The organism is Celeribacter naphthalenivorans, assembly GCF_020524585.1.
GTDB lineage: Bacteria > Pseudomonadota > Alphaproteobacteria > Rhodobacterales > Rhodobacteraceae > Celeribacter > Celeribacter naphthalenivorans.
In genome coordinates this window covers 283520-341190 of the sequence record NZ_JAIVLK010000002.1, presented here as the reverse complement: position 1 = coordinate 341190, position 57671 = coordinate 283520, and the positions used below count along the sequence as shown (strand labels likewise).

General features: G+C 60.3%; 52 protein-coding genes (2 of these 52 running past the window's edge). 24 read left to right on the top strand and 28 right to left on the bottom strand.

The features are described from left to right. On the bottom strand, positions 1-1616 hold the 5' portion of the coding sequence (locus LC094_RS05220; RefSeq protein WP_226550697.1) for a TonB-dependent receptor domain-containing protein. The gene continues 478 nt to the left of window position 1, outside the view; only the first 1616 of its 2094 coding nucleotides appear in the window; its start codon is at positions 1614-1616; its stop codon lies off the left edge, out of view. Positions 1617-1956: 340 nt separating this feature from the next. On the opposite strand from LC094_RS05220, the gene LC094_RS05215 reads away from it, so the two are divergent. Further along, complete coding sequence (locus LC094_RS05215; protein WP_226550696.1) at positions 1957-3171, top strand: NADP-dependent isocitrate dehydrogenase; 1215 nt, start codon at positions 1957-1959, stop codon at positions 3169-3171. Between the two features lie 69 nt (positions 3172-3240). On the opposite strand, the gene LC094_RS05210 is transcribed toward LC094_RS05215, so the two are convergent. After that, the gene (locus tag LC094_RS05210) at positions 3241-3474 is read right to left on the bottom strand and encodes a hypothetical protein (RefSeq protein ID WP_226550695.1); all 234 of its coding nucleotides are present in this window, start codon (positions 3472-3474) and stop codon (positions 3241-3243) included. A 486-nt stretch (positions 3475-3960) separates the two neighbouring features. Here LC094_RS05210 and LC094_RS05205 point away from each other — a divergent pair, with 486 nt between their 5' ends. The 5 genes from LC094_RS05205 to LC094_RS05185 all read left to right on the top strand — a co-directional run bounded on the left by LC094_RS05205 (position 3961) and on the right by LC094_RS05185 (position 7022). Next, entirely contained in the window at positions 3961-4527 is a 567-nt protein-coding gene (locus LC094_RS05205) for a HupE/UreJ family protein (RefSeq protein WP_226550694.1), read from the top strand. A gap of 126 nt (positions 4528-4653) precedes the next feature. Next, positions 4654-5271, top strand: coding sequence for a hypothetical protein (locus LC094_RS05200; RefSeq protein ID WP_226550693.1), 618 nt, complete (start codon positions 4654-4656; stop codon positions 5269-5271). A 131-nt stretch (positions 5272-5402) separates the two neighbouring features. Continuing rightward, the gene (locus tag LC094_RS05195; RefSeq protein ID WP_226550692.1) at positions 5403-6014 is read left to right on the top strand and encodes a YitT family protein; all 612 of its coding nucleotides are present in this window, start codon (positions 5403-5405) and stop codon (positions 6012-6014) included. A 27-nt stretch (positions 6015-6041) separates the two neighbouring features. Then, positions 6042-6656 (top strand): YitT family protein, encoded by a 615-nt coding sequence (locus tag LC094_RS05190; RefSeq protein WP_226550691.1) that lies wholly within the window; start codon positions 6042-6044, stop codon positions 6654-6656. 30 nt (positions 6657-6686) lie between these two features. Next, a complete protein-coding gene (locus LC094_RS05185) occupies positions 6687-7022 on the top strand; it encodes a DMT family transporter (protein WP_226550690.1) in 336 nt (111 codons plus the stop codon). A gap of 54 nt (positions 7023-7076) precedes the next feature. Here LC094_RS05185 and LC094_RS05180 read toward each other — a convergent pair whose 3' ends face one another. Together LC094_RS05180 and LC094_RS05175 are read right to left on the bottom strand one after the other, a co-directional pair. Further along, on the bottom strand, positions 7077-8090 hold the full coding sequence (locus tag LC094_RS05180; protein WP_226550689.1) for a M48 family metallopeptidase: 1014 nt from the start codon (positions 8088-8090) through the stop codon (positions 7077-7079). A 3-nt stretch (positions 8091-8093) separates the two neighbouring features. Then, positions 8094-9146: a YjgN family protein gene (locus LC094_RS05175; protein WP_226550688.1), complete on the bottom strand. Its 1053-nt coding sequence runs from the start codon at positions 9144-9146 to the stop codon at positions 8094-8096. A gap of 239 nt (positions 9147-9385) precedes the next feature. Between LC094_RS05175 and typA the strand changes: the two genes are divergently transcribed. Together typA and LC094_RS05165 are read left to right on the top strand one after the other, a co-directional pair. After that, positions 9386-11206 carry a translational GTPase TypA gene (gene typA / locus LC094_RS05170; RefSeq protein ID WP_226550687.1) on the top strand — a complete coding sequence of 607 codons (1821 nt, stop codon included), beginning with the start codon at positions 9386-9388 and terminating at the stop codon, positions 11204-11206. A 146-nt stretch (positions 11207-11352) separates the two neighbouring features. Continuing rightward, positions 11353-11940, top strand: coding sequence for a VOC family protein (locus LC094_RS05165; protein WP_226550686.1), 588 nt, complete (start codon positions 11353-11355; stop codon positions 11938-11940). Between the two features lie 49 nt (positions 11941-11989). Here the strand turns inward: LC094_RS05165 and LC094_RS05160 are convergent, their stop codons facing one another. The 13 genes from LC094_RS05160 to LC094_RS05100 all read right to left on the bottom strand — a co-directional run bounded on the left by LC094_RS05160 (position 11990) and on the right by LC094_RS05100 (position 30451). After that, complete coding sequence (locus LC094_RS05160) at positions 11990-12277, bottom strand: DUF1330 domain-containing protein (protein WP_009571288.1); 288 nt, start codon at positions 12275-12277, stop codon at positions 11990-11992. Positions 12278-12280: 3 nt separating this feature from the next. Continuing rightward, positions 12281-14932, bottom strand: coding sequence for an alanine--tRNA ligase (gene alaS, locus LC094_RS05155; RefSeq protein WP_226550685.1), 2652 nt, complete (start codon positions 14930-14932; stop codon positions 12281-12283). A gap of 159 nt (positions 14933-15091) precedes the next feature. After that, positions 15092-16171, bottom strand: coding sequence for a recombinase RecA (gene recA, locus LC094_RS05150; protein ID WP_226550684.1), 1080 nt, complete (start codon positions 16169-16171; stop codon positions 15092-15094). 239 nt (positions 16172-16410) lie between these two features. Beyond that, a complete protein-coding gene (locus LC094_RS05145; protein ID WP_226550997.1) occupies positions 16411-18705 on the bottom strand; it encodes a hybrid sensor histidine kinase/response regulator in 2295 nt (764 codons plus the stop codon). A gap of 253 nt (positions 18706-18958) precedes the next feature. After that, positions 18959-20140: an RsmB/NOP family class I SAM-dependent RNA methyltransferase gene (locus LC094_RS05140; protein WP_226550683.1), complete on the bottom strand. Its 1182-nt coding sequence runs from the start codon at positions 20138-20140 to the stop codon at positions 18959-18961. Positions 20141-20221: 81 nt separating this feature from the next. Then, the gene (guaB, locus tag LC094_RS05135) at positions 20222-21673 is read right to left on the bottom strand and encodes an IMP dehydrogenase (protein ID WP_226550682.1); all 1452 of its coding nucleotides are present in this window, start codon (positions 21671-21673) and stop codon (positions 20222-20224) included. Between the two features lie 174 nt (positions 21674-21847). Then, positions 21848-22846 (bottom strand): TDT family transporter, encoded by a 999-nt coding sequence (locus LC094_RS05130; RefSeq protein WP_226550681.1) that lies wholly within the window; start codon positions 22844-22846, stop codon positions 21848-21850. A gap of 163 nt (positions 22847-23009) precedes the next feature. Further along, the gene (locus tag LC094_RS05125; protein ID WP_226550679.1) at positions 23010-23777 is read right to left on the bottom strand and encodes a hypothetical protein; all 768 of its coding nucleotides are present in this window, start codon (positions 23775-23777) and stop codon (positions 23010-23012) included. Between the two features lie 209 nt (positions 23778-23986). Continuing rightward, positions 23987-25072 carry an ABC transporter ATP-binding protein gene (locus tag LC094_RS05120; protein WP_226550678.1) on the bottom strand — a complete coding sequence of 362 codons (1086 nt, stop codon included), beginning with the start codon at positions 25070-25072 and terminating at the stop codon, positions 23987-23989. 23 nt (positions 25073-25095) lie between these two features. Next, positions 25096-26751, bottom strand: a complete 1656-nt coding sequence (locus LC094_RS05115) for an alpha-glucosidase (protein WP_226550677.1) — start codon at positions 26749-26751, stop codon at positions 25096-25098. A 17-nt stretch (positions 26752-26768) separates the two neighbouring features. Further along, a complete protein-coding gene (locus LC094_RS05110) occupies positions 26769-28031 on the bottom strand; it encodes a carbohydrate ABC transporter permease (RefSeq protein ID WP_226550676.1) in 1263 nt (420 codons plus the stop codon). A 12-nt stretch (positions 28032-28043) separates the two neighbouring features. Further along, positions 28044-29045, bottom strand: coding sequence for a carbohydrate ABC transporter permease (locus tag LC094_RS05105; protein ID WP_219784595.1), 1002 nt, complete (start codon positions 29043-29045; stop codon positions 28044-28046). A 137-nt stretch (positions 29046-29182) separates the two neighbouring features. After that, positions 29183-30451, bottom strand: a complete 1269-nt coding sequence (locus LC094_RS05100) for an ABC transporter substrate-binding protein (protein ID WP_226550675.1) — start codon at positions 30449-30451, stop codon at positions 29183-29185. 345 nt (positions 30452-30796) lie between these two features. Here LC094_RS05100 and LC094_RS05095 point away from each other — a divergent pair, with 345 nt between their 5' ends. The 16 genes from LC094_RS05095 to LC094_RS05020 all read left to right on the top strand — a co-directional run bounded on the left by LC094_RS05095 (position 30797) and on the right by LC094_RS05020 (position 46389). Next, a complete protein-coding gene (locus LC094_RS05095) occupies positions 30797-31828 on the top strand; it encodes a substrate-binding domain-containing protein (protein WP_226550674.1) in 1032 nt (343 codons plus the stop codon). 198 nt (positions 31829-32026) lie between these two features. Next, positions 32027-33367 carry a GH1 family beta-glucosidase gene (locus LC094_RS05090; RefSeq protein WP_226550673.1) on the top strand — a complete coding sequence of 447 codons (1341 nt, stop codon included), beginning with the start codon at positions 32027-32029 and terminating at the stop codon, positions 33365-33367. 2 nt (positions 33368-33369) lie between these two features. Further along, positions 33370-34344, top strand: a complete 975-nt coding sequence (locus LC094_RS05085; RefSeq protein ID WP_226550671.1) for a glucokinase — start codon at positions 33370-33372, stop codon at positions 34342-34344. 184 nt (positions 34345-34528) lie between these two features. Beyond that, entirely contained in the window at positions 34529-34810 is a 282-nt protein-coding gene (locus LC094_RS05080; protein ID WP_226550670.1) for an STAS domain-containing protein, read from the top strand. Continuing rightward, positions 34807-35172 carry a response regulator gene (locus tag LC094_RS05075; RefSeq protein WP_226550669.1) on the top strand — a complete coding sequence of 122 codons (366 nt, stop codon included), beginning with the start codon at positions 34807-34809 and terminating at the stop codon, positions 35170-35172. Before LC094_RS05080 ends, LC094_RS05075 begins: the two co-directional genes overlap by 4 nt. Positions 35173-35182: 10 nt before the next feature. Then, a complete protein-coding gene (locus LC094_RS05070) occupies positions 35183-37531 on the top strand; it encodes a chemotaxis protein CheA (RefSeq protein WP_226550668.1) in 2349 nt (782 codons plus the stop codon). A gap of 4 nt (positions 37532-37535) precedes the next feature. Further along, on the top strand, positions 37536-38003 hold the full coding sequence (locus LC094_RS05065) for a chemotaxis protein CheW (RefSeq protein WP_226550667.1): 468 nt from the start codon (positions 37536-37538) through the stop codon (positions 38001-38003). Then, on the top strand, positions 38000-38917 hold the full coding sequence (locus tag LC094_RS05060) for a CheR family methyltransferase (RefSeq protein WP_226550666.1): 918 nt from the start codon (positions 38000-38002) through the stop codon (positions 38915-38917). The genes LC094_RS05065 and LC094_RS05060 overlap by 4 nt, the downstream gene beginning before the upstream one ends. Beyond that, on the top strand, positions 38917-39303 hold the full coding sequence (locus tag LC094_RS05055; protein WP_226550665.1) for a response regulator: 387 nt from the start codon (positions 38917-38919) through the stop codon (positions 39301-39303). The genes LC094_RS05060 and LC094_RS05055 overlap by 1 nt, the downstream gene beginning before the upstream one ends. Next, positions 39303-39704, top strand: a complete 402-nt coding sequence (locus tag LC094_RS05050) for a hypothetical protein (protein WP_226550663.1) — start codon at positions 39303-39305, stop codon at positions 39702-39704. The genes LC094_RS05055 and LC094_RS05050 overlap by 1 nt, the downstream gene beginning before the upstream one ends. A gap of 740 nt (positions 39705-40444) precedes the next feature. Next, positions 40445-41521, top strand: a complete 1077-nt coding sequence (cyoA, locus tag LC094_RS05045) for a ubiquinol oxidase subunit II (protein WP_226550662.1) — start codon at positions 40445-40447, stop codon at positions 41519-41521. After that, positions 41514-43505 (top strand): cytochrome o ubiquinol oxidase subunit I, encoded by a 1992-nt coding sequence (cyoB, locus tag LC094_RS05040; protein ID WP_226550661.1) that lies wholly within the window; start codon positions 41514-41516, stop codon positions 43503-43505. The genes cyoA and cyoB overlap by 8 nt, the downstream gene beginning before the upstream one ends. Next, positions 43502-44107, top strand: coding sequence for a cytochrome o ubiquinol oxidase subunit III (cyoC, locus tag LC094_RS05035; protein WP_226550660.1), 606 nt, complete (start codon positions 43502-43504; stop codon positions 44105-44107). The genes cyoB and cyoC overlap by 4 nt, the downstream gene beginning before the upstream one ends. Further along, on the top strand, positions 44107-44523 hold the full coding sequence (cyoD, locus tag LC094_RS05030; RefSeq protein ID WP_226550659.1) for a cytochrome o ubiquinol oxidase subunit IV: 417 nt from the start codon (positions 44107-44109) through the stop codon (positions 44521-44523). The genes cyoC and cyoD overlap by 1 nt, the downstream gene beginning before the upstream one ends. Before the next feature lie 68 nt (positions 44524-44591). Continuing rightward, the gene (locus tag LC094_RS05025; RefSeq protein ID WP_226550658.1) at positions 44592-45317 is read left to right on the top strand and encodes an SURF1 family protein; all 726 of its coding nucleotides are present in this window, start codon (positions 44592-44594) and stop codon (positions 45315-45317) included. 106 nt (positions 45318-45423) lie between these two features. Then, positions 45424-46389, top strand: a complete 966-nt coding sequence (locus LC094_RS05020) for an NAD(P)-dependent oxidoreductase (RefSeq protein WP_226550657.1) — start codon at positions 45424-45426, stop codon at positions 46387-46389. A 28-nt stretch (positions 46390-46417) separates the two neighbouring features. Here LC094_RS05020 and LC094_RS05015 read toward each other — a convergent pair whose 3' ends face one another. The 11 genes from LC094_RS05015 to LC094_RS04965 all read right to left on the bottom strand — a co-directional run. Beyond that, entirely contained in the window at positions 46418-47425 is a 1008-nt protein-coding gene (locus LC094_RS05015; protein WP_226550656.1) for a zinc-dependent alcohol dehydrogenase family protein, read from the bottom strand. Between the two features lie 15 nt (positions 47426-47440). Continuing rightward, positions 47441-48175: a class II aldolase/adducin family protein gene (locus LC094_RS05010; protein ID WP_264186366.1), complete on the bottom strand. Its 735-nt coding sequence runs from the start codon at positions 48173-48175 to the stop codon at positions 47441-47443. A gap of 13 nt (positions 48176-48188) precedes the next feature. After that, on the bottom strand, positions 48189-49610 hold the full coding sequence (locus tag LC094_RS05005; protein ID WP_226550654.1) for a carnitine 3-dehydrogenase: 1422 nt from the start codon (positions 49608-49610) through the stop codon (positions 48189-48191). Further along, positions 49607-50530 carry a BKACE family enzyme gene (locus LC094_RS05000; RefSeq protein WP_226550653.1) on the bottom strand — a complete coding sequence of 308 codons (924 nt, stop codon included), beginning with the start codon at positions 50528-50530 and terminating at the stop codon, positions 49607-49609. Before LC094_RS05000 ends, LC094_RS05005 begins: the two co-directional genes overlap by 4 nt. A gap of 13 nt (positions 50531-50543) precedes the next feature. Then, positions 50544-51329, bottom strand: a complete 786-nt coding sequence (locus LC094_RS04995; protein ID WP_226550652.1) for a carnitinyl-CoA dehydratase — start codon at positions 51327-51329, stop codon at positions 50544-50546. Then, on the bottom strand, positions 51326-53377 hold the full coding sequence (locus tag LC094_RS04990) for an acetate--CoA ligase family protein (protein WP_226550650.1): 2052 nt from the start codon (positions 53375-53377) through the stop codon (positions 51326-51328). Before LC094_RS04990 ends, LC094_RS04995 begins: the two co-directional genes overlap by 4 nt. Before the next feature lie 5 nt (positions 53378-53382). Next, positions 53383-54543, bottom strand: coding sequence for an acyl-CoA dehydrogenase family protein (locus LC094_RS04985; RefSeq protein ID WP_226550649.1), 1161 nt, complete (start codon positions 54541-54543; stop codon positions 53383-53385). A gap of 97 nt (positions 54544-54640) precedes the next feature. Beyond that, a complete protein-coding gene (locus LC094_RS04980) occupies positions 54641-55453 on the bottom strand; it encodes an ABC transporter permease (RefSeq protein WP_226550648.1) in 813 nt (270 codons plus the stop codon). Then, entirely contained in the window at positions 55450-56259 is an 810-nt protein-coding gene (locus LC094_RS04975; RefSeq protein ID WP_167600555.1) for an ABC transporter permease, read from the bottom strand. The genes LC094_RS04980 and LC094_RS04975 overlap by 4 nt, the downstream gene beginning before the upstream one ends. 57 nt (positions 56260-56316) lie before the next feature. After that, entirely contained in the window at positions 56317-57429 is a 1113-nt protein-coding gene (locus tag LC094_RS04970) for an ABC transporter substrate-binding protein (protein WP_226550647.1), read from the bottom strand. Positions 57430-57533: 104 nt separating this feature from the next. Continuing rightward, positions 57534-57671, bottom strand: partial view of an ABC transporter ATP-binding protein gene (locus LC094_RS04965; protein ID WP_226550646.1) — the end only. It continues 897 nt past the right edge of the window; 138 of the gene's 1035 nt are visible here — the last part of the coding sequence; its start codon lies off the right edge, out of view; its stop codon occupies positions 57534-57536.

Genomic DNA, 57671 nt, shown 5'->3' with positions numbered 1-57671 from the left:
ATGTTGATGAACCGCACTTCATTGTCGCTGTCGGTCTCGAAGACGATGAAATCCTCGACATTGGATTGGAACGCCGAGGCCGAAACATAATAGAGCTCGGTCGCATAGTTCACCCCGATCTCAAAGGTCTCCGCTTTTTCGGAATCGAGATCCGGGTTCACACGGATCGTGGTGCCGCCGCCGGTGTGGGCATTGCCATTGACGCCGTAGAACATCTCGGTCGCGGTCGGTGCACGCATGGTTTGCGCATAAGAGGCATAGGTCGAAAGCGCATCGCTAAAGTGATAGCGCGCACTCAGGTTCGGCAAAAGCTCCTCGCCCGAATTGTCCAGCGGCACCACGGTGGTCACGTTATTCACCGTCTCGGGAATTTCCCCGGACAGCTCCCATGTGTCATAGCGCAGCCCTGCCCCGAAATCCCAGGCGCCCATCTGGTAACTGGCCTGCAAGAACGCGCCCAGCTTGTCCAACTCGCCAGAGCCATTGTTGCCGCCCAACTCATTCACATCGTAATCGTTGTTCGACCAGGCCAACCCGTAGTCGAGGCGCAGGTTCGGGCTAAACCGGCTGCTGTTCGACACGGAGAAGCCCTTGGAGATATCCGTGCCCTCGCGCCCGGTGCTGCCATTGTAGGCTTGACCTTCGTGACCGGGGAAATCAAAGGACATATCCTGCCAATAGGCATTGGCGGAGATGTTAATCAGCTCACTGGCCGGGTTGTAATGGACATCGGCAGACACGCTCTGACGCTCCATGTCCCAGAGATAACCAGACGAACTCGCCGGGAACATTTTGTTATTATAGTCCTGCGCCGCGATATTGATCTCAAGCGCGTCCGACGGGCGGAAGCGGGCTTTGGCAAGGATCGTGAGTGGCTCGTCCTGAGTATATTCGCTGGATTTGGTGCCATCGCCATCCGCATATTGCCCATTCTCATAGCCGGAAATCGCCAGCATCGTCCCCCAGTCGCCGCCGGTGGCGAAATTGCCCTGCATGGCGCCCGCCGCCGTCACATGAGGGCCGTAGCCGTTGGTACCGGCGCTGAATTTCAACATCCCGCCAACGCGTTTCTCCCCATCGAGCACATCGTCGATGCCGATGGTGCGGAAGTTCGCGGCCCCCGCCAGCGCGCCCATCCCCGCGGCCCCCGCCACGGCGCCTTTTGCGACATCGGCACTGGCGACCAGACCGGGATCGACAAAGACCTGATCGTCATAAGACCCGCCATGGCCCGACATATTGCGGAAGGTCTGCGGGATACCGTCGATCATCGTGTTGACGCGGCCAAACCCCTGCATGCCGCGAATGTTGACCGTGACGGCGGGGTTGTCCCCCGGCGAGCGCGTGAACACGCCGGGCACGGAGCGCAGTGCGGTGGCAACATCGCCTGTATAACTGTCGGCGACGGCCTCGCCCTCAACGACGGCGATCTCGCCACCAGTCAGGGTCTCGACGCTGGTCTCGCCTGTGTTGCCCTCGACCACGATGGTGTCGAGGACGGTGACATTTTGCGACACATCCTGCGCCAAAGTGGCGATCGGAAAACAGGAAACTAGAATGGCGACACTGCAGTGCAGGCGCATACGGACCCCAGCGGTCCGGTGCAAAGTGGTCATGAAAACCCCCTCATCGTTTGCATTTTCGATGTGCTGCGTCTTGGGGGCTGTCGCTACCTGGAAGCTCCGCCGTGTGGATCGGAGCCAGCATTCAGGCTGCTCCTACATATTCTTACTATTTTTATCAAGAATAAATCTGGGCCACTGAAGCACAACGTTGCAGATTTGAAACATCTCTCCGCGATACCGATCCCATAGACAGACGTGGCCTGCCCTGACAGGCTGTTCAGAGACAAAAGGCGAAAAATGTATGCAATGGCATACAATAAACATTTCACTCTCCCCGGAACTGCGCTAAAACAAACCCGACTCTTCCAGACATCGCATGGAGCTTCCCCAGATGACCAAGATCAAGGTAGACAACCCAATCGTCGAAATGGACGGCGATGAAATGACCCGCATCATGTGGGATTTCATCAAAAAGAAACTCATCCTGCCCTATCTCGACATCGACCTGCTCTATTACGATCTGGGCATCGAGAGCCGCGACGAGACCGAAGATCAAATCACCATCGATGCGGCTGAAAAGACCAAAGAGGTCGGCGTCGCCGTCAAATGTGCGACCATCACGCCCGATGAGCAACGCGTCGAGGAATTCAACCTCAAGAAAATGTGGAAATCGCCCAACGGCACGATCCGCAACATTCTGGGCGGCGTCGTCTTCCGTCAGCCGATCATCTGCAAAAACGTGCCGCGCCTCGTGCCCGGCTGGACCGATCCCATCGTCGTGGGCCGCCACGCTTTTGGCGACCAATATAAAGCCACCGATTTCCGCTTCCCCGGCAAGGGGCAGCTCACGATGAAATTCGAGGGCGAAGACGGCACGGTGATCGAGAAGGTCGTCTATGACGCCCCCTCCGCCGGTGTCTATCAGGCGATGTACAACCTCGACGACTCGATCCGCGACTTCGCCCGCGCCTCGCTGAACTACGGCCTCAGCCTCGGTTGGCCGGTCTATCTGTCGACCAAAAACACCATCCTCAAGGCCTATGACGGCCGCTTCAAAGACATCTTCCAAGAGGTGTTCGACGCGGAATTCGCGGAAGACTTCAAAAAAGCAGGCATCTGGTACGAACACCGCCTGATCGACGACATGGTCGCCTGTGCGATGAAATGGTCGGGCAAATTCGTCTGGGCCTGTAAGAACTACGACGGCGACGTGCAATCCGACACCGTGGCACAGGGCTTTGGCTCCTTGGGCTTGATGACCTCGCAGCTCATGACGCCGGATGGCAAGATCGTTGAGGCCGAAGCCGCCCACGGCACCGTCACCCGCCACTATCGCCAGCACCAGGCGGGTGAGGCGACCTCCACGAACTCCATCGCCTCGATCTACGCCTGGACCGGCGGCCTCAAGCACCGCGCGAAACTCGATGGCAACGAACAGCTGATGCGCTTTGCCACGACGCTGGAGAAAACCATCGTCAGCACGGTCGAAAGCGGTTTCATGACGAAAGACCTCGCGCTTCTCGTCGGCCCGGATCAGGCCTGGCTCACCACCATGGGCTTCTTGGAGAAAATCGACGAGAACCTGAACAAAGCTTTGGCGGGATAAGACCCCCAGTCCTTTCCGCCACAGATGACCGGGGCCCTCAGGCGCCCCGGTCTTTTTTATGGCCTTTTCTCAGCGCAACCAAAGCGCATAATCCCGCCCCGGTGGCGCCTCGGGCGGCAGGCCCACATCGCGGCGCAAGTGCGGGCTCAGATGCGCAAAGCTCCGCGCCAGTTTCGCCTCCCGCCGCAGGTTGCGCCGCGCCGCAAAGGCGGCCTTGAGCACGCGCCAAAGGCCATGGTGTTCGATCAAAGGTTCAAGGTGATGCCGCAAGGTGAGCGGCGCAGGAGGCAGAACATCCAACATGAGAAATGCCCGGCAAATGCCGGCCTTATATGAGATTTTTTAGGATATGGACCGCGCCGCCCGCGACAGACATCCGTGACATTGAACGGATGTCATACACAGGTCATCAACCGGCCCATCACGAAGACAGACGCAGAGGCACGTTTTCAGGAAAAGAGATCGGTTAAGATCGTCGCGCGTCAAAAGCGTCCTGACCACGTTGAACCCCGGCCGCGCGAATTTCTCCGCGTCCGGCGAGTCCTCGAAGGGTGCGTTGCGTATAAACAGTCATGTCGCCCTCCAATGTGGCCAGTTTCAGTGGGCACACCATGCCGGACGCCCGAATTTCAGGCAAAGGTTTTTTTCTGACCCCGGGGAAACGTGTTCTTTTTGCCGCAATGCGCCCCCGGCCCTTGCGTGTCCGACCCCGCTTCGTCAGGTTAAAGCGACACGCGCCCCCTCCGGGACGCCTCTCGACATATTCTTCGATAACACTCAGGGACAGTTATGAAAAAACATCTTCTGACCGGCCTCTTCGCCCTCGCCGCCAGCCCCGCCCTCGCCCATCTTCCGCCCGAACAGCACGGCTCTTTCATGGCGGGCGTGTCCCACCCGCTCTTCGGCCTCGATCACATCATCGCCATGGTCGCCGTCGGCATCTGGGCGCTTCAGATCGGCGGCAAGGCCGTCTGGGCCGTGCCCGCGGGTTTTGTCGGTGCCATGACTTTGGGCTATTTCGGTGGTGTCACCGGCCTGTCCCTGCCCTTCGTTGAACCGATGATCCTCGCCTCCGCGATCCTGATCGGGCTTCTGGCCACCTTCGCCGTCAAACCGGCGCTCGCAGGTGGCGTGGCCATCGCGGCGCTGTTTGGCCTGTTCCACGGCCATGCCCATGGTGCCGAACTGGGCGCCGCCAATGCGCTCGGCTTCGGTGTTGGCTTCGTGATCGCCACCGCAGCCCTTCACGCCGCCGGTATTCTGGCCGCCGGGCTCATGGCCCGCGCGCTGCCCTATGGCCCGCGTCTCCTGGGCGCCGTGGCGACGCTCATGGGCCTGTCGCTTTTGCTGGGCTAACACACCTCATTAACTATAAGTCTCAGATTGCGCGGGCGAAAATCCGCGCAATTTTATTTGTTATATTGGCCTTAAGCCTCGCGTGCCTATGTTCTTAGCAAACGGAGAACAGAAGGTTTCCCGATCATGCAGATTTTCTCTGCCGCACAGTTTTGGGGGCAATCGCAACTGCGTCAGGACCCACAAGACCCGAAAACCGCCGCAAAGGATGCAGGCGGTTCTTCTGTCGCAACGGATGCGCAGGGCCAGAAAAATACCGCTAAAGACGGGGCAAAAAACGGCGCGCAAGACGCCACCACAACGCAAAACGCGGCCGCGCGCAAAACCATCCGGGGAGCTGCAGATGTCTTTGCCAAATACGACCTGACCAAGATCACCCCCACCCAAATCGACGCGCTCACCGCCGATCTCAAAGCCGCGCGTTTTGACGATCTGGGTTTTGTCATGTCGCTCGAACGCCAAGGTGCCGCCTATCATGCGGAGATGGAGGCCTCCGGCAGCGTTTACGGCATCGGCGATCAGGATTTCGACGCCGACGCCCCGGTCGATCTGATTGCCAAGACGCGCTCCGAGCTTGCTCTGGCACAACGCTATGGTCAGGACACCGAACGCCTCTCGACCCAGCTTTTCAAACTGGAAGAAGCGCAAATGAGCCGGGCCAGCGCCGCCCCCGCGCCCTCCTCGGCGCCGCAACTCGCCGAAACCCTCGTGCTGTTTCAGGCGCAAAGACTCTGGGTCGAATAGCGTCTCCTCGCCGGAGCATTTGCCGTTCTTTTTAGCAGCCAGCCGGACCGTCACCCCCAGACAGCGATGGCGCTCACATTTCGCTGGACAGGTCAGCAAAGCTGTCCTAAATCTGAGCCATGCCAGCGCCCATGCCGATCCCTCAACATGTCCAGAAGCACAGCCTCCTCGAGGATGTGCAGGGCTTTTCCATTGCCCTGATCACCACCGCGATCGGGCTCACAATCATTGCCCAGCTTGGCTTCATCACCGGCCAGACCGCAGGCCTCGCCTTGGTGATTTCCTACCTGACGGGCTATTCGTTTTCCTGGGTCTTCTGGCTGATCAATATCCCCTTCTACGCCCTCGCCTGGTTCCGTATGGGGAAAGAATTCACCATCAAATCAGCCATTTGCGTGACGATCCTCTCGATCCTCGTGGCGATCATTCCCGACTGGATGACGTTTTCCCATCTCGATCCGCTTTTCGGCACCATCGCTTTTGGCATTCTGACCGGCTACGGGCTTTTGGGCACGTTCCGGCACAAGGGTTCACTGGGCGGCCTCGGCGTCGTCGCGCTTTACGCCCAGGACCGCTTCGGCATCCGCGCGGGCGTTGTGCAGCTCTGCTTCGACGCTGTGCTTTTTGCCGTCGCCTTCTTCCTTTTCGAACCCAGCCGTGTCCTGTATTCGCTCTTGGGCGCGGTGATTTTGAACGGTGTGATCGCCTTCAATCACCGCCGCGATCGTTATATCGCCGACTGACACCACCGCTTGACCGAAGAGGACATCATGCCAACGGACGCGCAAAAGCCCGAGAAACACACGTGGTTCGAGAACCTTCAGGGCTATATCTTCGGCACCTCCATGTGCGCCTTCGCGCTTGTGATGCTGCGCTCACTGGGGCTGATCACCGGTCAGATGGCGGGCTTGGCCGTGCTGATCTCCTATGTCACCGGCCTGCCCTTCGGCTGGGTGTTCTTCGCCGTGAATCTGCCGTTCTACTGGTTCGGCTACAAACGCATGGGCAAGACCTTCGTGGGCAAGACCTTTATCAATGTCGCACTGATCTCCGCGCTGTCCGAATGGTTCCCGAGCATGATCTCGTTTGAGGCGATCACGCCCTTGTTCGGCGCCATCATGGTTGGGTTCATGACCGGTGCGGGCCTCATCGCGATTTTCCGCCACGGTGGCTCTCTGGGCGGCTTGGGCATCCTCGCGCTCTATCTTCAGGATGCGACCGGCTTCAAAGCGGGCTATGTCCAACTGGCCTTTGATGCCTGTCTCTTTGCCGTCGCCTTCTTTATCATGCCGCTGCCGCTGGTGCTCTACTCTTTGGTGGGGGCCGTGGTCGTCAACCTCGTGATCGCCATCAACCACCGCCGCGACCGCTACATCGCCATGTAACGCAACGTCTCATTCGAAAAGAGCCCGCCGATGCCGACCCAATACATCTTTCTCATCCTTGCGATCTGTTTCGAGGTGATCGGCACCACGGCCATGGCCGCCTCCCAGCAATTCACCAAACTGATCCCCGTTCTGATCCTCGTGGTGTCCTACGGGCTGTCGTTCTACTTCCTGTCGCAAACGCTCAAAGTCGTGCCGGTCGGCATCGCCTATGCGGTCTGGTCGGGGTTGGGGATTGTGCTGATTTCGCTGATCGGGCTGGTGTTTTTGGGGCAAAAGCTCGACCTGCCGGCGATCCTTGGCATGTCGATGATCATCGCGGGCGTTCTGGTGATCCACCTGTTCTCGCAGACCGCCTCGCATTAAGGTCCCGGAAAAGGTCCCGGAAATATCTCGGACGGGCCAAAGCCCGCCCGATCCTTATTGCATCTCGCGAATGCGCGCCGCGCGCTCCGCAGAGTCCGGATGGGTCGACATCCATTCCGGCCCAATCCCGCCATAGCGGCGATCCAACTCTTCGAAGAACCCGGCCAAGGCTGTACCGTCATAGCCCGCCGCCTCCGCCGTGCGCACGCCAACGTCATCCGCCACGCGCTCGTGCGCCCGCGAATAGGCCAGCGAGAGAACCACGCCGCCGTCAAGGATCAGATCCTCCAACACCGGCCCCACGTCGCCTGCCATCATGCCGATCAGCACATAGACCGACAGCGAGCGATAGAGCTGGCGCAGCGAATGGCGTTCGCTGATATGGGCCATCTCATGCCCAAGGACGCCCGCGAGGATGTCTTCATCTCCGAATTGCTCGACCAGAGCGTCGGTCACCACGATGGTGCCACCGGGCAGCGCAAAGGCATTGGGGCCCATGTCGTCTATGGCACGGAATTCAAGCCTGTAAGCCCCGTAGGGGGCCTCCGGCGCAACGGCGCTCAGCGTAGTGAAAATCTCGCGGACCTCCGCCTGTCGTTCCAAAGAGAGGCCGCTGTCTTCGGCCATGGTGCGGTCGATCATCAGCATATTGCCGCGATCCATGCTTGTGATCAAAGGCGCAGGCGTCGCGAGGATCGCCAGCGAGACCAAGAGATCAAGCCCCCAGCGCCAGATCGCAATCGCGCCCAAAACACAGACCACGACCACAAGCGCCAGACGCGGATGCCAGCCCTCGAGCCGGGCGAGCCAGCCGTCCTGGGCGATCACGCCAAGCGCGCGCAGGCCCTCGCGGTCCGTCGTCTCAAACCGCATCCCATCGGCAAAGCTCAAAACATCGCGCCCCGCAGGGCCGGTTTCATGGTCGATGGGCGCGCCACGGGTTAAAATCTCACCCGCCGCGTCGCACAACAGGATCTCCACGCCATTGCGTTTCAACTCCGCCGCGATGAGGCGAGAGGTGCCGGGGGCATAGGCCTGCCCCCGAACCGATGTGTAGCTCTCCGCCATCACTTAGATGGCCATGCCGAGGTCGATGCCCTCGATATCGACATAGGCGTCGCCAATGGCCGAAGTTTTCTGAGCCTCGCCGCCGATGAATTCATCGAGCGAGCCGTTGGGCGCGACAAAGGTGTTCGCGGCCAGATAGCGCGACATGCGGACATGGGCGAGCGGCGTCAGAAGACCCAAGGAGATCACCACGAAGAAGGCGTTGGAAAAGGCCACCCAGAGGAGACCCGCCGGCGAGATGGTCGAACGGAACTTGTGCCCGCCTTCCAACTCGGTGCCCGCAAAGACGGCATTGCGCAGGAAGGCCTGATAGATGAAGGCCATCGGCACAATCGCCACCAGTGCCACCACGTAGATCAGGCCGAAACGGATCATCATCTCCGGCGTCGGCTCAGCGGTTTCCATCGCCAGAGACGTGAACAGATCGCCCGCACCGAGCGCCCAGAGGCCAACCCCGCCGATCACCGCCATCCACAGGATGGCAAAGATGAAGGCTTTGTAGAACGGGCCGATGGGGCTTTCGAAATGGAATTTCGCCGTCCCGAAGCGGTGGTTGTTGGTGGTGTAGCTGTGCTGCGCGCGGATCACGAAGGGCAGCGCCAGATAAAGCGTGAACAGGGACAGCACCGGATAGAGGATCAGCGTGCGCAACGCCCCCCAATAACTGCCCTCGAAATCGAACCGCAGCCCAGACCAAGAGGTCATGCGGGCGCGGAAGCGAAGCGCTTTGTTGATCAGCGTCGGCACGTAGATCAGCACGCCGAGCCAGAGCAAAATCCCAAGCGGCGGCAGAACCGCCGTGACGATCTGCAACACCACGATGGCGGCGATCACGATCAGGCGGCCGATGAAAATCTGCTTGCCGGTGGCGTGATAGTCGAAGCGACGGCCCTCGATCTCGGTATGTTGGTGGAAATATTTCAACCGGCGCACCTTGGCCCAGGCCGAATAAATGCCGAGCGTCACAATGCTCAAAAGAAGATTGACGATCCACACGCCGAAATATTCGCGTGCGGTCCCGGAAAACACCACCGGGCGATACTCTTGGTCTTGCACTCTTATGTCCCTTATCGTTGAGAAAGTTTGTTGCGCCCCAAAATCGGAAATCGGCTGATTTTGCAAAGGGAAAATTCCGCGGCGTTTTTCCCCCTAGGTGCCTCGCAACGGCGGGCATCCCCGCATGCAACCGGGTCAAACCGCCTAAAACCGCCAAAATGCGGTTTTACGTCTGGCTTTTTGTCCCGGACCGGGGTAGGCGCAAGCCAACTCATTTTCACCACGGAAACCCCTACCCTATGGATCTTCGCAATATCGCCATCATCGCCCACGTTGACCACGGCAAAACCACGCTCGTGGACGAGCTTCTGAAACAGTCGGGCACCTTCCGCGAAAACCAGGCCACCACCGAACGCGCCATGGACTCCAACGATCTGGAGCGTGAGCGCGGCATCACCATTCTGGCGAAAGCCACCTCGGTCGAATGGAAAGGCCATCGCATCAACATCGTCGACACGCCCGGCCACGCCGACTTTGGCGCCGAGGTTGAACGTATCCTCTCCATGGTGGACGGCGTTGTCCTTTTGGTGGACGCCGCCGAAGGTCCGATGCCGCAGACCAAATTCGTGACCTCGAAAGCGCTGGCTCTGGGTCTGCGCCCGATCGTGGTTCTGAACAAAGTCGACAAGCCGGACGCCGAACCTGACCGCGCGCTGGACGAGTGTTTCGACCTCTTTGCGTCGCTCGATGCGAATGACGATCAGCTCGACTTCCCGCATCTCTACGCCTCCGGTCGCTCCGGCTGGTGTGACGCGGAACTCGACGGGCCGCGCAAGAACCTCGATGCGCTCTTTAACCTGATCCTGAACCACGTCCCGGCCCCGCGTCAGCTCAAGCATCAGGACGAGCCGTTCAAAATGCTCGCCACCACACTGGGTTCCGACCCGTTCCTCGGCCGCCTTCTGACCGGTCGCGTTGAAAGCGGCAAGATCAAAGCCGGTGCCACCGTGCAGGCTCTGACCCGCAACGGCCAAAAGATCGAACAATTCCAGGTCAAAAAAATCCAAGCCTTCCGCGGTCTCGCCATGGCAGAGATCGACGAAGCCATCGCGGGCGACATCGTGTCTCTTTCGGGCATGACCAAAGCGACCGTCTCCGACACGATCTGTGCGCTGGAAGTCGATGAGCCGCTCGAAGCCCAGCCGATCGATCCGCCGACCATCACCGTGACCTTCGGCATCAACGACAGCCCGCTGGCCGGTCGCGAAGGCAAGAAAGTCCAGTCCCGCGTGATCCGTGACCGTCTCATGAAAGAGGCCGAAACCAACGTCGCGATCAAGGTCAAGGACACCCCCGGCGGCGAGGCCTTTGAGGTCTCCGGCCGTGGCGAATTGCAGATGGGCGTTCTGATTGAAAACATGCGTCGCGAAGGGTTCGAACTGTCGATCTCCCGCCCGCAGGTGATCATGAAGGAAGAAGACGGCAAACGCATGGAGCCGGTCGAGGAAGTCACGGTCGACGTGGATGACGAATATTCCGGCGCCGTGATCGAGAAACTGACGGGCGCCCGCAAAGGCGATTTGACCGAGATGAAACAGCAGAACGGCAAAACGCGGATCATCGCGCATGTGCCGTCGCGCGGTCTCATCGGCTACCACGGCGAGTTCCTCACCGACACCCGCGGCACCGGCGTTTTGAACCGCGTGTTCCACGGCTGGACCGCCTACAAAGGCCCGATCCCGGGTCGTCGTCAGGGCGTGCTGATCTCCATGGAAGACGGCGAATCCGTGGCCTATGCGCTGTGGAACCTCGAGGAGCGCGGCAAGCTCTTCATCGGCGCTCAAGCCAAGGTCTACCAAGGCATGATCATCGGCGAGCATTCGCGCGACAACGATCTCGAAGTGAACCCGCTCAAAGGTAAGAAACTCACCAACGTGCGCGCCTCCGGCACGGACGATGCGGTGCGTCTGACGACGCCGGTGACGCTCTCGCTCGAAGAAGCCATCGCTTACATCAACGACGACGAGCTGGTCGAAGTGACGCCGGAGAGCATCCGCCTGCGCAAACGCTACCTCGACCCGCATGAGCGCAAGCGCAACGCCAAGGCGGCTCAGATCTAAGCCTTCTGAGTATTTCAGGCACAAAGGAAACCAAAGGCTCGCCCTCACCGGCGGGCCTTTTTCGCATGGATGCGCAGAGTCTGTGCGGCTGACGGGCTTAGGATTTCGGCATGATTGCGCTATCTTGGTCTCAAAGGAGACAAGCCATGCGTAAAATCCAAACTCAGGGCGTGCATCACATCACCATCACCGGCGCCGACCGCCAGTCGACCATCGACTTTTGGGAGGGTGTGCTGGGCATGCCCTTCGTCTTTGACCAACCCAATCTGGACGCGCCCGAACAGGGCCATCTCTATTTCGACCCGGGCGACGGGCGCTTGATCACGGTGTTTACCTCCGAGGATCGCAAACCTGGTCGCCACCGGATCGATCAGGGGCCGGGGTCTCTACATCACCTCGCCTTCAATGTCTCGAAAGTGAGCTTTGATCAGGTGGTGGACCGGCTCGACGCACGGGGGGTGAAACATTCGGGCGTCAAGGATCGCGGGTTCATGGACTCGATCTATTTCCGCGAACCAAACGGGATGTTGATCGAGTTGGCGTCCTACCGGTTCGAGCCGCCCTTGGGCTACACCCACACCGACGTGTTGCACCGCGCGCATCTGATCCGAGTGGCGGCAGGCGATGACCATATCGACACGGTACATCTGGCAGACGCGATTGAGAAGCTGGTGCACGAGGGGACGAAGACGCTCTCCTCTGATCGCGCCGCACAAAATCCCTTTGCGTCATGAAAAACGGCGCGGGAAATTCCCGCGCCATTCTCACATCATATAAGAGCTCTCACTCTTCCGTTTCGACCACCAAAAGCTCCCGCTCTGAGGCACCTTTGGCATGGCTCAGGGCCTCTTGGTATTCCGGCGAGTGGTAGCAGGCGACAGCGGCCTCGACCGTGTCGAATTTCGCCACCACATTGCGCGGACGGTCCTTGCCCTCAAGCTGCACATAACGCGCAGCGCGGGCGATGAACTTGCCGCCGTGTTTGGCAATCGCAGGACCGGCCAGTTTGGCATATTTGCCGTAGGCCTCCTCGTCGGTGACGGTCACATGGGCAATCCAAAGGGCTGGCATGGCTTATCCTTTCAACAGGGCAACTGCAGCGTCAATCGCAGCCTCGGCGGCCGCGAAGTCCTTGCCCCCGCCCTGCGCCATATCGGCACGGCCACCGCCGCCTTTGCCGCCGACCGCAGGCACGGCCGCTTTGAGCACGTCCACGGCGGAGACTTTGCCGGTCAGGTCGTCGGTTACACCGCAAGCGACGGCGACCTTGCCGTCCTCTTCCGCGATCAAAAGGATCACGCCGGAGCCGAGGTTGTTTTTATGCGCATCGATCAAGCCGCGCAGATCCTTGCCGGAAACGCCTTGCAGCGCTTGTGCGAGGAACGGAATGCCGTTCACATCCTGCGCCTCGGCACCGCCTTTGGCCCCGCCGCCCATGGCGATCTGTTGCTTGAGATTGGCGACTTCCTGTTCGAGGCGTTTGCGCTCGTCCGACAGCGATTTAACCCGCTCCACGACCTCGGAGACCGGGGTTTTGAGCAGCGCCGCGATCTCGCCCGCGCGGTGCGCCTCGACCTCAAGATGCGCCAAAGCCGCCTGCCCCGTGAGGGCCTCGATCCGGCGCACACCGGCCGACGACGCGCTGTCGCCGAGGATCACACAAAGGCCGATGTCGCCCGTGCGTTTGACATGCGTGCCGCCGCAAAGCTCGATGGAATAGGTCTTGCCATCGGTGCCCTTGCCGGTGTCAGCCGTGCCCATGGAGACCACGCGCACCTCTTCGCCGTATTTCTCACCGAAGAGCGCCTGCGCACCCAACTCGCGGGCGTCGTCGGGCGTCATGATCCGAGTTTCCACAGCCGTGTTTTGGCGGATGTAGAGGTTGATGTCCGCTTCGACCTTGGCGATTTCCTCGGCGCTCAGCGCCTTTGCATGCGAGAAATCGAACCGCAGACGATCCGGCGCGTTCAACGACCCGCGCTGTGCGACGTGATCGCCCAGAGCCTCGCGCAGCGCCTCGTGCAACAGGTGCGTCGCGGAGTGGTTGGCGCGGATGGCAGACCGGCGGGTGTGATCGACCTCAAGAGCGGCCGGTGCGCCGACCTTGATCTCGCCAGACTCGATGGTCGCGAAATGGATAAAGACGCCCGCGACCTTTTTCGTGTCGGTCACTTTGGCGATGCTCTTCTCCACGCGGATCACGCCGCTGTCGCCGACCTGACCACCGGACTCGCCATAGAACGGCGTCTGGTTGACCACGATTTGCACCGTGTCGCCCTCTTTGACGCTGTCCACGCGCGCGCCGTCTTTGACGAGTGCGACGATCTCGCCCTCGGCCTTCTCGGTATCGTAGCCCAAGAATTCCGTGGTGCCTTTGTCTTCTGCGATGTCGTACCAGACGGTCGCATCCGCCGCCTCGCCAGAGCCGGCCCAAGCGGCACGCGCCTTGGCTTTTTGTTCGGCCATAGCGGCATCAAAACCAGAGGTGTCGACCTCAACGCCCTTTTCGCGCAGCGCGTCTTGGGTCAAATCGAGCGGAAAACCGTAAGTGTCATAGAGCTTGAACGCCGCCTCGCCCGGAAGCTTTTCGCCCTCGGGCAGGTCCACAAGCTCGTCTTCCAGCAGTTTCAACCCGCGATCCAGCGTCTGGATGAACCGGGTTTCTTCGAGCTTCAGCGTCTCTTCGATCATCGCCTGACCGATGCGCAACTCCGGATAGGCATCGCCCATCTGGCGCACCAATTCCGGCACGAGTTTGTGCATGATCGGGTCTTTCGCGCCCAAGAGGTGCGCATGACGCATGGCGCGGCGCATGATGCGGCGCAGAACATAACCCCGGCCCTCGTTCGACGGCATCACACCATCGGCAATGAGGAAGGACGTCGAGCGCAGGTGGTCCGCGATCACCCGGTGGTGGACGTTCTTGTCGCCATAAGGATCGACAGAGGTCGCATGCGCCGAGGCCTCGATCAGCGACTTCATCATGTCGGTGTCGTAGTTGTCGTGCGAGCCCTGCAACAGCGCCGAAATCCGCTCAAGCCCCATGCCGGTGTCGATCGACTGCATGTCGAGATCGGTCATCGTGCCGTCGGCGAATTTCTCGTTCTGCATGAACACGAGGTTCCAGATCTCGATGAACCGGTCGCCGTCCTCTTCCGGCGAGCCCGGAGGACCGCCCCAGATGTGATCGCCGTGATCGTAGAAAATCTCGGTGCAGGGACCACAAGGCCCCGTGTCGCCCATCTGCCAGAAGTTGTCCGAGGTCGCGATGCGGATGATCCGATCTTCCGGCACACCGACCTTTTTCCAGATCTCAAACGCCTCGTCATCGGTGTGATAGACGGTGGTGTAGAGCTTGTCCTTCGGGATGTCGAAATCCTTGGTGATCAGCTCCCAGGCAAAGGGGATCGCCTCGTGTTTGAAGTAATCGCCAAAGGAAAAGTTGCCGAGCATTTCAAAGAACGTGTGGTGCCGCGCCGTGTAGCCGACATTGTCCAGATCGTTGTGCTTGCCGCCTGCGCGCACACATTTCTGCGCCGTGGTGGCCCGCACGTAATCGCGTTTTTCCAGCCCGGTGAAGCAGTTCTTGAACTGCACCATGCCGGAGTTGGTGAACATCAAGGTCGGGTCGTTGCGCGGCACCAGCGGCGAGCTGTCCACGACGGTGTGACCGTTGCGTTCAAAATAGTTAAGAAAGGTAGAGCGGATGTCGTTCACGCTGGGCATGTGGCGTCCTTGCGGGTTTTCTTGGCGTTCCCGACGGTTTACCGCTCTCATGCGAAGCTGTCCATAACGCGCAACAGCAAAAAGGGCCGAAACACTTCGGCCCTTTGTTTTAATCTAATGCTTTGAAATCAGATTGTCGTGGTGATCTCAGCGGTGATCTCACTCGTCGTCGAGCAGATCGTCCTTCTCGAAATCATCGCCCAGATCGAAATCGAGGCCATGCGCGGCGCGGATTTTATCCTCGATCTCAAGCGCCACCTGCGGGTTGTCCTTGAGGTAGCGTTTCGCATTCTCACGCCCCTGCCCCACACGCTCGTCGCCATAGGAGAACCAGGCCCCGGATTTGTCCACCACGCCGGCCTTGACGCCGAGGTCCAGAAGCTCACCGGTTTTCGAGATGCCCTCGCCATACATGATGTCGAATTCCACCTGTTTGAACGGCGGCGCAACTTTGTTTTTCACCACTTTCACGCGGGTCTCGGAGCCGACCACCTCGTCACGATCCTTGATCGCACCGATGCGGCGAATGTCCAGACGCACAGAGGAGTAAAATTTCAGCGCATTGCCGCCGGTGGTGGTTTCGGGCGACCCGAACATCACGCCGATTTTCATGCGGATCTGGTTGATGAAGATCACGGTGCATTTCGAGCGGCTGATTGACCCAGTCAGCTTGCGCATCGCCTGAGACATCAAACGGGCCTGCACACCGACGGAGCTGTCGCCCATGTCACCTTCGAGCTCGGATTTCGGCGTCAGTGCCGCGACCGAGTCGACCACGACGAGGCTCACGGCGCCGGAGCGCACCAAAGTGTCCACGATTTCAAGCGCTTGCTCACCGGTGTCCGGCTGAGAAATCAGCAGTTCGTCAAGATCGACACCGAGTTTTTTCGCATAGATCGGGTCCAGCGCATGTTCCGCATCGACAAAGGCACAAACGCCGCCTTTTTTCTGTTCTTCGGCCACACAATGGAGCGTCAGCGTGGTTTTACCCGACGACTCAGGTCCGTAAATTTCAACGATCCGACCCTTCGGGATGCCGCCGATGCCAAGCGCGATGTCGAGGCCCAAAGAGCCCGTCGAGGTCGCTTCGATCTCCTGCACCGGGTTATCGGCACCAAGCTTCATGATCGAGCCTTTGCCAAATTGCCGCTCAATTTGGGCCAGCGCGCTGTCGAGCGCCTTTTGCTTGTCCCCGTTCTGCTTATCGTTCTTTGCCATATCTTTGGTCGCCGTTGCCATCTGTTTAATTCCTTATTTCACACCCGTCCCAAAGCGTCCATCACGCAATCTGTATCACGTTTGGAGCGGTGTCCGATGTGGAGCTCGTGTTCGCCTCTTGTTCTCACTAATCTTTATGAGCACAAAAAGAGAACATTTCAACTTAAATTTACGAAAATCACTGTGAGGCAAGATTGGTTAACGCTAGGTTTCTAAAAATCGGCGCGACAAAATAATTTTTGCGGCTGACGCAGTTCCCCTCAGTGAAACTGCGCCTGCACCGTCGCGGTCAGTTCGGACAAAGAAAACGGCTTTGGCAGGAAGGTCGAATTCGGAATGCGCGATTGCTGCTCAGAAAAATGATCCTCCGCATAGCCCGACACGAAGACCACCTTGACCCCCGGACGCTCTTTCAACGCCTCTGACACCCAGCTTGGCCCATCCATCCCTGGCATGATCACATCGGAGACGAAAACATCGATATGCAGGCTGTCGTCTTCCAAGGTTTCCAAAGCCTCCTCGGCATTCTCCGCCTCGATCACCGTGTAGCCGCGCAGGCGCAGCGCACGCGAGGCAAAGGCCCGCACGGGCGCCTCGTCCTCGACCAGAAGGATCACGCCAGAGCCGCGCTCGGTCTGGGTCGTGACATCGGGCAAGGGCTTATTCGCGGCCTCGACCACCGCCTCGGCGCGTGCCGTATGGGCCGGGAGATAGATGGTAAAGGCCGTGCCTGACCCCACCACACTGTCGACGAAAATAAAGCCGCCGGTCTGTTTGATGATGCCATAAGCGGTCGACAGCCCAAGCCCCGTGCCCTCGCCCGTGCGCTTTGTCGTATAGAACGGCTCGAACACTTTCTGAAGCCGCTCGGGCGGGATGCCGATGCCCTGATCCGACACCGTCACCATGACATATTCCCCCACCGGAAGCGTCGCCCGGTCGCGCGTAAAACCTTCGCGCAGCACCTCGTTGCGGGTTTCCACCTTGATCTCGCCCCCCGACGGCATCGCATCGCGGGCGTTCACCACGAGGTTCATGATCACCTGCTCAAGCTGACGCTTGTCCACCCGGATCGGCAAAAGCCCGGCATCGTGATTGAGCGTCAGGGTGACTTTCTCGCCCACCAAACGGTTCAACAAATGGGTCAGATCGGACAGCGTATCGCGCAGGTCGATGACCTCGGGTTTCAACGTCTGTTTGCGCGAAAACGCCAAAAGCTGACCGACAAGAGAGGCCGCGCGGTTGGCGTTTTGGTGGATTTGAACAAGATCGCTGTAATCCGGGTCCGCCTTGTCGTGACGCAACAACAAAAGATCGCAATGCCCTGAAATCGCTGTCAAAAGATTGTTAAAATCATGCGCCACACCGCCCGCAAGCTGGCCGATGGCCTGCATCTTCTGGCTCTGCACGAACTGCGCCTCGAGCGATTTCAATTCGGTCGCGTCCGACAGCACGGCAATCAGCTCGATCTGTTTGTTCTGGCCCTCCACACGATTGAGGGTGATCTGCAAAAAGGTGTCATTCTGCGGCCGCGACGCGCGCACAAACTCGGGCTTGCGCGCCCGCCCCATCGCCACATCGGTGACCCAATCCTGCACCGGACGCCCAAGCCCCTCGACCAGATCGCTCAGACTCAACTGATCATGCGATGGGATCGACAAAAGCTCGCGCGAGTGTCGGTTTGATTGCAAAATCCGCCCATCGACCGCCACCTTCAAGAGCGCCACGGGGAGCGCATCAAAGGCGTCCCACTCCCCGACATTGGGCGTGGTTTCCGGCAGGAAATACAACTCCTTACGCCCCGAATCTCCACTTTCGAATTGAGCCACACGGGCATAAATCCGCCCCTCGACCCCGGCCAGAACATGCACGTCCCCCGGACGGATCGGCAGATCGGTGATCATCCGGTCCAGGGCCTTTTCGCGGTGCCCGAGCAAACGACGCAAAGGCTCGTTCATGTAAAGAATGGTGTTGTTCTTACTCATCGTCAGCATGGGCAGGGAAATGGCATCGCCATCGAGCGTGCCACCCCGCTCCGCCATATCTTCGAGCCGCCACAAAAAACCGTCTTCGCCGATCAGATGCACCGCGAGGCGCATATGCCCGTGGCGCATCACCACGTCTTCGCGCGCCGCCCCTTTGGCCAGTGCGCGCGATTGCAGGCGGCTGAGCGTGGCGGCGGGGGCCGCGAAGAGGTCTTCGAGCGCGCCCAAAAGCGTCTCGCCGCCGCGACCGCCGAACCGGGCCACCGCAGCACGGTTCTCATACCCGATCACGCCATTCAAATCCGTGGTGAAAGACGGCGCGGCATCATTGGCCACAAAGGCAGAAAGCGCCTCGTAAAGCCTGCGTCGCATCTGTTTCTGACGATAGCTCAAAAGCCTCACGAGGAGCGCCGCCCAAAGCAGCACCGCCCCCGCAGCAAAGGCCATGATCCCCAGCCGTGGCAGGGGGATCACCAAAGCACTGGCGCATAACGCGGCCCCAGCGAGGGCAATCGCCAAACTATAGGGCGCAAGTCGGCCGGCCTGTTTCGACAATGGGCCTGCGGTCATTGTGGTTTGCACACGTCCCCCCTGACTATGCGTCTGTCCTGCCGTTGCACTTCGGCATGTCTCATCATGGCCCGACCCAGCCGTCGGGAAATATGTCAACGGAATCTGAAAACTCCGTACGTTCAGACCGAGTGTGGAAGCGGTTTGGTTAATGTGCTTTTAATGCCCGGTCCGTTTCACGATAAAACGTGAAGAACTATCGGTAAAGTTGTATTGTTGGCTTATTTTTCCCGTTTCCAGAGTGGAAACAGTCTCAGGCGTTGCGACGCAAAACCGCATAAAAGAACCCGTCACCGCCCTCAAGGGGGCTTATAAGACGCTGTTTTTCCATGTGAAAATCAGAATTTCGAGCAAGGAAGGCCGAAACCTGCCCGGCATTTTCCGCCTCAAAGAGCGAACAGGTCGCATAGGCGAGGCAGCCACCGGGACGCACCATGGGCGCAACCTCATCGAGAATATCGGATTGGATCGCGCCCAAATGCGCGAGCCGCGTGGGCGTCAGCGCCCATTTGCCTTGCGGACTGCGGGAAAAGGCGCCGGAGCCGGAACAAGGCACATCGCAGAGCACCAGATCGTAACTCGCGGCCAGTTCGGATTTGCGCGCCGTGGTGATCTTGAGCCCTGCGCGCCCGGCCCGCGCCGCGATGTCCTGCATCCGCGCCGGATCGACATCATGGGCGGTCAAAGTGAGCTTGGCCTGCGCCCCCATGGCGAGAGACTTGCCCCCGCCGCCCGCGCAATAATCAAGAACCGACATGCCATCTTCGAGCGGCAGCGCGTCGATGATCGCCTGAGATCCTGCGTCCTGAAGCTCGACCAGACCGGTCAGATAGGCCTGAGACCGCGCCACGGCGCGCGCGCCCTTGGTGACCTTCAAGGCCGTTTCCGAGAGCGGATGCGGCACCGCCTCGATGTCGTCAGTACCCAGATGTTCCAAAGCATGGCCGAGCGTCGATTTCGCCGCATTGACCCGCAAAAACACCTCAGCGCGCTGACGCATCCCCGCCAGGACCTCTTCCATGGTCTCGCCAAGCGTCTCTTTATACAGCGGCAAAAGCCAGTCCGGACAGTCGAGACGCACACCCTGTGGCGCATCCTCCAGCGCAGGGGCCGCCGCACGTTCCTCGTCAGTTAAGGGTCGCGGCGCAAAACGGTCCTCACAAAACAACGTGTCGGGATCGGTGTCAGCGGCGCGCAGAGCGCCGATCATCACCTGCCGCGCCGAGGGCCGTCCCTGCCCCGCACCGCCGAGCCAGCCGTAAGACCGCAGGCACCGGATCGCATCGAAGACCAGATCGCGGATCGCCGCACGGTCCTTCGAGCCCGCAAAGCGATGGCCCCGCGCCCAGGTGGTCAAAACACGTTCGGCATTCTCGCCGATCAGCACATCGTCGAGAATCTCTATGGCGGCGGAAAGGCGAGCAGCGGGTGTCATGTGTTCAGCAAAAACAGGGTCTGTTGCAAAAAGCAACGGCGACCGAGGGCCGCCGTCGTTGTTTCTTTGATGCGGGTCGGTTCAACCGATCCGGTAGTTCGGGCTTTCGCGGGTGATCTGCACGTCATGGACGTGAGATTCCTTGAGGCCCGCACCGGTGATCTTGGTGAACTGACAGTTCGTGTTCATCTCGGCCACGGTGGCGCAGCCGGTGTAGCCCATGGCCGCACGAAGACCGCCAACCATCTGGTGCAGCACAGTGCCGACGGGGCCTTTGTAGGGCACCTGACCCTCGATGCCTTCGGGCACGAGCTTGTCGGAGGCCGCGTCTTTTTGGAAATAGCGATCTGCCGAGCCGCGCGCCATGGCGCCCAAGGAACCCATGCCGCGATAGGATTTGAACGACCGGCCTTGGTAGAGGATCACCTCGCCAGGGGATTCATCCGTGCCCGCGATCATCGAGCCGACCATGGCAACGGAAGCGCCCGCCGCGATGGCTTTCGCGAAGTCGCCAGAGAATTTGATGCCACCATCGGCAATCACAGGCACGTCGCCCGCAGCTTTCGAGCAATCCATGATCGCGGTCAACTGCGGCACGCCCACGCCTGCGACCATGCGGGTGGTGCAGATCGAGCCCGGGCCGATGCCGACCTTGACCGCATCCGCACCTGCGCCGATCAGCGCCTTGGTGGCTTCGCCGGTAGCAACGTTGCCCGCGATGATCTGGACCTTGTCGCCGAACTCTTTCTTGGCGCGCGCCACGGCGTCGATCACACCTTGGGAATGGCCATGTGCCGTGTCGATGACGATGATGTCGACGCCCGCGTCCACCAAGGCGGCGGAGCGTTCAAAACCCGCGTCGCCTACAGAGGTGGCGGCCGCGACGCGCAGACGGCCGAGGCTGTCTTTGCAAGCCGACGGGTTCAGCACGGCTTGCTCGGTGTCCTTGAGCGTCAAAAGCCCGGTCAGGTGACCCTTGGCATCCGTCACCAGAAGCTTCTCGATCCGGCGGGCTTTCATCAGCGAGATTGCCTCGTCGCGATCTGCGGGCTCTTGCAGAATGGCGAGATCGTTCGAGGTCATCACCTGCGACACGGGCGTGTCATCGGAGGTGGCGAACCGCATGTCGCGGTTGGTGACGATGCCGACCACGCGGCGGGCCTCATCAATCACCGGGAAGCCGGTGAAGTTATACTGGGCACAAAGCGCCTTGGCATCCGCGATGGTCTGGTTCGCGGTGAGGGTCACCGGGTTGTAGACGATACCGCTCTCAAAGCGTTTGACGCGACGGACCTCAATGGATTGCTTTTCCACGTCGAGGTTCTTGTGGATCACCCCCACGCCGCCGGCCTGTGCCATGGCGATGGCCATGCGAGCCTCGGTCACGGTGTCCATCGCAGAGGACATCAGGGGGATGTTGAGCTGAATGGCCTTCGTCACAAAGGTCTTGGTGTCCGCCGTTGACGGCAGCACGGAAGATGCAGCCGGAACAAGCAATACGTCATCGAAGGTAAGCGCCTCGCGAATCTCCATCGGGTCTCTCCATGGGGGATACGGTTTGGCACGTCCCTATTGCATGGATGTCCCACAATGGAAAGGGTGTTTTGTGGGTTTCACCGAGATGTCACGCAAGATTTAGGGCCGCGCTCTGGGGAGAGGCGGCCCTTTTTGAGTATTTTGGGCAGCAAAGGAAACGTCAAAGCGGCGTCAGACCACAGCGGCGTTGGTGGCTTTGGCCAGTTTGCCACGGGTCCAGAGCTGCATGATTTTCACGGCGATATAGGTGATCGCCAGCGTCGCGGCGACGAGTTCCAGCCCGCCGATGAGGCGAAACGGCATCGGTTGGAGCCTGGCAGCGGCAAACATCAGATTGGCGAAGGCCGCGAGCGGAAAGGTGAAGGCGCCCCAGAGCGCGGAGAAATCGGCTTTGGTGAGGTAGCGGATGCCCGCGAGACAGACGATCAGCGCAGTGACGCCGATCCAGGCGAAGGCCAGCGCCAACGTCGTGTAGCCCAAAAGCGTCGCGACGATGCCGAAAAGTGACACGGGCGCGATGTGGATCGCCAAAAGCGGACGCAGCGGCGGCGGGACATCGGCGCGGGCGAATTGCATCACGGAAATGATCCAGACGGCGGCGGCAATCGGCAGGGTCGTGGCGAAGATGATCTGGGACAGACCGGTCCAGCCCAGCGGGACAGCCGCCAGAGGGGCGATGATAAAGCCGACGAAAGACAGATGCCACACCGGGGTGACGCGGCGCTGTTCAGCAGGACCGCGCATCATTCCGACAATAATCGCGAAGGCAACAAAGGCATGACCGATGAGGGCGAGAACCAGCACGGCTTTGGCGAAGACAACGCTATAGGGCACCATTGTGGCGGCAAAGAGAAAGCCCGAGGCCGTCATGGCGGAAAGACCGGCGCGGCCCGGTAGGATTTTGGCATCCTCGAACACAACCCCAAAGCGGCGGGCCATTTTGGCCAGATAGGCCACCACCGCGAAGATGTAGAGCAAGGAGACGGCGCCCAAGATCATTTCGCCGATCCAGTTGGGCGCGGAAGGCAGGATATTGCCCGCCTGACGCCAGGCAAGCCCCATGCCCAAAAGCCCCAGGATCGGCGGAAAGATCGCCGGCGGCGTGGCGCGCCAGAGGCCCTGCGGCGGCGCATTGAAGGGTTTGGGCATGATGCGGGGCGGTGTGGTCATGGCGGCGGCCTCTATACATTTCAAAGGCTGAATATCACCCTGCCCCGTTTCAGGAAAGCGTTTCCAAGAGGATCATAGAGGGCGCGATGTCGCGGCCCCCACCCTGCCAGCAAAAAGGGCGACCCTTGGGCCGCCCTCTGATCTCATACGCAAGACCCGCAGATCAATCGTAGTAGCTTTCGAGCGAATACTGCTCGTGGAACAGAGACCGCTCAGCTTTCTCACCAAGATAAAAGGTCACGCCGAGTGTCATCTGACCCCAATCGTCAAACCCGTCCTCATCGCCAAACTCCGAATATTCCGCGAACAGGGTCATCGGCGTCAGAGACGGTGCATTCAGGTCATATTCGATCCCGATCGAGCTCAGGGTGAACTCATTGTCAGAGTCGTAATAATCACTCTGATGCTTCACATAAACGGACAGCGCGTCGATGATTTCATAGGACAGAGCCAGACCGCCCACGGTGAAATCCTCAAAGAAATCGCCTTGGGCGAACGACTTGCCCAGATAGCCTTCGACACCGAATTTGCCGATATTGTAGACCCCTTCGAGGCCCGCATAAATGTAGTCCTCATCAGAGCCGTTTTCCTTCTGATAAGACACGAAGGCGCCCAATTGGCCATTGTCGAAGGCATAAGCCGGGTGAAGACCGATGGATTTGGTCGAGGAATAGAAGCTGCCTTCATATTGCTCGCGCGCGGTGCCCGCCGAGAAGCCGAGTTTGAAATTCGAGCCAAAGCCATACCAAGCACGGCCGGAAAGTTGCAGCGTGTTGTTGTCGGAATAGGATTCGTCATTGCCATCGTCATGGCCATTGTAGGCCAGCGTCACATTTGCGCCTTCGAAGGTGAAGGCCGACGCGCCCGTCGCACCGAAGGCGGCCAAGGCCGCAATGGTGGCGCCGGATAGAAGTTTTGCCAGTTTTGACATGGTGTTTCCCTCGCTCAAGAGATCTTGCGTCTCTGTTTGATATATCTGTGCTTGCGACAGGCGCGTGGTGGCGCTCGTCTGTAGCAATAGCTTATACCGAAACGAGTTGACGTAGGGGAAACTTAAGTTGCGAATGCGACGTATTTCCTGCGCGATGTTGCAAGAACCCTTCACATATCGGCAGAAAAACCTTTAACCCCTTGATCGCCTCATGGCCGCATCGACAGCCCGTCCGCAAACAAGTGCACCTTTTCCGGCGGGGCGGAGAGCTTCACCGTCTGGCCTTTGAGCCCCGCATGGATGCCCGGGAGCTTGGCGATCAGAGGCTCGTGACCGCGTTCGGCGACGAAATAGAGCAAGGTCACCTCGCCCAGCGCCTCGACCACATCGACGACCCCGTCGACGATCGCGTCGCCCTCGGCCAGATGCATGTCCTCGGGACGCACGCCGATGTTGACCTTGCGGCCCATGTCGGAGGGCTGCGTCGGGATTGTCGAGGTCGCAATGCCTTCGCCGTCGAGTTTGACCTTGGTCAGCGCCCCTGTCTCGATGATCTCGCCGGGGATCAGGTTCATCGAGGGCGAGCCGATGAATTGCGCGACGAATTCATTGTCGGGCTTCTCGTAGAGATCGAGCGGGCTTCCGACCTGCGCGATGCCTTTGTTGGCCAGCACCACGATGCGGTCGGCCAAGGTCATCGCCTCCACCTGATCGTGGGTCACATAGATCATCGTGCTGTCGGGCATGCTCTCTTTAAGCTGGGCGATCTCAAGCCGGGTTGCGACGCGGAGCGCGGCGTCGAGGTTCGAGAGCGGCTCGTCGAAGAGATAGACCTTCGGGTCACGCACGATGGCGCGACCGATGGCGACACGCTGACGCTGCCCGCCCGACAAAGCTTTGGGCAGACGGTCGAGATAGTCTTCGAGTTGCAAGATATGAGCGGCACGCATCACCGCCTGCTTGATCTCGTCCTTGGATTTTTTGGCGAGTTTCAGGGAGAAGGCCATGTTGTCGTAGACCGTCATATGCGGATAGAGCGCGTAGCTTTGAAACACCATGGCGATGCCGCGTTGGGCGGGGGGCACGTCGTTGACCCGCACCCCGTCGATCTCAAGCGTGCCGCCGGAGATTTTCTCAAGCCCCGCGATCATCCTCAGGAGCGTGGATTTGCCACAGCCGGACGGGCCGACGAAAACGATCAACTCGCCCGTCGTGATGTCGAGATTGATGTCCTTGAGGACTTCGACCTTGCCGCCGTAAACCTTGGCGACATTCTCCAGTTTCAGATCAGCCATGACCTCTCTCCCCTCCCTAACTCTCAGCCCTTATACCGCAGCATAATCGCGGGCTGCCACGGGCCCAGATGCAGCTTGCCGTCTTCCATCGGCGAGGCGGAATTCAATTCGCTGCCGACCTGATGCCAATTGCCCTTCGGCGCCTCAAGGCTCGTTGGCTGATCGGACAGGTTGAAGGCACAGAACAGCTCTTCCTCGTCATTTTTGCGGGTGAAGATCAGGCAAGGCCCATCCACACGCATATCCTCCATCGTCCCCGTCATCAGCGCCTTATGCGCATGGCGGAAGGCAATCGCGCGGCGGTAATGATGCAGGATCGCGCCCGGATCGTATTCGGATTGGGCCACCGCCAGCGGATAGTGATCCGCGCTCACCGGCAACCAGGTCTGGCCTGCGCTGGAAAAGCCGCCATGATGCTGGGAGCGTTCCCAGACCATCGGTGTGCGGCAGCCATCGCGGCCTTTGAAATCCGGCCAGAACTGGATGCCGTAGGGGTCTTGCAGGTCTTCGAATTTCAACTCCGCTTCCGGCAGGCCCAACTCTTCGCCTTGATAAATACAGGCCGAACCGCGCAGACACATCATCAGCGTCGTAAAGGCCCGCGCGCCCTGCGGATCGAGATGCCAGCGCGACATATGCCGCACCACATCGTGGTTCGAATAGGCCCAACAGGCCCAGCCATCGCTGGCCACCTCGGCCACCTTGTCCATCACGCCCTTGATGTACTCGGGCGTCGGCGTATCCCCGGACAACAGCTCGAAGGCGTAGCACATATGCATGAGATCGTCGCCCTTGGTATATTCGCCAAGGATTTCGAGCCCAAGCTGCTCATCGCCCACTTCGCCCACGGCGGCGGCGTTGAACGGCTCCATCACCGCCCGCAACTTGCGCAAGAACTCAAGGTTCTCAGGCCGGGATTTGTCGTAGATGTGCTGTTGCCAGTTGTAGGGGTTCACCGCAGGCGCAGTCTTTGCCGTGCGCAGCTCCGGCGCCAAGGGCGGGTTGTCGCGCAGCTCGGCGTCATGGGTGTAAAAGTTGATCGTGTCGAGACGGAACCCGTCCACCCCGCGGTGCAGCCAAAACTCCGCCACATCCAACAGCGCCTTTTGCACCTCGGGTTCGTGGAAGTTCAGATCGGGCTGAGAGGTCAGAAAGTTGTGCAGGTAATATTGCATCCGCCCCGCATCCCATTGCCAGCCGGAGCCCCCGAAAATCGACAGCCAGTTGTTGGGTGGCGTGCCATCGGGTTTCGCGTCGGCCCAGACATACCAATTGGATTTCGGGTTGGTCTTGTCCTCGCGGCTCTCGATGAACCACGGGTGTTGATCGGAGGTGTGCGAGAGCACCAGATCGATCAGCACTTTGACGCCATATTGATGCGCCGTGTCGATCACCGCGTCGAAATCCGCGAGAGAGCCGAACATCGGGTCGACATCGCAATAATCCGCGACGTCATAGCCAAAATCCCGCATCGGCGAGGTGAAGAACGGCGAAATCCAGATCGCATCCACGCCGAGGGAGGCAATATAGGGCAAACGCTGGACGATGCCCAACAGATCGCCGATGCCGTCGCCGTTGCTGTCCTGATAGGAGCGCGGATAGATCTGATAGATGACGGCGCCACGCCACCAGTCTTTTTCACGGGTGAAATGCGCAGGGGAGGAAGAAGTTGCGGTCATAGGATCACTCATTTTGGTTATTTAACGGAACCGGCCAGAAGGCCGCGCACCAGATATTTCTGCATGAAGAAGAACACCGTCAGCGGCACGGCGATGGACACGAATGCGGCGGTCGCGAGGATTTCCCAATTGCCGCCCCGGGTGCCCAGAAGTTCGACGATCTGCCGCGTCATCACGGTGGTTTCGCCGGAGCTGTCGATCAGGAACACGAGCGCCACGAGCAAATCGTTCCAGGTCCAGAGGAATTGGAAGATCGCAAAGGACGCCAGAGCCGGGAAAGACAGCGGCAGGATGATTTTTGTGAAAATCTGGAAATCCGTCGCGCCGTCCACACGGGCGTTCTCGATGATGTCTTTCGGCAGGCCGACCATGTAGTTGCGCAGGAGATAGATCGCGAGCGGCAGGCCGAACCCGGTATGCGCCGCCCAGACGCCAAGATACCCTTTGGAATTGATCGTATCGCCGGGTGCAAAGCCGAACAGCCGCCCCAAAGCGCCCACTTCGGCAAAACGGCGCGCGTTTCCCTCCATCGGCGTGCCGACAAGTGCGATAAACCATTCGACAACAGCGCCATGAAAGCTCAACAGTGGAATGAGCGCCAGTTGCAGCGGCACCACGAGAAGGCCGACGATCACGGCAATCAAGAACGCCCGGCCCCGGAAATCCATCCACGCCAAAGCATAGGCCGCGAAGGCCGCGATCAGGATCGGGATGACGGTCGCCGGGATGGTGACGGTCAGCGTATTGATAAACGCCTTGCCCATCTTGTCGGTGGCCTGCCCGTCGACCAGAACCGTGCGGTAATTGTCGAGCGTGAAAGACGGCGGTGTGACAGCGGTCAGGAACACGCGCTCGCCGCGGCGGCCCGAAAATTCTGTCGTATTCACAAAGCGATAATCGCCATTGACCGCGACGCTCAACTGGCCGTCCTCGCCCATATCGGCGGTGTCACCGGGGGCGTAGGCGGCAATGTCGCGGGACGAAATGCCCCAAGCGGAAATCTCGCCCCGCGTCTCCCCCGCCTCTTCGAAAAGATTGCCTTCGATCACGTAATTGCCGTCGATCTGCTGCTGCGTCTCAGGGCTTGCGGTGCGGATCATCGTGTTCTGTTCCTGCGGGAACATCGCCTTCCACCAGCCCGAGCTGGAGATCTGATCCGCCGTGCGAAACGACGAGACGAACAGGCCCACGGTCGGGAAGAGCCACAAGATGACGAGCACAACGACCGAGATATGCGTCGCCCAGATCAGAGCAGGTTTCTTACCGGCGATATTGTCCATGATCCCCTCCTCTCACTTCATCTCTTTGCGGGCGTTGTAGACGTTCCACACAAGGATCGGCGTCACCAAAAGCATGATCACCATGGCCGCCGCCGAGCCGACACCCCAGTCGCGGGCGCGGAACAATTGGTCGTACATGTAATTCGCCAGCACCTGCGTCTCCCATTGGCCGTTGGTCATGGCAAAAACGATGTCGAAGACCTTGAGCACCACGATGGTGATCGTGGTCCAGACGACAACGATGGTGCCCATGATCTGCGGCACTTTGATGCGAAAGAAAATCTGGAACGGGTTGGCGCCGTCCACAATCGCGGCCTCGATGGTCTCTTCCGGCACGCCGCGCAGGGCCGCCGAGAGGATCACCATGGCGAACCCGGTCTGAATCCAGATCAGCACCACCATGAGGAAAAAGTTGTTCCAGAACGGTATCGTCAGCCAGTTCATCGGCTGATCGCCCCCCAGAGCCAGATAGATCGCGTTCAAAATGCCGATCTGCTCCGTGCCGAGAGGCCGGGCATCATAGACCAGTTTCCAGATCACAGCCGCGCCCACGAAAGAGATCGCCATCGGCATGAAAATCAAAGACTTGGCGATTGAGCCCCAGCGGATGCGGTCGGTGAGCTGCGCCACCAAAAGCCCGAAAGCGGTGGACATCGCAGGCACCACCAAAAGCCAGAAGGCATTGTTGCGCATCGCCTCCCAGAATTTCGGATCGCCGGACATTTTGCGGTAATTCTCAAGCCCCACATAGGCCCCGCCGAGATCGCGGTCGGTGAGAGACAGCCGCAGCGTCTCGACCACCGGATAGGCCAGATAAAGCCCCAAGGCCAAAAGCCCCGGCAACAGAAACAGCCAAGGCCGCACCAGATTGGCGCGGTTGATATTGCGCCCGGCATTTTGCCCCCGCGCGGGGAAGATCACCTTGTCGAGGATGATGTTGGAAAAATAGAAATAACCGATACAGGCCCCCACGCCGATGGCGATGGTCAAAAGCCCTTGAAGTGCCGGATGCATATTGTTTCCCCTTCTCTCTCGACCATGCCACAGACCTGTCACGGACCGTTGGCGGCCATTTGCCCCTTTGCGAGGTCTGAGCGAATTGCTCCGGGCCCATCGGAAACAGGACCCGGAGTACTATTTAAATCAAGTGCTTACTTGAGAGCGTCCCAGGAGTCCTGGATCGACTTGGCAATGTCCGCAGCAGGTTCACCGCCAGCATAATCGACCATACCGGTCCAGAAGGAGCCAGCGCCCACGCCACCCGGCATCAGATCGGAGGCGTCAAAGCGGAAGGTGGTCGCGCCCAGAAGAATGTCGTTCATTTTTTTCAGCGTCGGGTCGGAGAAGACAGAGGTGTCCACCGCCTTGTAGGGCGTCAGGAAGCCTTTCTGTTTCATCCAGGCCTCATGCGCATCGGTGGTTTTCAGGAATTCCATGAACTGATGCGCTTCCGGGCTGTCGTTGGTGATCGCCCAAAGCGTACCCGCGCCCAGCACCGGCTGGCCGAGGTCTTTGCTCTCATAGGCCGGGAAATAGAAGAAATCCGCATCCTCGCCCAACATCGTGTCCTCGGGGAAGAAGGCCGGGATGAAGGACGCCATGTGATGCATGTAGCATTGCGGCGGCGAGGCAAAGAGGCCTTTCGGGCTGTCGCGGAAGTCGGTGGAGGCCACCGCGCCGGAGCCGCCGGAGACGAAGTCGTCATTGCGGGCGAACCAGCCGAATTCCTCGATGGCTTCGACCACGCGCGGGTCATCGAATTTCACCTCATTGGTGACCCAGCCGTCATAGACTTCAGGCGGCTGAACGCGCAGCATCAGGTCTTCGACCCAGTCGGTCGCGGGCCAGCCGGTCGCAGCCCCCGATCCCAGACCGATACACCACGGCGTCTCACCATCGGCGACGATCTGTTCGGTCAGCGCCTTGAGCTCTTCCATGGTTTCAGGGATCTCATACCCCGCATCCTCGAAGTTCTCCGGCACATACCAAACCAGAGATTTCACGTCGATCTTATAGGGAAACGCATAGAGATGATCGGCGCCGTCCTTACCCGTGTAGGTTCCCAAAGCGGTCCAGCTTTCGCCCGCCGCGTAATTCTCTTTCAACCATGCATCCGTCCCCTCGCTCAGCGGCGTGAGGAACCCACGGCGCGCCATATCGGCGGCAAGCCCCGGCTGCGGGAAAACGGCGATGTTGGGCGCGGAGCCCGCCTCGGCATCGATCACGATCTGCTGTTCGAAGCTGTCGGAGCCGACATAGGCGACATCAAGGCCGCTCTGCTCTTCGAAAACGGCCAAAACCTGTTCGACCATTTCCTGGTCGGCACCGATCCACGGACCGGCGATTGTCAAATCCTGCGCCTGCGCGGCACCCGCAACCAAAGCGAGCGTGGCGGCACCGGAGTAAAGTGTCTTTTTCATGTAAACCTCCCAGTTTTCATACCCGGACATGGGCATCTCGACCCTAGCGCTATCAGACGGGAAATCAAATGGTTCTCCCGGACTCACCCCCCGCCCCAAAGCGCTTTGGCATTTCTCCAAGCCTTGCCGAAGCCACCCTCGCTGTCAATGACTGTGATCAAGCGACACGCGCACTCAAGGTGGAAAATTTCGACCACCGACGCGGGGCGACCCAAGGTCACGCCCCTCCCCCCTCGCGCTCTACGACCGCCGGCACGGACCGTGCGAAGGGGCTTTACCGCGACCCTAAGCCGCGGCTAGCATGGGAAAAATTGCGCACGCTGTGCATGACTGAAAAGGCCCAAGATGAACCTCAAAGAGCTGTCTACCCTGCTCGGCCTGTCCCAGACCACCGTGTCGCGGGCGCTGAACGGCTATCCCGAAGTCTCCGAGGTGACCCGAGACAAGGTGATGAAGGCCGCCAAACAGCACAATTACACCCCCAACATTCGCGCTCGCGGGCTGGCCACGGGGCGCAATCATGCGGTGGGTCATGTGATCCCGCTGTCGACCGAACATGAGGTGGTGAACCCGGTCTTCACCGATTTCATCGCCGGCGCCTCCGAGATTTATGCGCGCGAAAATTACGACATGATGCTCACCATCGTGCCCGATAAAACCGAGGCCGAAGCCTATCGCAAGATCGCCGCGAAAGGCTCCGTCGATGGCGTCATCGTGCATGGCCCCAAGGCCAACGATCCCCGCATCGCACTGTTGCGTGAGATCGGCATGCCCTTTGTGGTGCATGGCCGGTCGGGCATTGCCGAGGAAAGCGAATATTCCTGGGTCGATATGAACAACACCCGCGCGTTCGAGCGCGCCACCCAATTCCTGATAGACCTCGGGCATCGCCGCATTGGGCTTTTGAACGGCTTAGAGGGCATGGATTTCGCCATGAAACGCCGCGAAGGCTATCGCGCGGCGCTGGCCGCCGCCGGCCTGAAAGAGCGCAAGGAACTCTGTTATTCTTCTGAAATGACAGAAGAATACGGGTTTTCCGCCACCATGGAAATGCTGGCCTCACGCCGTCCGCCCACCGCCATTCTGGCCTCGTCGATCATTGTCGGCTTTGGCGTGCGCCGGGCGCTCGACACCTCGGGGTTGAAGATCGGCAAGGATGTGTCGCTGATCGTCCATGACGACGATCTCTCCTATCTGCGCAACGGTGCGGCCGAGCCGATCTACACCGCGACGCGCTCCTCTGTGCGCATGGCCGGCCGGATTTGTGCCGAGATTCTGATGGAACAGATTTCCGACCCCAAACGCCCGCTGCGCCATGTGCTTTTGGACGCAGAATTGATCATCGGCCACACCACCGGACCGGCGCCACAGGACTAAGTCCCGCCCCTCAACCACTTCGGTATTTTCGGAGAAATTTTTATATTGCCGCAAATCCAAAGCGCTTTGGGGTTGCTTCGAGCGAGACTTCAAGACTATGTAAGAGTCAACCGCGCGCGTTCCCCGGCGCGCTCCATGCGCAAAAGTTAGCGCTATCTACGCCAGTAGAATCCACCGCCTACAGCACAAGGAGGTCCCATGACATCCCGCTCTTCCCTGACCCGCAAAGATTTTCCGAACGGCTTTCTTTTTGGCGCCGCCACCGCCGCCTATCAGGTCGAAGGCCATAAATTCGGCGGCGCGGGGCGCACGCATTGGGACACCTTCGCCGCCACGCCCGGAAATGTGTTGCGCGCAGAGGACGGCGCCTTGGCCTGTGATCAATACCACCGCTACGGCGAAGACATGGACCTGTTGAAAGACGGCGGTTTCGACGCTTATCGCTTTTCCACCAGCTGGGCGCGGGTGATCCCCGAAGGCCGAGGTGCCGTGAACCGCGAAGGCCTTGATTATTACGACCGGCTCACCGACGCCATTTTGGAACGCGGCCTCGAGCCACATCTGACGCTCTACCATTGGGAAATGCCCGCGGCTCTGGCCGATCTGGGCGGTTGGACCAACCCCGACGTGCATCTCTGGTTCGGCGATTTCGTCGAGGTGATCGACGATAAGATCGGTGACCGCATGGCCTCTGTGGCGACCATCAACGAACCGTGGTGCGTGTCTTACCTCTCGCATTTTCTGGGTCATCACGCCCCAGGCCGCCGCGACATCCGCGCCGCTGCCCGATCCATGCATCATGTGCTCAAAGCCCATGGCGAAGCCATGACCCGCCTGCGCGACCGAGGCCGCAAAAACCTTGGCATCGTGATCAATTTCGAACACACCCAACCCGCCAGCGACGATCCGAAAGACATTCAAGCCGCCGCCACGCAGGACGCCACCAACAACCGCTGGTTCATCGAGGCCATCGCGAAAGGGCACTATCCTGAGGAGGCGCTCGCGGGCCTTGAGCCGCATCTGCCGAACGGCTGGCAGGACGATATGGCCGCGATTTCCCAGCCCATCGACTGGCTCGGCGTGAACTACTATTTCCGCCAACTCGTCGCCCATGACGCCACCTCTCCTTGGCCCCACACAAAACCCGCGCAGGGTCACTTGGCCACCACGCAGATGGGCTGGGAGATCTGCCCCGAAGGCCTGCGCGCGCTTTTGGTCAAGCTCAAGGACCGCTATGTCGGCGATCTGCCGATCGTGGTGACGGAAAACGGCATGGCTTGGGACGATCACGTGAAAAACGGCGTGGTACACGACCCCGAGCGCTGTACCTATATCAAGGACCATCTGGCCGCGATGCATCAGGCGATTGCCGAGGGCGTGAACCTCAAAGGCTTTTTCTACTGGTCGCTTTTGGACAACTATGAATGGGCTTTCGGCTACGAGCGCCGCTTCGGCATGGTGCATGTAGATTTTGAAACATTGCAGCGCACCCCCAAAGCCTCGTATCACATGTTGAAAGACATGATCGCACGGAGCTGAAAATGCCCAAACATCCCGCCGACACCCTCACCCTTCTGGCCGACATCGGCGGGACCAACACGCGCGTGGCTCTGGCCGATGGGGTGACGCTCCTGCCCGAGACGATCCGGCGCTATTCCAACCGCAAATTCCCGGGTCTCGAAACCGTGCTCCGGCAATATATCGCGGAAGAAGGCGATGTGGATTGCAAAGGCGCCTGTGTCGCCGTGGCGGGGCCTGTGCGCGACGGCGTCGGCACGATGACCAATCTCGACTGGACCATCGACAAGGACACGCTGCGCCGCGCCTGTCAGGCCGAACATGTGGCGATCCTCAACGATCTTCAGGCGCAAGGCCATGCTTTGGGCCTTGTCAGCTCCGACAATATCCGCCCGATCATCACCGGCCCTGAAGCCTCGCCTCAGGCCGTGCGTCTCGTGGTCGGCATCGGCACCGGGTTCAACGCAGCACCTGTGTTCGAGACCGGCGCGGGCCGTCTTGTGGCGCCCTCCGAATGCGGCCACGCCAACCTGCCGATCCGCAATGAACACGAGCTGGCGCTCTGTCAGTTCGTCGAAACCGCGCATGGTTTTCCGGCGGTCGAGGATGTGCTCTCTGGCCGTGGCCTTGAGCGCGTTTACCTGTTTCTGGGCACCGAAGCGGGCGACGCGCATGAAAAATCCGCCGCCGAGATCATGGCCTGCGTCGAGGCGGATGACGATCCCCGCGCCACGGCGGCGGCTCAGCTCTTCGTCAAGATCCTCGGCACCGTCGTGGGCAACCTCTCGCTGGTGCAACTGCCCTTCGGCGGCGTTTATCTGGTCGGCGGCGTGGCGCGCCATATCGCGCCTTATCTCGACCGTTTCGGCTTTGACGAAGCCTTCCGTGACAAGGGCCGTTTTGCGGGCTTCATGAAGAATTTTTCGGTTTCCGTGATCGAGGACGACTATGCGGCGCTGACCGGTTGTGCCTCTCACATGCATCACATCTACCCGTAAGGCATTCTAAAACGAAACAAATGCGCCTCCGCCACCCCGGCGGGGGCGTTTTCTTTTGTCTCGAATAAAATTTGATCGACGTAACCTCGTTTTAACTCCCTGCCCCTTACTAAAGGTTCGAGAGACCGCAGATGTAAGGAAATATTGAGATGCCTCACCCCTGCCGAAATTTCGGAGTGCTGTCATGACAACGCATGTGCAGCTCCACGACCGGCTCGATTATCAGTCCGTGATGCCCCTCATGGAAGAACTGAAGACCATCACCGATGACGAGCTGGTGATTGATGCAGGAAACGTGCGCCACCTTGGCACGCTCCCGCTGCAAGTGATCCTTGCGACCGTCAAACAACGGACCGCACAGGGCAAACACACCCGCCTGACGAATGCCTCCGATGGCTGCGTCGATATTCTGAGCCTCTTTGGCTTTTCTCCTGAAACCCTGACCCAAACGGAGGCTTGGACATGAGCCTGGAAGTTCTCGCTGTCGATGACAGCCGCACCATGCGCGATATGCTCAATCTTGCTCTTTCTTCTGCCGGCTTCACCGCCCATCTCGCCGAGGACGGCGTGCATGGCCTTGAAGTCCTCGAAGACATCGAACCCGACGTCATCATCACCGACATCAACATGCCCCGCATGGATGGTTTCGGCTTCATTGATGCTGTGCGTGCCGAGTCGAAATGGAGCCGTATCCCCATTCTCGTGCTGACCACCGAAAGCGCCGATGAGCTCAAGGCCAAGGCCCGCGCCGCCGGTGCCACCGGCTGGATCGTCAAGCCGTTCGACCCGGCAAAACTCGTAAAAGCCCTGCAAATGGTGGCTGGTTAAGAGGTTCACTATGTCCGACCCGATGGCAGAAATCCGCGCCTCCTTCTTCATTGAATGCGAGGAACTCCTGGAAAGCCTCCAGGATGGCCTCCAACTCATGGATGATGGCGACACAGACCCGGAAACGATCAACATCGTGTTCCGCGCCGTGCACTCGATCAAAGGTGGCGCCGGCGCCTTTGGGCTGGATGATCTGGTCCGTTTTGCGCATCGGTTCGAAACCGCCATGGACGAGGTTCGCGCCGGTCGGTTCCATCCCGATGGCGAGGCCATTCGCCTGTTCTTCGCCTGTGCCGACATTCTGGGCGATCTCGTCCGTGCCGCGCGTGATGACGATCAGGTCGACGATGGCATCACCGGACCCGTCCTCGAAAAACTCGACAAACTTGTGGGCATCGAAGAGGAAGAGGAGGAAGATCTCGACTTCACCCCTGCAACTTTGTCGCTGGATTTTGGCGATGGCGGCGGCTTGCCGGACCTGCCGGATCTCCCCGACCTGAGTGCCCTGCCTGACGCGGCCCCTTCCGTGGAGGGTCTGCCGTCTCTGGACCTGCCCGCCGACTTGCCTGCTCTTACGGCAGAGCCCTTGGCGGAAACCACGACCAAAGGCTTCACGGTCCATTTCAAGCCAGAAAATGCGCTTTATGCGTCGGGCAATGAACCGCTCTATCTGTTCCGCGCCCTGCGCGATCTTGGCGACATTTCCGTCACCTGCCATTGTGGCGACCTGCCAAACCTCGATCAGCTCGATCCGGACACCGGCCATCTGTCCTGGGATGTGACGGTTCACACCGAAGAGTCGGAACAATCCGTGCGCGAAGTCTTCGAATTCGTCGATGGCCTCTGTGTACTGGAAATCAAACCTATCACCGGCGCCGCCGCCATGATCGCCCCTGCTCTCGCACCGACTCCCGCCGTCGAGAAAGCTGTCGAAACCGCAGCCCCAGAAGCTGCGCCGATTGCCCCCCCTCAAAAGCCCGCAGCGGCGATCGAAGTGGTCTCCGCACCCGCACCCACTCCTCCAGCACCCGTTGCAAAGCTCCCAGTAGCCTCTCCAGTGAACTCTGATGACGACACGCTGGACGAAGCTCCCAAAGACGAAAAGAGCGGGTCTTCCGCTCCGGTCAAAGCCACAGGCACACCGACACAACCTCGGGCCACCGTTCGCGTCGATCTCGAACGCATCGACCGTCTCGTGAACCTCGTCGGCGAGCTGGTCATCAATCAGGCCATGTTGAGCCAATCCGTGACCGAAGCAGGCCTACCGCCCAACTCGCCCGTATCCACGGGGCTCGAAGAATTCCTGCAACTGACCCGCGACATCCAGGAATCCGTGATGATGATCCGCGCACAGCCGATCAAATCTCTGTTCCAGCGCATGGGCCGCATTGTTCGGGAATCCTCGGCTTCCGTCGGCAAGGAAGTGCGCCTTTATACGGATGGCGAAAACACCGAAGTCGACAAAACCGTGATTGAACGGCTCGCCGATCCGCTCACCCACATGATCCGAAACGCCGTCGATCATGGTCTGGAGAGCCCGGAAAAACGTCTTGAAAGCGGCAAGAGCCGTGAGGGCCATGTCACGCTGACCGCCCAGCACCGCTCTGGTCGTATCGTCATCGAAGTCAGTGATGATGGCGCAGGCATCAATCGAGAGCGCGTCAAGCAAAAGGCCATTGAAAAGGAATTGATCCCCGCCGATGCGCAACTGAGCGACAGTGACATCGACAACCTTCTGTTCCTGCCCGGCTTTTCAACGGCTGCCGAGATTTCCAACCTGTCTGGTCGTGGCGTCGGTATGGATGTTGTCAAAAGTTCGATCCAGGCTCTTGGCGGACGGATCAGCATCACGTCTCAGGAAGGCAAAGGCACCACATTCTCGATCTCCCTGCCCCTGACCCTCGCGGTTCTGGACGGGATGGTGGTTCGTGTCGCGGATGAAACCCTCGTTGTTCCGCTCAATGCCATTCTCGAGACCCTCACATTGACCGATAATGATCTGAAAGCCCTCGGGCCGGAGACACATGTCGTTCAAATCCGTGGCGGTTTCGTCCCTCTGCTCGATCTTGGCGCCGAGCTTGGCTATCGCCAGCCGCAAGACAGCTATGTCGGAGGCATCGTGCTCCTGATCGGTCAGGAAGATGGCAACCGCGCCGCCCTCGCCGTCGATGCGATCGAAGATCAGCGTCAGGTCGTCATTAAAGGCCTCGAAGGCAGCTACGGTCGCGTCCCCGGCATCGCAGCGGCCACCATTCTGGGCGATGGACAAATCGCTCTCATTCTCGATCCGACCGATTTGGTGGGTCAGGCTTCGGGGCGGACCCGTATCCGCCAGCCACAACAAGCACTCGTAGGATAAGATCATGACTGACACCGAAAAACAGACCGATTCCACTTCGATCGAACTCTTGTCCTTCCGCGTTGGCGGTCAGGATTACTCCGTGGACATCATGTCCGTTCGAGAAATTCGCGGCTCTGCGAAAGCCACGTCCCTGCCGCATGCGCCCTTTTTCGTCAAAGGCGTGATCAACCTGCGCGGCACGGTGCTTCCGATTATCGACCTTGCGGCACGCCTTGGCCTTCAAACCGGCGAAGACACAGAGCGCAACGTCATCATCGTGGTCGATCTCGGGGAGCGCACCGCTGGCCTGATGGTAGATGCCGTGTCCGACATCCTGGCCATCCCCTCTGAGGAGATGCAGCCCCCACCGGATCTTGCAGCCGACGAGGCAAGGACCTTCGTCTCCGCCCTGACCATCGTCGAAGGCCGTATGATCCGTATCCTGGACCTCGAAGCCGTCATGCCCCCGCAGGGCGAGGAGGTCGCTTGAGCGAACTGTCTCCCATCAACGGCCACCCCAAAATGGCCAGCGCAATCTCTGATCGTGCCTTTTCACGCATTGCCGCAATAGCCGCGCGTGAAGCCGGGATCGTTCTGGCTGCGTCAAAGGTTTCCATGGTCAAGTCTCGTCTGACACGACGCCTGCGCGCGCTCAAAATGTCCAGTTTTGACGATTATCTTGATTTTCTGGAAGCCTCGGGAGACCGCACGGAAATGAACAATTTCATTTCTGCGCTCACAACGAATGTCTCGCATTTCTTTCGGGAAAATCATCACTTCGAGTACCTGGCAGGCACCATCCTTCCCCATCTGAAACAAAAGCTGGCGAATGGTGGAAAAGTCAGAATCTGGTCAGCCGGCTGCTCGAACGGTCAGGAACCTTACTCCATCGCGATGACGCTTTTGAAAGCTGCGCCAGATTTGGCACAGAAAGATCTGAAAATCCTCGCGACGGACATTGACCCAGAAGTGCTGGCCCGTGCCAAAAGCGGCCAATACTTCGGATCATTGACGACGGGGCTCACCGACCAGACGATTGCGAGTTTTTTCACGAAAAGCCATCAGGATGGCGAAGACACTCTGACGGTGACTCCCAACGTCAGAAACATGGTGTCCTTCCGTCAGCTCAACCTTCATGCCGATTGGCCAATGAAGGGAAAGTTTGATGCCATTTTCTGCCGAAATGTCGTGATCTACTTCGACGAGGAAACTCAAATTCGATTGTACAAACGCTATGCCAACATCCTGGAACCTGGGGGCTGGCTGATGCTCGGACATTCGGAACGTCTCAACGAAAGCGTGACGCAGCTTTTCGAAAGCGCAGGCGTCACGACCTACAAAACAAAACAAACCATCTCATCACCCGCACCAATCGGTGCGCATGAAAGTAAAGGACCTGTCTGATGGCACTTAGAGATCAACTCCGTGTCATGGTCGTTGATGATATGTCTACGAGCCGTGGACTTATTACGAACGCTTTGGATTCATATGGCATCAGAAATGTTGCCAGCGCAGCAGATGGGCCGTCCGCACTTCAGAAACTGGCCGCCTATCCCGTGCATCTCGTGATTTCGGATTACAACATGCCGGGCATGGATGGCCTGCAGCTTTTGCATGCCCTGCGCTCCAACGGCCCGACGCGCGGTGTCGGCTTTCTCTTGATCACTGGGCGGGCCGACCGGGAAATCATCGACATGGGCAAGCGCCTCGGGATGAACAACTTTCTGAAAAAACCATTCGATCCGGCAGGGCTGCGCGGGGCGATCGAAGCAATCGTGGGCAAACTCTGATGAAAGCCTATGCTGAACACGCCCCGCAAGAGAGCGGCACAAATGCGCCCGCGGCCATCCCGCTTGGGACTTTGAACAAGCGCATCCAAGATGAAATGGTCGCGCTTGTCATCCTTGCGGCAGAGGTTCAGATCGCCTTGGGCCCGACCCTTGCCGAAGCAAAATCGCTGTCCCCGGCGGTTCAGCGCAGCTTGCAAGCGATTGACCGCTTGCATCAAACCATCGACGATCTGCAACGCGTCATGGGGCATTTGGCAGCCCAAGCCGAATCCGCCACGGTGCAGATCGACCCTTTAAGCGAGGTCATTCGCCTCAGACATCTGGCGCATAAGCTGTTTGACAATATCGACGCGCCCTTTGCGCTCTCCGAAGACGACTCCGGGGAAATTGCGTGGTTTTAGGAACCCACATGGTCTGCCTCAGGCTATATTTCTCTCGCGCGAGCGTTTCAGAATATGGCTCCGGAGCTGCGTCCCTGAACGGCAATTTTGTGCCGGTGATCCCGCTCAGCCGCGTCATTCGCAGTGATCGCGTGAGACGTTTCACGTGCAGGGTCTTCTTTGATCCGATCATGAGGCTGTGTGCAGAAGACCGTTTTCGGTGCCCCACCTGACTAAAACGACCGTCTCATCTAAAACGCCGACCTGCTTGACCCTGTGTATTGCCCCCATATCCAAGGCTCAGCCGCAACGACTGCTCAGGCACATCTATTGGTGAGACAAGATCACCCCCGGCAACACACCCACTTCGCCCATGCCGATAGAATGGTCGAACAGACGATATCCGCGCGGTCCGGACGCCTGCCCCTCCATGAGGGGCTCATAGCCACGTCACGACGCCGCCCGCCCCCGGCAGGCTCTGGGAATATTTGGTCTTTACATTCTCGCAATCTCATTCCAAATTATGCATGTGACAAGATTTCGTAAGCGCCAGCTGCGTCAGCGCACAGGCCTGTAGTCTCTGTCATCAACTCCCTGTGAAAATTCACCAAAAACCTTGGCCAATGCTGCAGTGCGTCAATCCGTCGCGCTTGAGACTCGGCGCCAAGAAGCGTAGCCCCGGCGGCACAAACTCATGGTCGGCGTGCTGGCGACCAACGCAAGAGTCGCCGGACTGCCGGACAATAACAAAGGCACGCACATTGCTTAGACTCAGGACCCTCCTGCTGGCCCTCGCCGGCGCTATTGCGCTGTCCGGGTGTCAGTACCATGTACTTTCGCCACAGGGTTGGGTTGGCGATCAACAGCGCAATCTGTTGATCATTTCGACCCTGCTCATGCTCATCGTCATCATCCCCGTGCTGGTCATGTCGGTTTATTTCCCGCTGAAATACCGCGCTGACCGCGAGGATACCTCCGATTACGATCCGACCTTCGAACATTCCAACAAGATCGAAGTTGCGATCTGGGGTGTGCCGATCCTGATCATCGTCGCGCTCGGCTGGTTCACCTATGTGTACACGCACCGTCTCGACCCCTATCGCCCGCTCGACCACCTCGAAGCTGGCGAACCGATCGAGGTTCAGGCCGTGTCGCTCGACTGGAAATGGCTGTTTATCTATCCGGAATTCGGTGTGGCCTCCGTCAACGAGTTGGCGATCCCTGAAGGCCGTCCGGTGAATTTCTCGCTGACGTCCTCGACCGTGATGAACACACTGTCGATCCCGGCGCTTGGCGGCATGGTCTATTCCATGACCGGCATGGAGACGAAACTGCATCTGATCGCGGATGAGACCGGCACCTTCCCGGGCCGTTCGGCGCATTACTCGGGTCCGGGGTTCTCTCACATGACCTTCGACACGCTGGCAATGACCGACGAGGATTTCAACGCCTGGGTCGCAGACGTGAAGGCCGATGGCCCCACGCTGGACCGCGCAAGTTATCTCGAACTTGAGAAACCGACCATCGACGAGCCCGTGCACAGCTACGCCTCCGTCGAAGAGGGCCTGTTCCGCCGGATCGTCGAAATGTGCGTCGAAGACGGCAAGGTCTGCATGGGCCACATGATGATGCAGGACGAAATGGGCGGCGGTGGCCTTGAGGGCATTCCGCACGCGGATGCCTATAGCTACGACCGCGCCCGCACCATCGACGGATTCGGCAATCTCGTCGATCTGCCCGAAGTTGAAGTGAAGGCCTTCCACGAAGCCTTCTGGAATGACCCCGACGCAATCTGTCGCCCGGATTTCGTTTTCGCGGAGAAGAAAAGCAATGGCTAACGCACAACCGGCGGAAACATTCTCGCCTATCTTCGGACGTCTGACGTTCGAGTGGATTCCGGTCCACGAACCCATCCTCGTCGCGACTTTCGCGGGCGTCGCCCTGGGCGGTCTCGCGGTCCTCGCGCTGATGACCTACTTCAAACTCTGGGGCCCGTTGTGGCGCGACTGGGTTGTCTCTGTCGATCACAAGAAAATCGGCATCATGTATATGGTGCTGGGCTTTGTCATGATGATCCGCGGCTTTGCCGACGCGCTGATGATGCGCGCGCAACAGGCGATGGCCGCTGGCGGATCAGAGGGCTGGTTGCCCCCGCACCACTATGACCAGGTGTTCACCGCCCACGGCGTGATCATGATCTTCTTTGTGGCGATGCCTTTCGTCACCGGCATCATGAACTACGTCATGCCGATGCAGATCGGCGCGCGCGATGTGGCCTTCCCGTTCCTCAACAACTTCTCCTTCTGGATGACGGTGTCGGGCGCGCTTTTGGTCAACATCTCGCTCTTTATCGGTGAATTCGCACGCGTGGGTTGGCTGGCCTTCCCGCCCTTGTCGGGATCGAGTTACTCGACCGGACCGGGGATGGATTACTACCTCTGGGCGTTGCAGATCGCGGGTGTCGGCACCACGCTGTCGGGGATCAACCTGATCGCCACGGTGCTCAAGATGCGCGCACCGGGCATGAAACTCATGGACATGCCGATCTTCACCTGGACCGCGCTGATCACCAACGTGCTGATCGTCGCCGCCTTCCCGGTGCTGACCGCAACTCTGGCGCTTCTGACCCTTGACCGTTACGCAGATTTCCACTTCTTCACCAATGACTTCGGTGGGAATGCGATGATGTACATCAACCTGATCTGGATCTGGGGTCACCCGGAAGTCTACATCCTGATCATCCCCTGCTTTGGTGTCTTCTCGGAAATCGTCTCGACCTTCTCGCGCAAGCCGATCTTTGGCTACAAAACGATGGTTTGGGCCACGGCCTGTATCATGGTGCTGTCCTTCGTGGTGTGGTTGCACCACTTCTTCACCATGGGCTCCGGTGCCAATGTGAACACCTTCTTCGGCATCACCACGATGATCATCGCCGTGCCGACAGGTGTGAAGATCTTCAACTGGCTCTTCACCATGTACAAAGGCAGCGTGCGTCTCGAAGTTCCGATGCTCTGGACCATTGGCTTCCTCGTCACCTTCACCATCGGTGGGATGACGGGCGTGCTTCTGGCCGTGCCGCCGGTCGACTTCCAGCTCCACAACACGCTCTTCCTGATCGCACACTTCCATAACGTGATCATCGGCGGCGTGGTCTTCGCGGTCTATGCGGCCGTGAGCTATTGGTGGCCGAAAGCCTTCGGCTTCCAGATGTCCGACAAATGGGGCAAGCGCAGCTTCTGGTTCTGGTTCATCGGGTTCTATGTCGCCTTCATGCCGCTCTACGCACTGGGTCTCATGGGCGTCACGCGCCGCATGAACTCCTATGTCGACGCCGGGTGGCAGCCCTATTTCATCGTCGCCGCAATCGGCGCAGTGCTGATCCTCATGGGCATTCTCTGCACCTTCATGAACTTCTACGTCTCGATCCGGGATCGGAAGCAAAACCGTGTCGGTGGCGATCCGTGGGATGCGCGCACACTCGAATGGGCCACTCAGTCCCCGCCCGCCGCTTACAACTTCCCCTTCGATCTGGAAGTGAAAGGCCGCGAAGCGTTCTGGACCATGAAGCAACAAGGCTTCAAATGGCCGACAGAGAACTACAAGCCGATCCACATGCCGAAAGGCACGGCGACCGGTGTGGTGCTCTCTGCAATCGCGATGATCTTTGGCTTTGCCATGGTCTGGTACATCTGGTGGCTCGCCATCCTGAGCTTTGCCGCCATGGTCGGCATCGGGATCGCGCATACCTTCAACTACAAACGCGACTACTACATCCCTGTTGATGAAGTCGCCGCAACCGAAGCCAAAGGAGCCGCCGTATGAGCCACTCCCAAACTGCAAGCGTGCGCGTCGCAGAACACGAAGTGCACCACGCAAGCCCCACGCCCATCGGGTTCTGGATTTACCTGATGAGCGACTGCATCATCTTCGGTGCGCTTTTCGCGACCTATGCCGTCCTGGGCGGCGGGTTCGCGGGCGGGCCGGGGCCGAAGGATTTGTTCGAGCCTGGGTTCGTCGCCATCGAGACGGCTTTGCTGCTGTTCTCCTCGATCACCTTCGGCCTCGCCATGCTCCAGGCTGGCAAGGGCAAACGCGACGGAACGATGATGTGGCTGATGGTCACCGGCCTTCTGGGCGCGGGCTTCATCGCGATGGAACTTTATGAGTTCCGTCACCTGATCCACATCGGCGCAGGCCCGGATCGTTCCGCCTTCCTGTCGTCCTTCTTCGCGCTCGTGGGCACCCACGGTCTGCACGTGACGGGCGGCCTCATCTGGCTCGTGACGCTTCTGACGCAGATCAAGGCCCATGGTTTGACCACGGCCAACATGCGTCGCCTCGGCACGCTGTCGGTGTTCTGGCACTTCCTCGATCTGATCTGGATCGGCGTGTTTTCCTTTGTCTATCTCGTGAGGTTGATCTGATGTCTGCTGATACGCATTCCCACCACGATGACCATCACGATGACCATCACGGTGATCACGACCACGGTACCATGGGTCAACTGATGATCGGCTTCGCGCTCGCCGCGATCCTGACCATCATCCCCTTCGGCCTCGTCATGGCCGAGGTCGAGATGGACCGCACCACGTTGGTCGGCATCATCATGGGTCTGGGCGCCGTTCAGATCGTCGTGCATTTGAAGTTCTTCCTGCACTTGAGCACCAAGTCCGAAGAGGGCAGCACCTTCATGTCGACCATGTTGGCGGTGATCATCCTCGTCATCGTTCTGGCGGGCTCTCTGTGGGTCATGCACAACATGAACGAGAACATGATGCCCGAGCATGAAATGGATCAGATGATCGAAGAGATGCAGAGCCTTCAGTCCCAACAGGGTTGATCTCTCCTCTCAGAGCACACCAAATGCCGGGGCCCACGTGGCCCCGGTTTGCCATCAAGGACCCCGATATGCCCCCTGCCCGTTTCTTCTCCGCCAAACTGATCGTCGCCACCCTGATCGCCGCCATTGGACTGGCCGGTTTCACCAGCCTCGGCATCTGGCAGGTCAAGCGCCTGTCGTGGAAACTTGACCTGATCGAACGGGTCGACACGCGTCTGGCCGCTGATCCCGTCCCGGCCCCCGGCCCCGACGCGTGGCCCACAATCACGGCGGAGAAAGACGAATACGCCCGCGTCACCTTGACCGGCCGTTTTCTCAATGACGACGAGGTGCTGATCTACACACCTTCGGATTTCGGCCCCGGCTATTGGGTCCTGACCCCGTTGCAACGCGCAGACGGCACCATCGTGATGGTCAATCGCGGCGTCGTCCCGCAAGAGCGCGCCCTCGCAGGCGACTTCACCCGTATCACCGGCGAGACCTCCCTTACCGGCCTTTTGCGTCTCTCCGAGGACCAAGGCTGGCTGTTCTCCCGCGACAACGACCCCGAAGGCGGCAATTGGTATCGCCGCGACATCGGCTCAATCACCGAAGCCAAGGGTTATACGCAAGCCGCACCCTATTTCGTGGACCAAGACATGACCGACCCGCGCGGCTGGCCGCGTGGCGGGAAAACCGTGGTGAGTTTCCGCAACTCGCATCTGAGCTACGCTTTGACATGGTTCACCTTGGCCGCCGTCATGGTGATCGGCTACATCCTCGTGCTGCGCCTGCATGTCCGCCGCAACGGGTGATCAGGGGTCCCGCATCCCGGCAAGGACGCTGTGAAATTCCTCACAGCCAGCCCGCTATCGCGCGACCAAAAGCCTTGTTAGCATGTCCCGAAACGGAGGGCTGCACATGCAAGATCGTCGCGACAATTCAAAGATTTACGGCGTGTATTGCAGCCAGGACTTTGACCTGAAATCCGCCTATGGCGCGGTCTTTGCCGCCCTTGCCGGTGACGTCCTTTTGTTGCGGCCAGATGAGGTCGAGGCCCCAGAGCTCATCCGCTTTGCCCTCTGTTGGGAACCGGCGCCCGAGGCCTTTGACACGTATCCTGCGCTGGAGCTGGCGATCGCGGCGGGCGCAGGTGTCGATCGGCTTCTGGCCCATCCCGGACTGCGCCCCGAAATGAAGGTCGCCCGCATTCGCGACACGGAGCAGGCCTATCAAATGGCCGGGTTCGCCGCCCATGAGGTGCTACATTACGAGCGCGGCTTCGACCAGCTCCGCGCCAATGCCAAAGCCCGTCTTTGGACGGATGTCTTGGGCCGCTCGCCGGGGTCCGTGACCGTCGCGCTTTTGGGCCATGGCACCATGGGGCAAGCTGTGGTCAAAAGCCTCACCGCTCTGGGGTTCGATTTGCGCGTCGCCAGCCGCTCCGCCCCCACCGCCCCCTTGCCGGGCGTGACCTATTTCTCCGGCGACATGGCCGTGATGGAGGCCGCAACCGGCGCCGATTATCTGATCAATCTCCTGCCTCTGACCAAGGCGACCGAAGGCGCACTCAACGCCGATCTTTTCGCCCGTCTCGCCCCCGGCGCGCGGCTGATCCAGATCGGACGGGGCGAGCATTTGGTAGAAGGTGATCTGATCGCGGCGCTCGACAGCGGTCAGATGTCCGCCGCCTCTCTCGATGTCTTTCGGCAAGAACCCCTGCCCGCCGATCATCCGTTCTGGGCGCATCCGAAACTGCGCCTGACCCCGCATCTCGCCAGCCACACCCTGCCCGAGGAACTGGTGCGTCAGGTCATCGCCTGTGCCCGCGCGCTGCGCGATGGCGAGACCTGTGACAGCATCGTCGATCCTGCACGCGGCTATTGACGCACAGGATCAAAGCTTCATCAAAGCCTCACATCTCGACGCAAATCTTGCCGAAATGCGCGCCGCTTTCCTGATAGCGGAAAGCCTGCGCAAGGTCTGAGAGCGGATATGTCCGGTCGATCACCGGGCGCATGTCCAGCACCTCGAGCGCCTTGACGAAATCAAGCTGATGCTGGCGCGAGCCGACGATCAGCCCCTGAAGCCGCTGCTGCCGCGCCATCAGCGCCGCCGTGGGCACTTCGCCCGCCCGTCCGGTCAACACGCCGATCAGCGCGATATGCGCTCCGGGACGACCGGCCACGATGGATTGCGTGAGCGTCGCAGGCCCACCGACCTCGACCACAATATCGACCCCGCGCCCGCCGGTGAGTTGGCGCATCTCCATGCCCCACTCCGGCGTTGTGCGGTAGTTGATGACGTGATCGGCGCCCAACGCGCGCAAACGCTCGAGTTTCTCGTCTGACGAAGAGGTGGCAATCACACGCGCGCCCATCGCCTTGGCCAGTTGCAGCGCATAGATCGACACGCCACCGGTGCCCAGAACCGCCACCGTATCCCCGGCTTTCAGCCCCGCATCGACCACCAAAGCACGCCAAGCGGTCAACCCGGCGGTGGTGATCGTCGCGGCCTCGGCGGCACTCCATCCTTTGGGCGCAGGGGTAAACCAATTGGCGGGCAAGGTCACGCGCTCGCGGGCATAGCCGTCGCGCCCATCGCCCGGCGTGGTGGAGAAATCGAAGGGCCGATCATCGCCCTCCTGCCAGTCCGGGAAAAAGCAGGACACCACGGCATCGCCGGGCCGAAAGGCGCTCACGCCCTCGCCCACGGCCTCCACCTCGCCCGCGCCATCGGCCATCGGGATACGCCCGTCGGGCAAAGCGCCCTCTACGGCGCAGACCCGATAGTCGTGAAAATTGAGCGAGCTGGCGCGCAGCCGCACGGTGATCTCTCCCGGCCCCGGTGCCGCAGGCTCCGCCGCCTCCTCAACCACAAGATTGTCGAGCCCACCGGGGGCTTTGAGCGTGATTTGTTTCATGGGCTGCCTTTCGTTTTAGCTTCGGTAGTCGGCGCCGATCCCCTCGATGGAACGCAGATGCGCCTGCCATTCCAGCTCCAGATCGCCGTCTTCCTCATTCATCTGGATGTATTGCTCATGCACCCGTCCGGCAACCTCATCACCGATCAAACGCAGCGGCTGGCCGGTCGAGGTCGCCGCCACCTGAATTTCGCAGGCGCGCTCGAGGTAGAACATGTTGTTGAACATCTCAGCCGCGCTTCGCCCCGTGGCGATCAGCCCGTGATTGCGCAGCATCAGGACCGGGTGCATCCCCATATCGGCGACGATGCGCTCGCGTTCCTCGAGATCGAGCGCGATGCCTTCGAAATCGTGGTAGCCGATGCGGTTGTGGAATTGCAGCGAGATCTGGTTGAGCGGCAAAAGCCCCTCCTCCATGCACGACACCGCCACGCCCGCGCGGGTGTGCGTGTGCATGATCCAGGCGGCATCGTGGCGGTTCATATGGACAGCCGAATGGATGGTGAAGCCCGCCGGGTTCACCCGGTAAGGACTGTCGTCCACCTTGTTGCCCTCGACGTCGATCTTGACCAGCGAGGAGGCGGTGATCTCCTCCCACCGCCAGCCGTAGGGGTTGATCAGGAAATGCCCGTCCTCGCCCGGCACGCGGGCGGTGATATGCGTGTAGATCAGATCGGTGAACTTGTAGAGCGCCGCCAGACGGTAGCAGGCGGCGAGATCTTCGCGGGTCTTTTGCTCTTTGGGGGTCATGTCTCTCTCCGGCTTAGCCGCGATGCCCGACCGAGCCGCCCGCGCCTTCGGCGGGGAAATCGGCATGGGTCATGGCAAGATGTGCGAGCGCGCCTGCGACAGGCGCCTCCGGCGCACAGGCGCGGCGGGTGGTCAGATCGGTGTGCAGCAACAGCGTCTCGATGGTGGCACAGATCGTGCCATCCGCCTTGAGCACACGGTGGAACAGTTTCATCTTTTTGTCCGCGCCCTCAAGCACCAGCGTCGTCACCGTCAGCGCCTCGCCGCGATGCACCTCATCGAGGTAGCGGATGCGGGTGTCGACAGTGAAAAAGCTTTTGCCAGAGGCGACATAGGCGGCATCCGCGCCGATGAGTTGCATCAACCCGTCGGTCGCCCAGGTTCCAAGCTCGAGATAGGCGGCTTCGTTCATATGGCCGTTGTAATCGGTCCAGGTCACCGGCACCACCCGGCGCAAAGTGACCGGCAAACCGTCGATCTCACCGCCCGTGGCAAGCCCCGCTTCATGCGTGGCGACCACCCCGCCCGCGCCGCTGCCGGTATGGCGCAGGGCGCGCAGAATGGCGACGAGATTGTCGTCACGCAGGCGTTCAAGCTCGCGGATCGTCAAATGCCCGGATTGCGCGTCGGACTGATCGCTGATCGTGGCAATCAAAGCCTCATCGAGTTCCGGCACATCGGTCAGCTTGGTCCAGGGCCATTGCAGCGAAGGACCGAATTGTTCGATGTAGCTTTTCATCCCGGCCTCGCCGCCCGCGATGCGATAGGTCTCAAACAGGCCCATCTGCGCCCAGCGGAGGCCAAACCCCATGCGGATCGCGTCGTCGATTTCCTCGGTGGTGGCGATGCCGTCCTTGAGCATCCAAAGCGCCTCGCGCCAGACCGCTTCCTGAAACCGGTTGCCGATGAAGGCGTCGATTTCGGTTTTGAGAATGAGCGGATGCATCCCGATGGAGGTGGCAATCTCTGCCGCCTTTTTGCAAAGCCCCGGCGCGCCGGAGATTTCCAGAAGTGGCAAAAGATAGACCGGATTGAACGGATGAACGACCACGACAGGCGCACCTTTGGCGGCCAGATCGGAGGCCTTGAACCCGGACGTCGAAGAGGCGATGAACACGCCGTCCGACAGGGATTTCGCGATCTCGTCATAGACCCGATGTTTCAACTCCAGCCGCTCCGACACGCTTTCCTGCACCCAATCGGCGCCGGTCACAGCGTCGGCCATGCTGTCACAAAAGCTCAGGCGCCCTTCCGGCGGCAAGGGCCGGTCGTAGATCGCGGGCAAAGAGGCGCGGGCATTGTCCAGCACCTCGCCGATCTTGCGCGCCGCCTCCGGGTCCGGGTCGAAGACCGCAACGTCCCAGCCATTGAGCAGGAAGCGCGCCGCCCAACCGCCGCCGATGACGCCGCCGCCGATGATGGCCGCGCGGCTCATGCCACGGTCTCCGGCATCGCGCGTTTGACGAGGCCAAGCTGGGCGCGGACCTCTTCCGGCCCCATGAGCGTCGCGCCCATGTTGGACAAGAGGCTCGCCGCGCGTTCGACAAGCTGCGCATTGGTCGCCAGCACGCCTTTGTCGAGATAGAGATTGTCCTCCAGCCCAACCCGCACATTGCCCCCCGCCAGCGCCGCCGCCGCCACGTAAGGCATCTGATCGCGACCCAAGCTAAAGGCCGACCAGTTCCAGCCCTCGGGAATGTTGTTCACCATCGCCATGAAGGTGTTGAGATCATTCGGCGCACCCCATGGCACCCCCATGCAAAGCTGTACCAAGGCTGGGTCTTCCAGCACGCCCTCTTTCACCAGCTGTTTGGCGAACCACAGATGGCCTGTGTCAAAGGCCTCGATCTCCGGCTTCACGCCCAGCTCGGTCATCATCCGCCCCATGGCGCGGAGCATGTCGGTCGTGTTGGTCATCACATAGGTGCCATCGCCGAAATTCATCGAGCCACAATCCAGCGTGCAAATCTCTGGCAGGCAATCGCGGATATGCGCCATGCGTTCGGTCGCCCCCGCCATATCGGTCTCGGCGGCGTTGAGCGCCATCGGCGTCTCCGCCGCGCCAAAGGTCAGATCGCCGCCGGTGCCTGCAGTGAGGTTCAAGACCACATCCACCTCGGACGACCGGATGCGGTCGGTCAGCTCGCGGAAAAACCCACGGTCGCGACAGGGCGCGCCGGTTTCCGGGTCGCGCACATGGCAATGCACCACGGCGGCGCCTGCCTTGGCGGCGTCAATCGCGGCCGCGGCGATCTCTTGCGGCGAACGCGGTACGAGTCGGCTTTTGTCCTGCGTCGCGGCGGCGCCGGTGATCGCGGCGGTGAGAAAGAGTTTTCGGTTCATTTGAAGGGGCATGATCGTCGTCCTGTTACCGGCCCTTCCAGACCGGATCGCGTTTCTCGGCAAAGGCGCGCGCGCCTTCTTTCTGGTCCTCGGAGCGGTAGAGCCGCTCGACGGTTTCGAATTGGCTGGTGTTGATGCGATTGAGCGCGTCCTGGAATTTCATATCCTCGGCCTCGCGCGCGATCTCCTTGATCGCCGCAAAGACCAGAGGCGGACCGGAGGCCAGCTCATCCGCCATCTTGCGCGCCTCGGCCATCAGATCGGCGGCGGGCAGAATGCGATTTACCAAGCCCCAGCGATGCGCCTCCTCGGCATCGAACCAACGCCCGGTGTACAAAAGCTCCATCGCGATGTGATAGGGAATGCGCTTCGGCAGTTTGATCGAGGCGGCATCGGCCACCGTGCCGGATTTGATTTCCGGCAGGGCAAAAGTGGCATGATCTGCCGCCAGAATGATGTCGGCGCTGATCGCCAACTCCAAGCCCCCACCGCAAGCGATGCCATTCACCGCCGCGATCACCGGCTTGTTCAGCCCGCGCAGCTCTTGCAAGCCACCAAAGCCGCCCTTGCCGTAATCCGCATCCGCCGCCTCACCCTCGGCTGCGGCCTTGAGATCCCAACCGGGGCAAAAGAATTTCTCTCCGGCGCCAGTGACGATCGCCACGCGCAGCTCCGGGTCGTCGCGAAAGGTGGTGAAAATCTCGCCAAGTTCCTGGCTCGTCGCCATGTCGATGGCATTGGCCTTGGGCCGGTTCAGCGTGACCTCAAGCACCGCACCCCGGCGGTCGGTCAGGACGTTTTGAGCGCTCATGGCTGCTCCTCCATTCTGATGAGTGCATCCGCCGCCACGGCATCTTCGGCGCGGCAGATCAGCGGGTTGATTTCAATCTCATGCAAGGCCTCGGCATGGTCCGTGACCAGCTTTTGCAGCGCCATGACCGTGTCGATCACCGCGTCGAGATTGGCGGGCGTGCGACCGCGATAGCCAGTCAAAAGCGCGCCGGTTTTCAGATCGGACAAGGCGCTTTGCACATCTTCGCGGCAGGCGGGGACAAGCAGTGAGACCGTGTCACGGATCAGCTCGGTCAGGATGCCGCCCATGCCCAGCGTCAGGACAAAACCATGCGCCGGATCGCGGGTCACACCGACGATCAGCTCAGCCACTGTGCCGGTGATCATCTCCTCGACGAGGAAACTCGCGGCGGGCATGGACTTTGCCGCCTCGGTCACCGTGCGGGCCTCGGTGAGGTTCAGAACCACCGCCCCGGCCTCGGTCTTATGCGCGATGCCTTCGCCTTTGAGCACGACGGGAAAGCCGATCTCCTCGGCCTGCACGCCCGCCTCTGTCGCCGTCATCGCACGTTGGGATTTCGGCACGCGAACGCCAAAACCGGACAAAAGCGCCTTGGCCTCGGCCTCCGAGAAGACACGCGGATCGCCATGGCCGTTCAGCGGTTGCAGCACCGGCGCAGGACGTTGATTGTCGCCTGAGCGCGCGCCCACTTCGGCCGCCGCACGGATGGCGCGCAACGCATCGCCCATGCCACAAAGCGGCACGACGCCCAGCTCCAGCGCCCGCTGCGCTACCGCTTCAGAGAGGCCCTCGGACAAAAGCGAGACCATGGCCATCGGTGTGCCGGTCACCTCGCCGGTCTTGGCGACCGCGCGCAGCACCTGATCGTAATCGGGCGCCTCGAACCGGTCGTCGCGCGGATAGTCCACCACGACACAGCCAAGGCCCAGTTCGGCATCGCAAAGCGCCGTGAAGGTGGCGGTCAAAGCCGCCTCGTCGCCCCAGATATAGGTGTTGTAATCCAATGGGTTGGCCAAGGCGACCTTGGGCCCCAAAGCGGCGCGCAGGCCGTCGCTTTGCTGGGCGTTGAGCGGCGGATAGACCACCCCCGCCACCTCGCCCATATCGGCCATGAGAGAGGCCTCGCCCCCCGAACAAGACGCAGAGGCGATGCGGCTGGAGCGGAGCCCGCCAGTGACATGCAGGAGCTTCAGCGTTTCGACCAACTCGGTCGGCGTGTCCACCTGCGCAATGCCAAGACGTTTGAGCAAAGCCCGCGCGCCCGCATCCGACCCGGTCAGAGAGGCGGTGTGAGAGACGGCGGCGGCCTGCGCCTGTTGCGAGCTGCCGACACGCAGCGCAACGATGGGTTTGCCCAGATCGGACGCACGCCGCGCCAGCTCTTCGAAGGCCGGAAGATCGCTGATCCCCTCGATATGCAGCCCCAAGGCGGTGATGCGCGGGTCTTCCAAAAGGGCAATCCCGAGATCGGACATCGAGGTTTGCGCCTGATTGCCCGCCGCAACCACGGCGGCCAGCGGCAGGCCGCGCCGTTGCATCGTCAGGTTGATCAGCACGTTGGAGGATTGCCCTATGACGGCGACACCGCGTTCGACCGGCGCCATGCCGTGGCGGTCGGGCCAAAGCGCCATGCCGTCGAGCGCGTTGACGATGCCGTAGCAATTCGGCCCCAAAACCCGCATGTCGCCTGCGGCTTCGACCAGTTTCGCCTGAAGCTCTGCGCCATCGGCCAGCTCGGACACCGCCTCGCTGAACCCCGCCGCAAAGCAGACCGCGCCACCGCAGCCCATCTTGGACAGCTCCGCCGTGACCGTGACGGTCAGCTCACGGTTCACGCCGATGAAGGCCGCGTCGGGCACGCCCGGCAGGCTGGCGAGATCGGGATAGGCCGGCAGACCGCCGAGCTCTGTTTTCTTCGGGTGCACCGGCCAGATCGGCCCGGTGAACCCGGTATCGCGGCATTGGCGCACGACGTTTTCGCACCATGTGCCACCGCCGATCACGGCGATGGCCTTGGGCGAGATGAACCGGCTCAGGGCACCCATCCGCGTCACGCTCCCAGAGGCCGGAACAGGTCCCGGCTGATGATGTGGCGCTGGATTTCCGAGGTGCCGTCCCAGATGCGTTCGACACGGGCATCGCGCCAGAACCGCTCAATCGGCAGCTCGTCCATGAGCCCCATCCCGCCATGAATTTGCAGCGCCGCATCGGTCACACGCGCCAGCATTTCGGAGGCGTAAACCTTGGCCGAAGCAATCTCGCGGTTGGCCGGGAGGCCTTGGTCCAGACGCCATGCGGCGGAGAGCGTCAGCCAATCGGCGGCGTCGATCTCGGTGATCATATCGGCGATCTGAAAGCTCACGCCTTGGAATTTGCCGATGGGCTGGCCGAATTGCTTGCGCTCGGCGGCGTAGCTCAAGGCGTGATCGAAGACCCGGCGCGCGCGGCCCACGGAGTTGGTCGCGACCGTGATGCGCGTGGCGTAGAGCCATTCGTTCATCACGTCGAAGCCGCCATCGACCTCGCCCAGAACCTGCGCATCCGACAGACGACAATTGTCGAAATAGAGGATGCTGTTCTGATAACCGCGGTGCGACACGGAGTTATAACCCCGCGCGATCTCAAAGCCGGGCGTGCCGCGGTCGACGAGGAAACAGGTGATGCGTTTCTTCGGCCCACGCGGCGTCTCATCGACCCCGGTGGCAACAAAGACGATCACGAAGTCGGCGTGTTCCGCGCCGGAAATAAAGTGCTTGGAGCCATTGATCACCCAATCGCCGCCGTCGCGCACGGCGGAGCATTTCATGCCGCGCACGTCGGAACCCGCATCCGGCTCGGTCATCGCCAGAGCGTCCATTTTCTCGCCGCGCACGGCGGGCATAAGGTATTTTTCGATCTGCTCGCCTTTGCAGGCCATCAGGATGTTCTGCGGCCGGCCAAAGAAATGGGTCAGCGCCATCGAGCCACGGCCCAGCTCACGTTCGACCAGCGCGAATTCGAGATGCGAGAGCCCCGGACCGCCAACGCTTTCGGGAAAGTTCGAGGCGTAAAACCCCAGATCGAGGCACTTCTGTTTGATCTCCTGGCCGATCTCGGCGGGGACTTCTCCGGTGCGTTCGACCAGCGTTTCATGGGGGTAAATTTCGTTTTCAACGAAGCTGCGGACGGTGGAGACGATCATCTCCTGTTCAGTGGTCAGGCCAAAATGCATGGGTCACCCTCTTTCATGTTGAAAGGATGTTGTTGTCAGGGAGGAAGCAGCGCGCGAGAGGTCCGCGCGCTGCGGAAGGGTTAAGTGGGAATAGGGATCAACTGGGGCCGCGTACCTTTCGCCAAAGGTGGGCGGCACGGGCGAGGATCACCAGCGTGACCACGAGGATCAAAAGCACGGAAATCGAGGCGATGGCAGGATCGACATTGTCGCGCAGCCCCATCCACATCCGACGTGGCAGCGTGATAGTTTCCACCGAGGTGACGAAAAGCGTCACACCGATTTCGTCCCAGGACAGAAGGAAACACAGGAACAATGCGCCCAACATGCCAAAGCGAATGTTGGGCAGGATCACCCCAAAGATCCGGGTGAAGAGATTTGCCCCCATGGATTGCGCGGCCAAATCCATGCGCCGGTCGACCTGGCTCAGAGAGACCATGAGCACGACCACCGCATAGGGCACGACCATCACCATATGGGCCAGAACCACCCCGCCCAACGTGTCATAGGCGATCAGGCTGTTCCATTGCGACAACTGCGTCAGAAAGAAGAACAGCGTGAGCGAGGACACCACAGGCGGCGCGACCATCGGCAAGAGCACAAAGCCGGTCATCAGCATGGCGAACGGTGGACGCAGGAGCCAGATGCCGACGCAAAACGCCGTGGCGAGCGCGACCGAAAGGACGCTGGCCAGCACACCGACCTGCACAGAGGTCATGAGGCTGTGGCCCCACTCCGGGTTCTCGAACAGCAACTGGTAGTGCCGCCAGGACCAGTCGCCATTGGGCAGGCTGAGGTAGCGACGCGAGGTGAAGCTGACCGGCACCACCGCGATGAGCGGCATCAACAGGAACAGCGCAACGAGGGAGGACAAAAGCGTGGCGATCACGCCGGGACGAAGTCGGGTCATGGCGTCACATCCTCGTAGCGGCGAATGAGAAGGTAGAGAATGCCCCCCACCGCGATCATCAGAACCACACTCATGGCGGCGGCCATGCCCCATTGCGGGATCTGGAAAATCCAGAGGTAGATCAGCTCGGCGACCAAGACGGACTGCCCCCCGCCCAAAAGCGCGGGCGTGACGTAAAAGCCGATGGAGAAGACAAAGACCAAGAGCGTTGCCCCCATGATGCCGCTCGCCGTCATCGGCAGATAGACCTGCCAGAAAATCCGCAAACGAGAGGCCCCCATGCCATCGGCGGCGGTGAGCACGCGCTCATCGACATTGCGCATGGCGGTGGCCAGCGGGAAGACGGCGAAGGGGATGAGGTAATGCGACATGCCGACCACAACGGCAAACTCGTTGCGCGTCATCTGGATGGCGCTGTCGATCAGCCCAAGGTCCTGAAGCCAGGTGTTCAGAAGGCCGCGGTTGGAGAGCATGGACAGCCACCCAAACGCCCGGCTCAGGATAGAAATCCAAAACGGGATCATGATGCACAGTTCGGTGATCATCCGCACCAGAGGCGAGCCACGCACCCAGAGAAGGGTGATGACATAGGCGCTGGTCACCGAGACCACGGTCACGATCAGACAGAGCCGCAGCGTGCGCCCGATCACGCCAAGCGACAAAGGATCGCTCAAAACGTGGCCATATTGCGCGAAACCGGGGTCCGGATCGGTAAAGCTGAGCTGAACGATGCCTAAAAACGGCAACAGATAGCTCGCGCCCAGGAACAAAAGTACCGGGCAGATAAGGAGGAGATAGGGGCGCATGGATCTTCCTTTTGCGCGCCCTCCGTTCGTGACAAACGGAGGGCCAAGTCAGGGGGATCAGGCGGAAATAATCTGGAGATAGGCGTCGAGCGCCGCGCCGTAGTTCTCTTCGTACCAATCCGTGTCGAGCGCGACCTGTTTGGGCAGGTTCGCCGGGTCCATCGGATTGAGCCAGCGGTCCTCTTCCGGAATGAGCGCATCGGCGGCCGGGTTGCTCGGCCCGTTGCCCAGCATTTCGAACAGCACCACCTGACGCTCCGGCTCTTGCGTGGCCGCGATGTATTTCATCGCCGCTTCGGTGCCGCCCGGGTTGTCCTTGAGCACCCCGATGCCGCCCGGCCCGATGATGCCGCCGTCCCAGGTAAAGGTGATCTCGCCCTCGGTGTCCTTGTGCAACAGACCCGCGCGGGTGTTCCAGATCAGCGCCATGGAGACATCACCGTTGAGCAGCAAAGACTGGCTTTCCGCCCCGCCGCCCCAGAAGGCGCCGATATGCTCTTTGAAGGCGTCGATCTTGGCATGTGCGCGGTCCAGATCGAGCGGATAGAGGTCCGCGGGTGCCACGCCATCGGCCAGCAGCGCGGCCTCCCACATGCCCGCGCCCCATTTGTACATGGAGCGTTTGCCGGGGAATTTATCGACATCGAAGAAATCCGCCAGAGAGGTCGGCGGCGTGTCGTATTTGGTCGCGTCATAGGCGATCACATAGGAGTAGAAATAGCACGACGAGGAGTATTCCCACTGAAACCCTTCGCGCTGTTTCGCCGGATCGACGATGTCGTAATCGATCGGCTGCATCATGCCCTTACGCCCCAGCGCCTGCGTCGAGAAGGGATCCGCATCGACGAGATCCCAGGTTGGACGCCCGCCCTGCACCTGCGCGGTGATCGCGCCTTCGGTCGGGCCGGAGCCGTCGTAGAACACCTTGATGCCGGTTTCCTCGGCGAAGGGTTTGCCAAAGGCCGCATCCATCGCATCGAGCGCATCCCCGCCCCAGTTCACAAAGACCAGCCGACCGTCTTCAGCGCGCGCAGGCGTGGCGCCCAAACCGATGGCGGAGGTGCCCATGAGCGCGGCAAAGCCCTGCATCAGTTGGCGGCGGGAAATCTGACCTTTCGCACTCCGTTCCTTGAGAATGTCGACGAGGTCTTTCTGGAAGTGATTGTGCATTGTCTCACCTGTTGGTTGGTGTTGGAATTGTTGTAGTTTTGCGCAGAGCTTCTCTGTCGAGCGCCCGTGTGGCGGCCCTTGAAGATGCGTTGCGATAGGGAATGTCAGAGCGCGAAACTGTCGCCGGTGTCCCATGCGACGTGCAGCCCCGCGCCCAGATCGGGAGGCGGCAGGCCGGGGCCGTTGTCGATGTAGAACATCAACTCTTCGCCCGCTTTGGTCTCAAGCACGAGACGGGATTT

What these genes read in the sequence shown, in the direction of transcription:
- LC094_RS05085 (WP_226550671.1), top strand. Translation starts at nt 33,370, where the DNA reads ATGCCCAAACATCCCGCCGACACCCTCACCCTTCTGGCCGACATCGGC.
- LC094_RS05070 (WP_226550668.1), top strand. Translation starts at nt 35,183, where the DNA reads ATGTCCGACCCGATGGCAGAAATCCGCGCCTCCTTCTTCATTGAATGC.
- LC094_RS05065 (WP_226550667.1), top strand. Translation starts at nt 37,536, where the DNA reads ATGACTGACACCGAAAAACAGACCGATTCCACTTCGATCGAACTCTTG.
- LC094_RS05190 (WP_226550691.1), top strand. Translation starts at nt 6,042, where the DNA reads ATGCCAACGGACGCGCAAAAGCCCGAGAAACACACGTGGTTCGAGAAC.
- LC094_RS04985 (WP_226550649.1), bottom strand. Translation starts at nt 54,543, where the DNA reads ATGCATTTTGGCCTGACCACTGAACAGGAGATGATCGTCTCCACCGTC.
- LC094_RS05185 (WP_226550690.1), top strand. Translation starts at nt 6,687, where the DNA reads ATGCCGACCCAATACATCTTTCTCATCCTTGCGATCTGTTTCGAGGTG.
- LC094_RS05055 (WP_226550665.1), top strand. Translation starts at nt 38,917, where the DNA reads ATGGCACTTAGAGATCAACTCCGTGTCATGGTCGTTGATGATATGTCT.
- LC094_RS04995 (WP_226550652.1), bottom strand. Translation starts at nt 51,329, where the DNA reads ATGAGCGCTCAAAACGTCCTGACCGACCGCCGGGGTGCGGTGCTTGAG.
- LC094_RS05125 (WP_226550679.1), bottom strand. Translation starts at nt 23,777, where the DNA reads ATGTCAAAACTGGCAAAACTTCTATCCGGCGCCACCATTGCGGCCTTG.
- LC094_RS04975 (WP_167600555.1), bottom strand. Translation starts at nt 56,259, where the DNA reads ATGCGCCCCTATCTCCTCCTTATCTGCCCGGTACTTTTGTTCCTGGGC.
- cyoD (WP_226550659.1), top strand. Translation starts at nt 44,107, where the DNA reads ATGTCTGCTGATACGCATTCCCACCACGATGACCATCACGATGACCAT.
- LC094_RS05115 (WP_226550677.1), bottom strand. Translation starts at nt 26,751, where the DNA reads ATGACCGCAACTTCTTCCTCCCCTGCGCATTTCACCCGTGAAAAAGAC.
- LC094_RS05200 (WP_226550693.1), top strand. Translation starts at nt 4,654, where the DNA reads ATGCAGATTTTCTCTGCCGCACAGTTTTGGGGGCAATCGCAACTGCGT.
- LC094_RS05095 (WP_226550674.1), top strand. Translation starts at nt 30,797, where the DNA reads ATGAACCTCAAAGAGCTGTCTACCCTGCTCGGCCTGTCCCAGACCACC.
- LC094_RS05195 (WP_226550692.1), top strand. Translation starts at nt 5,403, where the DNA reads ATGCCGATCCCTCAACATGTCCAGAAGCACAGCCTCCTCGAGGATGTG.
- LC094_RS05120 (WP_226550678.1), bottom strand. Translation starts at nt 25,072, where the DNA reads ATGGCTGATCTGAAACTGGAGAATGTCGCCAAGGTTTACGGCGGCAAG.
- LC094_RS05105 (WP_219784595.1), bottom strand. Translation starts at nt 29,045, where the DNA reads ATGCATCCGGCACTTCAAGGGCTTTTGACCATCGCCATCGGCGTGGGG.
- LC094_RS05005 (WP_226550654.1), bottom strand. Translation starts at nt 49,610, where the DNA reads ATGAGCCGCGCGGCCATCATCGGCGGCGGCGTCATCGGCGGCGGTTGG.
- guaB (WP_226550682.1), bottom strand. Translation starts at nt 21,673, where the DNA reads ATGGAGATTCGCGAGGCGCTTACCTTCGATGACGTATTGCTTGTTCCG.
- LC094_RS05050 (WP_226550663.1), top strand. Translation starts at nt 39,303, where the DNA reads ATGAAAGCCTATGCTGAACACGCCCCGCAAGAGAGCGGCACAAATGCG.
- LC094_RS05025 (WP_226550658.1), top strand. Translation starts at nt 44,592, where the DNA reads ATGCCCCCTGCCCGTTTCTTCTCCGCCAAACTGATCGTCGCCACCCTG.
- cyoB (WP_226550661.1), top strand. Translation starts at nt 41,514, where the DNA reads ATGGCTAACGCACAACCGGCGGAAACATTCTCGCCTATCTTCGGACGT.
- LC094_RS05215 (WP_226550696.1), top strand. Translation starts at nt 1,957, where the DNA reads ATGACCAAGATCAAGGTAGACAACCCAATCGTCGAAATGGACGGCGAT.
- LC094_RS04990 (WP_226550650.1), bottom strand. Translation starts at nt 53,377, where the DNA reads ATGGGTGCCCTGAGCCGGTTCATCTCGCCCAAGGCCATCGCCGTGATC.
- LC094_RS05075 (WP_226550669.1), top strand. Translation starts at nt 34,807, where the DNA reads ATGAGCCTGGAAGTTCTCGCTGTCGATGACAGCCGCACCATGCGCGAT.
- LC094_RS05010 (WP_264186366.1), bottom strand. Translation starts at nt 48,175, where the DNA reads ATGACCCCCAAAGAGCAAAAGACCCGCGAAGATCTCGCCGCCTGCTAC.
- LC094_RS05110 (WP_226550676.1), bottom strand. Translation starts at nt 28,031, where the DNA reads ATGGACAATATCGCCGGTAAGAAACCTGCTCTGATCTGGGCGACGCAT.
- LC094_RS05140 (WP_226550683.1), bottom strand. Translation starts at nt 20,140, where the DNA reads ATGACACCCGCTGCTCGCCTTTCCGCCGCCATAGAGATTCTCGACGAT.
- LC094_RS05165 (WP_226550686.1), top strand. Translation starts at nt 11,353, where the DNA reads ATGCGTAAAATCCAAACTCAGGGCGTGCATCACATCACCATCACCGGC.
- alaS (WP_226550685.1), bottom strand. Translation starts at nt 14,932, where the DNA reads ATGCCCAGCGTGAACGACATCCGCTCTACCTTTCTTAACTATTTTGAA.
- LC094_RS05015 (WP_226550656.1), bottom strand. Translation starts at nt 47,425, where the DNA reads ATGAAACAAATCACGCTCAAAGCCCCCGGTGGGCTCGACAATCTTGTG.
- LC094_RS05130 (WP_226550681.1), bottom strand. Translation starts at nt 22,846, where the DNA reads ATGACCACACCGCCCCGCATCATGCCCAAACCCTTCAATGCGCCGCCG.
- LC094_RS05180 (WP_226550689.1), bottom strand. Translation starts at nt 8,090, where the DNA reads ATGGCGGAGAGCTACACATCGGTTCGGGGGCAGGCCTATGCCCCCGGC.
- LC094_RS05145 (WP_226550997.1), bottom strand. Translation starts at nt 18,705, where the DNA reads ATGACCGCAGGCCCATTGTCGAAACAGGCCGGCCGACTTGCGCCCTAT.
- cyoC (WP_226550660.1), top strand. Translation starts at nt 43,502, where the DNA reads ATGAGCCACTCCCAAACTGCAAGCGTGCGCGTCGCAGAACACGAAGTG.
- LC094_RS04970 (WP_226550647.1), bottom strand. Translation starts at nt 57,429, where the DNA reads ATGCACAATCACTTCCAGAAAGACCTCGTCGACATTCTCAAGGAACGG.
- typA (WP_226550687.1), top strand. Translation starts at nt 9,386, where the DNA reads ATGGATCTTCGCAATATCGCCATCATCGCCCACGTTGACCACGGCAAA.
- LC094_RS05160 (WP_009571288.1), bottom strand. Translation starts at nt 12,277, where the DNA reads ATGCCAGCCCTTTGGATTGCCCATGTGACCGTCACCGACGAGGAGGCC.
- LC094_RS05020 (WP_226550657.1), top strand. Translation starts at nt 45,424, where the DNA reads ATGCAAGATCGTCGCGACAATTCAAAGATTTACGGCGTGTATTGCAGC.
- LC094_RS05205 (WP_226550694.1), top strand. Translation starts at nt 3,961, where the DNA reads ATGAAAAAACATCTTCTGACCGGCCTCTTCGCCCTCGCCGCCAGCCCC.
- LC094_RS05100 (WP_226550675.1), bottom strand. Translation starts at nt 30,451, where the DNA reads ATGAAAAAGACACTTTACTCCGGTGCCGCCACGCTCGCTTTGGTTGCG.
- LC094_RS05000 (WP_226550653.1), bottom strand. Translation starts at nt 50,530, where the DNA reads ATGCCCCTTCAAATGAACCGAAAACTCTTTCTCACCGCCGCGATCACC.
- LC094_RS05080 (WP_226550670.1), top strand. Translation starts at nt 34,529, where the DNA reads ATGACAACGCATGTGCAGCTCCACGACCGGCTCGATTATCAGTCCGTG.
- LC094_RS05210 (WP_226550695.1), bottom strand. Translation starts at nt 3,474, where the DNA reads ATGTTGGATGTTCTGCCTCCTGCGCCGCTCACCTTGCGGCATCACCTT.
- LC094_RS05090 (WP_226550673.1), top strand. Translation starts at nt 32,027, where the DNA reads ATGACATCCCGCTCTTCCCTGACCCGCAAAGATTTTCCGAACGGCTTT.
- LC094_RS04980 (WP_226550648.1), bottom strand. Translation starts at nt 55,453, where the DNA reads ATGACCCGACTTCGTCCCGGCGTGATCGCCACGCTTTTGTCCTCCCTC.
- recA (WP_226550684.1), bottom strand. Translation starts at nt 16,171, where the DNA reads ATGGCAACGGCGACCAAAGATATGGCAAAGAACGATAAGCAGAACGGG.